Here is a 57,671-nt window from a genome sequence, read left to right as displayed (position 1 = left end):
ACGCAATTAGCCCCAAAGCAAAAGCCATTGGATAGGGGAAAAGTAGTTGTACGGAAGCTGCTGTAACAAAGAAACCAATATAAGTATAAATCAGGTTCATGATTCGCACTGAAAAGCGATCATCAATATCGCTTAAACCTGCTGCAACCACACCTAAAGTGAGTGGAATTGTTGCTAATTGATAGCCTAAAAAATAAGGCACGAAAGCAGTTCCTGAAAAGGCTATCAGCATTCGCACGTTATACATAAATGATGTGTTATAAGTCGCTCTTTTTAGGCGTTTAAACCAAGATTTCAAAGGAAGTCCTTGCTGCTCAACCTGAGTGATAAAGGATTTGCGTATTTCTACACCAATGTTGCACAAATCATACGATAGACAGTGTAAGCTTGTCTGTATGCAAATGATTGAAAAATGAAATATCGTTATGTCTGAACAAACAGCCCAGCGTCAATACTCTATTGGCTGGATTATGTTGCTCGCTTTACTCACGGCTTTAGGGCCATTATCCATCGATATGTACTTACCAGCGTTGCCTCAAATGGCTCACGATTTTGGGGTAAGTACGCAAATGGTGGCAAATACACTACCAGCTTACTTTTTTGGTTTAGCTGTTGGGCAATTGGTTTATGGTCCTTTAAGCGACCGGATTGGTAGAAAAAAACCACTTTATTTTGGACTCGCACTTTATGCAGTGGCAAGCTTATTTTGCGTATTGGCGACAAATGAATGGGGCTTGATTGCTGCTCGTATTTTGCAAGCTTTGGGTGGCTGTGTGGGTGTGGTTATGGCTCGTGCAGCAATACGCGATAGATTAGATGTTCAAGGCTCGGCACAAGCTTTTTCAAGCATGATGATTGTAATGGGGCTTGCACCAATTTTGGCACCTATGATTGGAGCATGGATTTTAATCTGGTTCCCATGGCAAGCGATTTTTATTGCCCTTTCAATTGTCGGCGTCATATGCTGGTTGTGCGTGCATTTCTTTTTTAAAGAGACCTTGGCAAACGATAAAAGGCTAAAGCTGTCACCCTATCAAGTAGTCACCCTTTATGGGGCTATTTTCAAAGATGCGAGTTTCCGTTTACCAATGTTTGCAGGGTGTTTAACAGGGGCTGCGCTATTTTGTTATATCAGCTCAGCATCTGCGGTATTCATGGATCAGTACGGACTGAATCAGCAAGAATTTGCTTACGTATTTGGACTGAATGCTTTTGGCATTATGTTGATGTCATCTTTAAACAAGCACTTAACAACACGTGTTGAAATCACTAAACGTTTAAGGGCTGGTTCAATGGTACAAGTAACAGGGGCAAGCATTGTACTGATTGCTGGTTTAATTCCTGCGGGACCTTTATGGCTTGTTATGTTAGGGCTATTTTTAGCCATTTCAGGAATTGGTTTAACTGGACCAAATGCAATGGCGCTCGCAATGTCCAAACAAGGTGCTCGTGCAGGAACAGCCAGTGCCATTATGGGAAGTATGCAATTCACTTGTGGTCTCTTGGGTGGCGTGCTTCTTAACTTCCTCATTTGGTCTGCATCGCTCAACATGGGCATGATGATGGTGTTATTTACATTGAGTGGCTTCTTTGTCGTTTTAAAAGCGACACAACAGGTAAAAACCACGTCATTCTCATAATTTTATAGAGAATGGCAACTTATAGCTTATTCGTCTAGAAAAACTGCGAAATTTTCAACAGGTTCTCTAGGTGTAATGAAGGTATTTACAATGTGGTTAGGGTCAGCATGACCTAACGCAATTGCACATACGAGCTCTTCATCATCTGATGCGCCCAAGATATCTAAAACAATAGGGTGAAAATGGTTCCAAGCTGCTTGTGGGCATGTATCTAAACTACGTGCCTTGGCAGCAACCATTATGTTTTGGATCATCATGGCGATATCCATTTTAGATCCAATTCCCATCGTTTTATTTACTGTAAAGAAAAGGCCGACGGGAGCATCAAACAGTTTAAAGTTACGCAACTGCTGTTCAGCCATTTTTTCTTTTTCGCCTTTTTTAATTTCGAGTAGACCGTAGAGTCCCCAACCATTTTCGCGGCGGCGATCAATAAATGGTGATATCCATTTTTCAGGGTAATAGGCAAAAGTTTCTTTATATTGTTCTGCAAGTTTTGGGTTTTTTGAAACTTCAATTTGTGCTGCACAGACACGTTCAACCATTTCATTACGCTTGTTGCCCGTTATTACATAGACTTTCCATGGTTGAGTATTTGTTCCAGAAGGTGCTCGACTTGCGACTTGTAATATATCTTTAATGACTTCTGGTTCAATTGGAGTATTTAAAAAAGCGCGGACAGAATGTCGAGAAGTGATCGCTTCATCAACGAGAAGAACTTGTTCCAGATTCATGAGTACTCCTATATCTTTTTCTGAAATATTTTATACTTTTTGAAGCTTAATTTATGCTTTGAAAGTACTTCATTTATAAGCAAAAAATATTAGAAAAGAGATATTCTTACATGTATGATAATTTAATTAGTTTAGACATATTGTCTGATTAATCATAATTCGAATATGCCACTTTAGATTTAAATAGACAAAATAGCGTGATTTTGTTGGTTATAGAAATAAAAGCATAACAGTAAGTGGGTGAAAAATATTCAATTGAAAAAAAGGTATAATATGTTTAAAAACAGTACAAAACGGATCGTTTTATATAAAATATGACCATATTTTATATAAAATTTTAATGAAAAATATACACAAAACTTTAAAATTCTGCATAATACCGACTTTTTACGCAGGTATGATTTCTCCATACTCACGTTAGGAAATACTGACTGCAAACAAAATCCTTTTACAAAAATGATTTAGGTGCAGAAATGGAGAAATACACGAGGTATAGGAGCTTTACATGAGTCTATCACTCATCAACAAGCAGTTCATGAAACAAGGATTGGCGATTACCATTGCAACCATGGAAATGAACGTAACTCAAGCAGCTACTGAGCCACAAAAAATACAACAGCTTAGTACAGGTCTAAACGCACTCTTCTTTGATCATGGAGAAAAGGGCGCAGATAGTCGCGTTATGGCGATGGCTCGTTACAGTCTTTGAAATTTATATCCAAGTTTAGACATTTGCTCAAAAGTATATGTAAATATGCTTATTGGCTTAAATCCAGATTTTGTATAACTCGCTTGATTGATGGGAATCATTAGACGAGTTTATTTAGCGGTGGTCATTTGTTAGTTTCCAAGTTTGTAGCTGAGTCGATGCATACTGTTTTTCCGAAAGCGGAAAAGTTCAGTAGCGCAATGATATTATTTTATCTGAAGGGCGCTTTCTCTCATGTAACCTTCAAAGGCTTAGTGTTGGGCATGATGTTGCTTAAACTTGTGACGATAATTGCTATTCAATTGACATTAAAAGTTTTTTCTTGAATTTACTGAAAAGTCCCGGTTTCTAGGGGCTTTTTTGTTTATTGCAGTATTTTGGCATGTGCTCTTAGCACATTAGCAAGGAACGTAAGCGGACCGAGTATGAATGAACAACTCAATGCCACACTAATGTCGTGGGTAAAATTTTTTAATGACCCTTTATGGGACTTTTTGGTTATTTTCTTGCTGGCTGTAGGTGTTTTTTATACGGTCTTAACAGGAGGTGTGCAAATTCGCATGTTCCTGCAAAGTATCCGAGTGATGAAAAGCAGTCGTACCGAAGGCGCAGATGAGCATGGTCTTACACCTTTTCAGGCGTTTGTAACTGGCCTCGCGAGCCGTGTTGGGGTAGGTAATATTGCTGGTGTAGCAATCGCTATCGCAATTGGTGGTCCCGGTGCAGTGTTCTGGATGTGGGTTACTGCTATTCTTGGTATGAGCTCAGCTTTCATTGAGTCTACGCTTGCTCAATTATTTAAAGTTAGAGATAGTAAGACTAAGCAGTTCCGCGGTGGACCAGCCTACTATATTACTCAAGGTTTACGTAGCAAAACCTTTGGTGTGGTCTTCGCACTTGCATTGATCTTTACCTACGGTTTTGTATTCAACTCAGTTCAAATCAATGCGATTGCTAATGCATCTTCACATGCTTGGGGTTGGGACAAAGCTAATTTTATTGCTCATTTAGGTGGCATTGATCTAGAAATTTCATGGGTTGGCCTTGCTCTTGTAGTTTTAGTGGCATTGGCAATTTTTGGTGGTATTAAGCGTATCGCTAAATTTGCAGAGATGTTTGTACCTTTAAAAGCAGGTCTTTATCTATCTGTTGCTCTTTATATTGCAATCAGTAACTATGCAATTTTGCCTGATATTTTAAAGCTGATTGTAACCGATGCTTTCAATTTTAAGTCTGCAGCAGGTGGTTTCTTTGGTGCGGCAGTGTCAATGGCAATGATGCAAGGGATTAAGCGTGGTTTATTCTCTAACGAAGCTGGTATGGGTTCTGCACCAAACGCAGCTGCTGCGTCTGATGTAAAACATCCTGTAAACCAAGGTTTGGTACAAATGCTCGGTGTATTTGTAGATACTTTTATTGTATGTACAAGTACCGCAATCATTATTTTGGTTTCTGGCGTTTATCAAGATGCAGGTTTTGTCGGTGTTGAATTAACACAACGTGCTTTAGAAACTCAAGTGGGACATTGGGGATCAGACTTCCTTGCTGTTTTATTATTCTTATTCTGTTATTCAGCTGTACTAGGTAACTATGCCTATGCAGAAGGTAATGTACAGTTTATTAATAACAATCCGAAAGTCATGTTCATCTTCCGAATTTTTGTATTGGTGATGGTGTACTTCGGTGCAATTGGTAGTGTTCCACTCGTTTGGTCTATGGCCGACTTGTTTATGGGTATCATGGCAACCATTAACTTGATTGCAATTTTACTGTTAACACCGATGGCACGCACATTGTTGAAAGATTACCGTGAACAATTGAAAAAAGGCATTAAAGAGCCTGAGTTTAAAATTGATAAATATCCGGAATTGAAGAAAAAAGTCGATTCAGATATCTGGTAAGTTAAAAAAGGCCTCTTATAAATAAGGGGCCTTTTTCATAGGGGGACAGATAAAATACTTGAGTCTAAATTTTAAACATGACAAATTAAATAAATTCGATACAGCTTTTCACGAAACTAGCAACTAAAATTGCAATCCGAACTTAAACCTCATAGTGCGAAGATAGGCCATGAAACAGCTTAAATTGTGGGTTCTCGGACTCTCTATGGTGTTGGCAGGATGCCAGACCACCACACACTTGTCTGCTGCTCTAAAACCGCAAACAACGGAGGCTTATGCTCGCTCTGTTGATCAACCATTTGCACGAATTAAAAAACAGCAAAAGCGTCCTGTTGTTGCGCTCGTATTGGGGAGCGGTGGAGCACGAGGTTATGCTCATATCGGTGTGATTGAGGTTTTGGAACAACATGGTATTCGTCCTGATTTTATTGTAGGTACCAGTGCTGGTAGTATTGTTGGGGCAATTTATGCCAGTGGTAAAAGTCCTGCTGAATTGCGTGATACCGCTTTAAAAATGAAAGCTGGCGATGTGCGTGATATTAGTATCGGACTAAAAGGTTTTTTTGATGGTAAAAAAGTAGAAAACTATGTTAACCAGCAAGTAAACAACATGCCACTCGAAAAAATGAAAATCCCAATGTATGTGGTTGCAACTGAATTAAAGCATGGTACTAAAACCGTATTTAACTACGGTAATACGGGGCAAGCTGTTAGGGCATCTGCTTCAATTCCGAGCATGTTTATACCCACCAAAATTGGCAAATCTGAATATGTAGATGGTGGTTTAGTCAGCCCCGTACCAGTTGAAGTGGCTCGTGACTTAGGTGCAGATGTGATTATTGCTGTTGATATTTTAGCTCAGCCGATTTACACAGAAACATCGAATGTCTGGGGACTGTTTAACCAGAATATTAATATTATGCAAGGTCGTTTAGCAGCAGAAGAATTACAATATGCGGATGTTGTTATTCAGCCAGATTTAAGAGAAAAAGCGCATATTTTTGATGTGAAAGGCCGTGAAGCTACTATGAAATCGGGCATCGATGCAGCCAATGCCAAACTTTCCGATATTCAGTTTGCTATTGATGAAAAAATAGCTGAACAGAATATGTCTACTGAAGGGCTAAGTGCACAAAACAAATAATTTAAGGTTAATCTTTTGAAAGTTAAATAAAAAGCCTGAGTAGGGCTTTTTTTTATGTGAGTTTAAATCCTTAATTTTTGGAATAAAAATTTTTGTATATTAGGTATATGTTGGATATGCTGAAAGCTCTGATGACCAATATAAATATTGATGTCATTTTTTAAAAATAATTGATTTGTAATGTATTGAGGCTGACTAGATAAATGATACAGCAACAGGTTAAAAATGGGTTTCCAACATTAGATGATGTTCATGCTGCCGCAGAGCGTTTGGAAGGTTTAGTCGTAAAAACTCCTTTTGTTTTCTCAGAAACCATTTCTAAAACCTTAGGGGCTGAGATGTGGCTGAAATTTGAAAACTTACAATTTACAGCTTCTTTTAAAGAACGGGGTGCACTGAATAAACTGTTGTGTTTATCTGACCAAGAAAAACAACATGGTGTTATTGCAGCTTCGGCAGGCAATCATGCGCAAGGCGTAGCGTATCATGCTCAACGCACAGGGGTAACAGCAACTATTGTGATGCCGAAGACGACGCCAAATGTTAAGGTACAGCGAGTACGTGAATACGGCGCACGCGTTATTTTGCATGGACAGGATTTTTCAGAAGCTGCTGCTGAAATGCATCGTTTAGCACAAGAAGAATCTTTAACGATTATCCATCCATTCGATGATGCAGAAATTATTGCAGGTCAGGGGACCATTGCACTCGAAATGCTTGCAGCTGTGCCTGAACTAGATATTTTAGTTGTGCCAATTGGTGGTGGTGGTCTAATTTCTGGTATTGCGATTGCTGCTAAAGCTATAAACCCTAAAATTAAAATAATTGGGGTGCAATCGGTTGTATATCCAAGTATGGCGAAACTCCTCTGTAATTATCAGCATGCCGTTTCAATGGGCTCTACAGTTGCAGAAGGTATTGCGGTAAAAACTCCGGGTGAGCTTACGACTCAAGTTGCTAAAGAATATGTTGATGACATTGTTGTTGTCACAGAAGACATGATTGAAGAGGCAATTGCGCTGTTACTTAATATTGAGAAAACAGTATGTGAAGGGGCTGGTGCGACAGGTATTGCAGCAATTATGTCTCGTCCTGATCTCTTTTTAGGTCATAAATTGGGTGTAGTGCTGTCTGGTGGCAATATTGATACACGCGTTATGGTCTCTGTATTGCAACGTCATTTAACGCGTACAGGTCGAATGGTCCGTATTCGTGTTGAATTGCCAGATAACCCAGGTGCTTTGGCCCGTTTAACAGCAATTATTGCTGAGCAGGGCGGTAATATTTATGAATTGCGTCATGAGCGCTTTGCTGCAACCAGCCGCGCCAAAGAAAGTGCAGTGAGTGTTGATGTTGAGCTTAAAAGCGCTTCGGATCTAGATTTGCTCATTCAGGCAATGCAGTTGGAAGGCTATATTGTGCGTAAAGAAGAGATTTAATCTCTGATATTGCTGTGTTATAAAAGCCGTATATGGCTCTATCGAGAGTCATATACAAGGTAATTTAAATGGATTAAATTGCCAAAAAGGGATGAATTTACAAAAAAACGATCAAATCCTTCAATGAAATGGGAAAAATTGACAATTCTCTAAACTTTGCCCTTCACAATTTTAAGGTTTAGGTTTTAGTATTCCTTCCATTGTAAATTTGAAGAAATATAAGGATATCCACGCTCAATGTTCAAATCATTCTTTCCATCACCACGGTATTTTTTTATATCTGTAGTTATTTGGCTCGCGCTAAATATGGTGCTCTGGTATACGGGGGGAGATCACTGGGGAGAGTATTTAGGCTTTCCTCGTGGTTATGCAGATGCTGAGTTGCCTATTGGGGTAAGCCGTTTTTGGTCACCTGCATTTTTATGGTTCTATCTCTGGTTTTTAGTCTCTACTGCTCTTTTTGCTGGTTTTTGGAAGATAATTTCTAATAATCCATGGCAACGTTGGTCTATATGGGGCTCTGCATTTATTTTATTTAATATCTGGTTCAGCGTTCAGGTCAGTGTTGCGATTAATGCATGGTATGTACCATTTTGGGATTTAATTCAAAAAATGCTTTCTAGCGGCGGGGGAAATGTTTCGGCACTTTATAGTGAGACCTTAGTGTTTCTTTATATTGCAATGGTGGCTGTAACTCTAGCCGTGATTAATGCTTTTTTTACCAGTCATTATGTATTTCGTTGGCGTACGGCAATGAATGAATACTACACAGAACATTGGGAAAAGCTGCGTCATGTAGAAGGTGCCTCACAACGTGTGCAAGAAGATACGATGCGCTTTGCAACTATTTTGGAAGATTTAGGTGTTGAGCTGGTGAAAGCAATCATTACATTGATTGCGTTTTTACCTATTTTATTTCATCTATCTAAATACGTTCCTACATTACCCCTTATTGGAGAGTTAGATCATTCTTTAGTTTGGGCGGCAATAGTCTGGTCAATTTTCGGAACTGTTCTGTTAATGGTCGTAGGTGTAAAGTTACCAGGCTTACAATTTAACAATCAAAAAGTAGAGGCTGCGTATCGTAAGGAGTTGGTCTATGGCGAAGATCATGCAGACCGTGCAAAACCTGCTACCTTGCGTGAATTATTTAGTAATGTACGGAAAAACTACTTCCGTCTCTATTTCCATTATGCCTATTTTAATATGACAGCGATTTGGTACGGTCAACTTGATATTTTATATAACTTAGTTGTTCTTTTCCCATCAATTGCTGCTGGTAAACTTACATTAGGTTTAATTCAACAAATTGCAAATGTGTTTGGACGTGTACGTGAATCTTTCCAATATTTAATTAGTTCATGGAAAACAATTATTGAACTACTTTCGATTTATAAGCGTTTAAAAGCTTTTGAATCGATACTACATAAATAAAAGAAAACCCGCGAAAGCGGGTTTTTTATAGGTGCAAATATTTAATGAGTTGAGTTGTAAAAATTGAGAATAGGACCTACTAAAGACTGCTGAGATTTATCTAAGGTGACTTGAATTTCTTTATAGTTGAAAGTGTCTTCATCATCATATTTAGCAATACCATGTGTTTTATTATTCACTTGCGGAATTTGGTAACTAAAAAAAGCCACTTTTTTAGAAGGATGAACAATATTAATGAGTTTTTTTGGATCTTTAAATCCACCATACTCATTTTCGAGACTTTCTTTTAATAGCTCAGGAAAGTAGAGCGTTGCATTTGGTAGTCCACAGCCAACGCAAAAAGAAGAGTCATAAAGCTTTATTACTTGTTTTTGATCTGGACTTATTGCTAAAGCAAAACCAGTCCCGTTAGCGCCTGCATTTGCTTGCACATCTTGCCAGTCTCTAGGAACGAGCACTAAACCTGTTTCGGGTAATGCAAGAAGCTTGAGTTGCTTGGCATGTTGTGCATCGAGTTTAAAATTAAAACGGCAAGTTTTAACTGTACATGCTTCAAAATCTTTAAGTAAGCCATTCTCTGTTGGGCTTTGCGCCGTGACACCATAAAACGGTACGGTAACGCCGTTTAAAAACTTTGCCTCTCCTAGAGCATAGAATTGATTATCCGCTTTGCGGGTGGCAGCAGAGCTATAAAACTTGGGGAAATGAGGTGTAAAGCTTTTTACTTCTGCATAAGCAGTTGAAGTTAGACTGACTAATGCGGTAGATAATAAAAAATTCAGTTTTTTCATTGTTGGAAAGTAATCAGTTTAAATTTTATATAAATCTAGCATATTCTTTTAAACTAGATGCTAACTCAAAATTTTAAACTGTTTTTAACTTAATAAGAAAAACAGACATGTAGAGATATGAAATAATGAAAAATATACTTTCAATTTGCTGTTTGGCAGTGATGAGTTCTTATAGTTTTGCTCAAGACATAAAGGGTATTTCATTTTCGCACCAAGAGTGGGAAATCTCTTGTAGCAATACTGGAGCATGTAAGGCCGCAGGGTATCAAAATGAAGAAAATGGTGATAATCCAGCGTCGCTGCTATTAGTGCGTAAAGCAGGGCCAAAACAAGCTGTGCAAGCTGAATTTGCTTTATCAGACTATGAGCAAAGTTTGCCAGCCAATCAGCTTAAAAATATTCACTTTTATGTAAATGGCAAAGATTTAGGCACTGTGACTATAGATGGTACCGATTTGCCATTGATGGGTAAATTGAATAATTCACAAGTCAACGCTGTATTACAGCAGTCTAAACAGAAAACTGAAATTGTATTTAAAAATGCTCAGCATGAATGGAAAATTTCCGATGCAGGAATGACGGCTGTGTTATTAAAAATGGATGATTTTCAGAAACGTATTGGGACTGTTGGTGCTTTGGTTAAAAAGGGTGGTGCCAATGAAACTAAAGTACTTATGCCTGAGCCAAAACTACTTGTTAAACGCATTAAAACTACAGCTAAACCTTATTTAACGCTACAACCGAAAAGCAAGCAGTATCAAGCAATACACCGTAGCTTGATGGCAGCTAATCCGAATCCTAAAGAAGACTTTTGTGAAGGAATCTATGGTAGTAGTGATGGAGCTGAACCACAAAAAATCGAGTTGTATAAACTAACCAATAAGAAAGTTTTGGCGACTACGTTGTGTTGGAGAGGTGCTTATAACGAAGGGTATGGGGCATGGGTACTCGATGAGTCTTTGACTGGTAAAGCAACGTTTGTGACAGAGACAGCTTCTGATTTCGATAGCGGTATTATTAGTAGTGCTCAAAAAGGGAGAGGCATAGGCGATTGTTGGGCAAGTGAAGAGTGGGTGTGGGATGGCAAGAGTTTTGTACACACTCAAGATACGTGGACGGGCATGTGCAAAGGCCTAGCAGCAGGTGGGGTGTGGGATCTTGTTCGAATTGAAGCTATTATGAAATAACCACATGTTTGACAAGAAAGATCATTAGGAAAAGAAAAAATGATTAAAAGTAAAATGGAGATAGCTTTCTTAGTTGCAGCAGGAATGTTTGCTTGTTTTGCTCAGCCTGCTTTTGCCGCACCTTTAGATATTTTAGAGTTTAAAAAAACACAATTAAGTCAGAATGAGCAGGAACAACTTTGCATACAAGTTAAAAATCTTTGTGAACATCCGGACCAATGGCGGTTTTTAAAAACAGTAGATCAGCAGTTATGGCTTTTGTCAGGTAGCGATATTATTCGATTTAGTAATTCTCCAATGGGACTTAAACTATCGAAACAGTGGCATGTAAATCTCTCTACTCAAAAAGAGGGTACATCTGATGGGCAGTTTATCTTTCCTAAGCTTTTTCCCATGGCCCTAAATGGTTATGCAATTGCAGTAATCGATTCATTTTCTGAAATGTACTCAGGAGGTGGTGCAAATATTGAGCGAGCTAGTTTTTATGAGTTAACAGATTCTGGAACGACACATCAATTTATTGCGAACTATCCATTTAGTTTTAGTAGGATGATTCGGGCATGTTTTTCTGAACAGGATTATAAAAGTTCTAAAGGCAAATGCCATGATGAAGATAGTCTCAGTCTAGATATTCGACCAATTAAACCTATGTTGTGGCAATTCCGCTATCGTTATAGTTTAAGCGTATCACCTGCCTCAGATTCAGGTGAGAAATCATATAATGGCAGTAGAAACTTAAATATTGATTTAAATAAAGCACCAGAACAGCCAAATATTTCAGAAGCATGGAATTATGCCGGAATGGGCTAAGGATTAAATCAGTTGATTAATTTGAAGAATTAGACGATTTACAGAGTCATAACAGGTAACACCACTAGCTCTGTGATACAAAGAACAGATTGTTTATTGGAGCTAGACCTATGTCACGTCAAGTTTATGCGATTGCCCGCCGTAAGTTTTCACATTTGAGCCGTTCAGTTTGTATGGCAGTTGCTGTACTGGGTACAACACAAATTGCGATAGCTGGTCCAACCGTTGATCAGTTAAGTGACTGTTTAGTTAAGGCTACAACTGCTTCAGATAAGACCACTGTACTTCAATGGACATTTACGGCTTTAGCTGCCCATCCTGATTTAAAAGCATTTAGTAATGTCACGCCTGAGCAAAAAAATCAGTTAGATCAAAAACTGGCGCAGGTTTTACAGCGTGTAATTGTGGAGCAATGTTCTACCCAAACTAAAGCTGTGATTCAGGCTGAAGGTGTGAAGGCAGTTGGGGAGGCTTTCCAGCAGTTAGGCCAAAGTGCGGGCGAAGATATTGTTAAAGATCCCGCAGTTAAACAGCAGTTGCAGGGTACATTGCGCTATATCGACTTAAATAAATTAGTAACAACGTTTTTAACACCAGAAATTTGGAATAAGTTGGGAATTACGAGATAAAAATCTAGTTTTCTATTTTCGTAATAAAGCCTGCTATTTAATCAGCAGGCTTTATTTTAATTGGGATGAAGAGATCTATTTAGAGAGTAATCTTAGCGCCTAAAACTTTCACAAATTGTGCTAACCAAGCTGGATGTGCAGGCCAAGCAGGTGCTGTCACCAAATGACCATCTGTAACTGCTTCAGTCACAGCAATATCTGCATATTGTCCACCTGCCAATTTTACTTCGGCAGCACATGCTGGATAAGCTGAGCAGAGGCGACCTTGTAATACATCTGCAGCTGCGAGTAACTGAGCGCCATGGCATACGGCTGCAATTGGTTTTTTCACTCGATCAAACTCACGCACAATTTCGATAACACGTTCATTCATACGTAAGTACTCTGGTGCTCGACCACCCGGAATAACGAGACCTACATAGTCTTCAGTATTAACGGCATCAAAATCAAAGTTAATCGCGAAGTTGTGGCCACGTTTTTCGCTATAAGTTTGCTCGCCTTCAAAATCATGAATAGCCGTTGCAATATGGTCGCCGTTCTTTTTATTTGGGCAAACGGCATGCACGGTATAACCTAAGCCAGTTAAGAACTGAAAGGGAACCATGGTTTCATAGTCTTCGGCATAGTCACCGACTAACATTAAAATATTTTTAGACATGATTTATCTCTCTTTTAAAAATATAAGTTATCTAAATTCTTAATTTAAATTAGCACAGTCATTGAGTAATTCTTTAGGAAAAAGTCCATTCTTTAGTCGAAGGATGTTTCATAGAGGATATAAAAAAGCCCCGATAAATCGAGGCTTTTTAGTTTTATCAGGTCTATTTTTTATAACTCACAAGCTTTACCTTGATATTCACGACGGTTAAAGACGTATTCCTTACCATTCCATCGATAAACAGCAAAACAGAAGCCTGGACCCCCATTTTCAATATCAGGCCAACCATCTTTACCTTCAGTTTTCAAAAAGGTGGGGATGCCAGAGTCGCTAAATATTTTTTTCCATTTTCCATCTTTTTGCTGTGAAACAATATAGTAGCCAACGCCAGTATTGCCAAAACACATAGTGCTACTATCTTGAATGACTGCATGCTTATTTATGACGTTATTTAACTTCTAAGAATTCTACACTCTCTATTTGGAAGAGAGGATACATAATATATAAAAACTTTTTTAGCTGGATGGATTGTAATATTTATAATTTATTAAAATTAGATGGTCTTATATACTGTAAGCTAAAATTAGCTAAAGCAAGTTATATGTGTTTGGAGTAAATATGTTTTTAGAATTGTTTTCTAAAAGGAATAAACAAAAAAAAGAAACAGAGGTATATTTATACAACAACCTACCGGATCAATTTCGTGTACAAGTTACTTATATTTTTAAGGATTTATTCGGGGAAAGAGGAGAGAGATTATATGAGATTTTACAAATAGAAAATATTTATCAAGATCTAGTTAAGTGTTTGGCAAGAAATTTTGGGGTTTATTATCTACATCAAATTTATAAACATGATAATTACGGCTATCATTCAGAGTTTATTAATGGCTTTCTGTCTGAAAAGAATATTGACAAAACAATGGACTATATTGAATTGGCTTTTAGAGTTGCTAATAATATTGCAAAAAGTGAAGAGTATGAGGATAGAGTTCAGTATTGTGGTTTTGATAGTATTAATAAACATGCCATAGATGAGCTGAATTATCGTTTTGATGAGCATGCGTTGGGATATCAATTTGTTGAAGGACAGATTATTCGAAGAGATAATACTTTTACACATTCTGAAATTATTAAACCTTCTTTAGAAATTTTATCTAGAAAGAGATTTAAAGGGGCTAGTTCTGAATTTCATAAGGCACATGAGCACTATCGAAATGGTAAAAATCATGAAGCTTTAAACGAGTGTTTAAAAGCATTTGAAAGCACGATGCGTATTATTTGTGATAAACAAGGATGGAATATTAAAAGTACAGCAACTGCCAGTACATTAATTAAAGTTTGTTTTGAAAAAAAATTAATTCCATTATTTTGGGAAAGTAAGTTCACTTCTTTAAAAACTTTATTAGAAAGTGGGGTGCCAACTGCTAGAAATAAGTTAAGTGGGCATGGCGCGGGGGCTGTTGAAAAAGAAATACCACGCTATATTGTCGAATATGCAATAAATATGACTGCATCAACAATATTATTTTTAGTTGAAGCTGAAGAAAATTTATAAAAAAACCCGCTCTAAAGCGGGTTTTTCTAAAAATTGAATTAGCTTAACCAATCAGTTTTTTCATTAATTCATTTACTTGAGCAGGGTTAGCTTTACCCTTAGAAGCTTTCATGACTTGACCTACAAGACCGTTAAAGGCTTTTTCTTTACCAGACTTGTACTCTTCAACCATTTTTTCATTGGCTGCAAGTACTTCTTTAATAATTGCTTCAATTGCACCAGTATCAGTTTCTTGCTTTAAGCCTTTTTCCGCAATAATGTCATCGGCAGATTTACCTTCCGATTCCCACATAAAGCCAAAGACTTGTTTTGCAATCTTACCGCTAATGGTGTTATCAACAATACGAGCAATCATGCCGCCAAGCTGTTCAGCAGAAACAGGTGAGTCAGCCAAATCTAGGTTAGCTTTATTTAACGCACCTGAGAATTCGCCCATTACCCAGTTTGCCGATACCTTACCTTGTGCAGCACCGCCCGCAGCAGCCACAACAGCTTCAAAGAAGTCTGCCATTTCGCGTGAAAGCGTAAGTACATGTGCATCGTACTCAGTTACACCAAAGTCTGCGATAAAGCGTGCACGGCGTGCAGCAGGAAGCTCTGGAAGTGCAGCGCGAGCGGCTTCAATTTGCTCATCTGCAATAATCACTGGTAACAAGTCTGGATCTGGGAAGTAGCGGTAATCATTCGCTTCTTCTTTCGAACGCATTGAACGTGTTTCCATTTTATTTGGATCGAACAAACGAGTTTCTTGGTCGATGCTTCCACCGTATTCCAAAATTTCCATTTGGCGTTCAATTTCAACATTGATTGCTTGTTCAATGAAACGGAATGAGTTGAGGTTTTTAAGCTCACAGCGCGTACCAAACGGTTGTCCCGGACGACGTAAAGATACGTTACAGTCCGCACGGAATGAACCTTCAGCCATGTTACCGTCGGAAATACCTAACCAACGCACAAGGGTGTGAATTGATTTGATATATGCCACTGCTTCTTCAACCGAACGCATGTCTGGCTCAGAAACAATTTCAAGTAAAGGTGTGCCAGCACGGTTTAAGTCAATGCCAGACATGCCTTCAAATTGGTCATGAATCGATTTACCGGCATCTTCTTCAAGGTGAGCACGAGTTACGCCAATGCGTTTAGTCGTACCATCTTCAAGCTGAATGTCGATGTGACCCAAGCCCACAATTGGGTTATCCATTTGGCTAATTTGATAGCCTTTTGGCGAGTCAGGGTAGAAGTAGTTTTTACGTGCAAACACAGATGCTTGGTCGATGTATGCATCGATACCCAAACCAAAGCGGATAGCAAGATCAACTACTTTTTCATTTAAAACAGGCAACACACCCGGCATTGCCAAGTCGACAAGGCTGGCTTGAGTATTTGGGTCTTGACCAAATTCAGTTGATGAACCAGAGAAAATTTTAGAATTGGTTGCAAGCTGAGTATGAATCTCGATACCAATAACGACTTCCCAACCGTCAATCAATTTCAACTTTTGAGCTTCAGCCATTATGCATTCTCCTCAGCAATTGCCGCACGTTGAGTATGGAAATCGGTGTTTTGTTGGTATTGATGAACAATCGACAACAATTGTGATTCTGACCAGTAGTTACCAATTAATTGTAAGCCTACAGGTAAGCTGTGTTTATCAAAACCAACAGGAGCATTAATTGCTGGTAAGCCTGCTAAGTTCACTGCAAGTGTATAGATATCGCCTAAATACATTTCAGTTGGACTTAAGTTTGCACCAATTTTATAAGCAGTCGTTGGTGCAGAAGGAGCAGCAATCACGTCTACATTTTCAAATGCTTTTAAGAAGTCTTGTTGAATTAAACGACGAACTTTTTGAGCTTTCACATAGTAAGCATCGTAATAGCCCGCAGAGAGTGCATAGGTACCAATTAAGATACGGCGTTGAACTTCTGGACCAAAACCTTCTGAACGTGAACGCTTGTAAAGATCCATTAAGTCGGCTGGGTTTTCACAGCGGTGACCGTAACGAACACCGTCATAACGAGACAAGTTAGAAGATGCTTCTGCTGGCGCGATGAGGTAATACGTTGGTACATAAGCCTCAGTCATGTTGAGATCGATCTCAACAAGCGTTGCACCCATTTCTTCAAGCTTTTTCAAAGACTCTTCAACACGAGCTTTTACGTCAGCATCTAAACCAACAACGTTAAAGTATTGTTTAGGAATACCAATGCGTAAACCTTTTACAGATGTGTTGTTTAAGTTCGCAACGTAGTCATCAACTTCTTTTTTAACAGATGTTGAGTCTTTTGCATCGTGACCTGCAATTACATTCATCAGGTAAGCACAGTCTTCAGCAGAGCGTGCCATTGGACCCGCTTGATCTAAAGATGATGCGTAAGCAATGATCCCGAAACGAGACACACGACCATAGGTTGGTTTTAGGCCCGTTAAACCGCAGAAAGAAGCAGGTTGGCGAATTGAACCACCTGTGTCAGTACCCGTTGCAAAAGGCGCTAAATCAGCAGCTACAGCAGCAGCAGAGCCACCAGATGAACCACCAGGAACACGGTCAAGTGCCCATGGGTTGCTGGTTGCACCAACATATGAGCTTTCTGAAGTTGAACCCATCGCAAACTCATCCATGTTCACTTTACCTAAAGTGACAAGACCAGCAGCTTTAGTTTTTTCAACAACAGTTGCATCGTAAGGAGAGATGAAGTTATCAAGAATTTTTGAACCAGCAGTTGTTTTAATGCCTTTGGTACAAAAAATATCTTTATGAGCAAGTGGGATACCCGTTAGAGCAGTTGCATTACCTGCTTTTAAAGCAGCATCCGCAGCGTCAGCTTCCGCGAGCGCCTGTTCAGGTGTAACCGTCACATAGCTTTTTACCAGTGGGTCAATTTTAGCAATACGTTGCAAATAATGTTCAGTCAGTTCGCGAGATGAAAACTTCGCTTGGCTTAAGCCCTCAGCAAGTTCACGAATTGATAAGCGATGTAAATCAGTCATGAGTAAAATTTCTTTACATTCAAAATAGGGAAGATGGGGTAATTGAGTAAAAGTTATTCAATCACGCGAGGAACAAGATACAAACCATCTTGAGTTGCAGGTGCAACTGCTTGGTATTCATCTCGATGATTGCTTTCCGTTACCACATCAGCACGTAAAGGTTGAGGATTATCAAAAGGACTTTTTAAAGGTTCTACGCCTTCAGTATCAATGCCTTTTAAGGTTTCCATCATGCCTAAAATTTTATTTAGACTTTGAGCATATTCAGCAGATTGCGTATCATTGAGCGACAATCGAGCAAGATTGGCGATTGCTGAAACTGTTTGTGCATTTAAATCTGCTGAATGCTGTGCATCCGATGTAGACATAACATCACCTAATCAGTATTAAAAATTTTCAAAATATCGTGCGTTATAATAAGCGATTGACTTGTTCAAATCATCACATTTAGTTTAAAGTTGCCACCTTGCATCCACATGAAAGTTTAACTGAGAACGAACCGTGATTCTAAAACGACTAATTGGCTTGTTTTCGCCGGATCTAGCCATTGATTTAGGTACTGCAAATACACTTATTTATGCACCAGGCCGCGGCATTATATTAAATGAACCAACAGTTGTGGCAATTCGTCACAGTGGTTCACAAAAAATTGTTGCTGCTGTAGGGCTAGATGCTAAGCAAATGTTAGGCCGTACACCTGCGAATATTTCTGCAATTCGTCCAATGAAAGACGGTGTAATTGCGGATTTTGAAGTGACTGAAACCATGTTAAATCAGTTTATTGGTAAAGTTCACGAAAAACGTTTGTTCCCACCTGCACCTCGTGTGGTTGTATGTGTACCATGTAAATCAACTTTGGTCGAGCGTCGTGCAATTCGCGAAGCAGTATTTAATGCTGGTGCCCGTGACGTACGTTTGATTGAAGAGCCTATGGCTGCTGCAATTGGCGCAGGTATGCCAGTTGAACAGGCGTGTGGTTCTATGGTTGTGGATGTTGGTGGTGGTACAACTGAAATTGCAATTATTTCATTGCAAGGTTGTGTCTATGCTGACTCTTTACGCATCGGCGGCGACGTTTTTGATGAGCAAATCATTAATTATGTTCGTAAAGCGCATGGTTGCGTAATTGGTGAAACCACAGCAGAAATCATTAAAAAAGAAGTAGGTATGGCCGTTTCTGATGGCACAACATTAGAAATTGAAGTACGTGGACGTAACCTTGCAGAAGGTGTGCCTCGTGCAATTACTGTAACTTCTGACGAAATTACTCAAGCAATCTCTGATCCATTACAAAACATTGTAAGCGCAGTGAAATCAGCACTTGAGCAAACTCCTCCAGAACTTTCTTCTGATATTGCCGAGCGCGGTATTGTATTGACAGGTGGTGGTGCATTACTTCGTAACCTCGATAAATTATTAGCTCAAGAAACTGGTTTACCTGTTATGGTTGCTGAAGATCCCCTTACTTGTGTTACCCGTGGTGGTGGTAAAGTATTGGAATTCTTTGACAATCCTAACCATGACATGCTTTTTGTTGGTTAAGTTTAAGGATTAGGCGGTGCAACCGAATATTTTTTCAAGACAGCCGCCATCTTTCCGCTCGTTCATTATTGCGGTCATTACATGCTTGGTGGTGCTGTTTTTTGATTGGCGCATGCCGTATGTAATTCAGCCAGCAAGGGATGTCTTGTACGCTGCATATAACCCAATTTATGCATTGGCTAGTTATCCAGTACTGTCGAGAGAATGGCTGAATCAACAAACAAAATCTGAAGCACAACTGCGTCGTGAAAACACTGCGATGCAGGCTGAGCTTTTACAAGCTCAAGTCCGCTTACAGAAGCTTTCTGAACTGTCAGCTGAAAATACCCGTTTGCGAGGTCTTCTTGATACCCCATTAATTATTGATGGACGTATGGAGATTGCCGAAGTGATTGGGACAGATGCAGATCCATTGCGTCATATCATCATTGTTAACCGTGGCTCTATGGATCATCTAAAAGTTGGTCAAACGGTTCTGGATGATAAGGGGATTATGGGGCAGATCATTAATGTATATCCTCATAGCTCACGTGTAATGTTGTTATCAGATAAAGAACATTCACTCTCAGTCCGTCTCGAACGTACGGGAATGCGAGCGATTGTTTCTGGTACGGGTGATTTAGGCCGTTTAAAAATGGAATATGTCCCGACGAGTGCGAATATTCAAGTGGGTGATAAAGTGTTTAGCTCAGGTTTGGGTGAACATTTCCCAGCAGGGTATGCAGTGGGTACAGTCGCTAAAATAAGACGCCATAATTCAGGTGAGTTTGCAGAAATTGATGTTACACCAGCAGCTCAATTAGCAACAGGACATCATGTAGTTATACTTTTCTCTGATTCATTAGCGAAGGAGCAGCCATATGCCAATCGCTAAACTGAAGCGAGAAAAGCGCCAAGATCCACTATGGGGAATAATTATCTCTGTTATTGTGGGTTCTGTACTTATGGTTTATCCGCTGTCCTATGATATTTCAGGTTGGCGCCCATTATTCATGTTGATGATTACGCTGTTTTGGGTGGTATGTCAGCCAACATGGTGTGGGGTCTGGTTTGCATTTGGAATGGGGATTTTTGCAGACTTATTGCTGGATGCTCCTTTAGGTCTTAATGCCTTAAGCTTTGTAATTATAACTTTTCTTACTCGCTTTTTAATTCGGGAGCGCCGTATTTTAACTTTCGTTAATATATGGACCATTGCAACTCTAGTCATTATTGCTCATTTAGCATTTATGTGGGTAACCCAGACTATGGGCGGAATTCATTTTTCGATTGCTAGACATTGGCAACCATTGATGACAAGTATTATCACTTGGCCAGTGGTCTATTATTGTTTGGCAAAATGGCGCATATAGTTTTAGCATCTAGCTCTCCTCGTCGGAAGGAGCTATTGCAACAACTGGGTTTAGATTTTGAAATCTACAGTCCAGATATTGATGAGTCAGTACATGAAAATGAGCTGGTTCATCGCTATGTTGAACGTTTAGCTAGAGAAAAAGCACAAACTGTATTGAGCCTTTTTCCAGAAGCAATTGTTATTGCTGCTGATACAAGTCTTGGGCTTGACGGTCAAATTATTGGTAAGCCTGAATCGAAAAATCATGCCTTTGAAATCTGGAAACAATTATCTGGACGTTGGCATGATGTGTTTTCTGGATTATGTATTGCTACGCAACAACAAATGTTAAGTCAGGTGGTGCAAACACAAGTCGAATTCCAGCATCTGACTATGCAAGATATGGAAGATTATTGGACTACAGGTGAGCCTGTGGGGAAGGCCGGTGGATACGCAATTCAAGGAATTGCTTCTCAATATATTCCCCAAATTCAAGGAAGTTATAGTAATGTGGTAGGACTTCCTTTATACGAATTTGCACAGTTATTAAAAAGAGTAAAGACATAAGAGGTTGTTATCATTCTTGATTGAATAGCATTGTCGATGAACACTAGGCAAAGTTAAAATTAACAGCTTCTCTGACTCTTTAATAAAAATTTTATAATGCTTTGAGTTTATGTATGTCAGAAGAATTACTTATTAATGTCACGCCTATGGAGTGTCGGGTGGCATTAATCGAAAATGGAACTGTTAATGAGCTGTATGTCGAGCGTACAGTCAAGCGCGGTCTAGTCGGCAATATTTACAAGGGTAAAGTCGTGCGAGTGCTTCCAGGCATGCAGGCTGCTTTTGTTGATATTGGTTTATCTCGAACAGCCTTTTTACATATCAATGATATGGTTTGGCCTCGTTCACAACCGACTCCAAACGTTTTTGAACTCTTACATCCCGGTCAAACCCTAACAGTTCAAGTAATGAAAGATATGTTAGGAACGAAAGGGGCTCGTCTGAGTACAGATCTTTCAATCCCTTCTCGTTATCTGGTTTTAATGCCATATGGTAACCATATTGGTGTATCGCAGCGTATTGAGTCTGAAGAAGAGCGAGAGCGACTACGTAATATTATTGAAGGTATTCAATCTGAACATAATTTGCCGGGGAGCGTGATTGTACGTACGGCTGCCGAAGGTGTAGATGAGGCAGAAATTGCACGTGATATGTGCTATCTGAGTAAATTATGGGAATACATCCAACGGAAGCAAATTGATGTTGCGGTTCCTTCTTTAATTTTTGAAGAGCTGCCATTACCTCAGCGTATTATTCGAGATTTAGCAAGCGAAGAGACTGCAAAGATCTATGTCGATTCGAGAGAAATTCATGCCAAACTTCTTGAGTTTGTTGAAGAATTTGTGCCGAATATGCAGAATCGACTCATTCATTATCCGGGTGAGCGACCGCTATTTGATCTTTATAATGTCGAAGAAGATATTCAAAAAGCCCTTCAAACGCGCGTTGCTTTGAAGTCAGGCGGTTATCTGATGATTGACCAGACTGAAGCCATGACAACGATTGATGTTAATACCGGTTCATATGTCGGTGGTCGTAGTCTTGAAGACACGGTTTTTAAAACCAATATGGAAGCGACTCAAGTTATCGCGCGTCAACTTAGACTGCGTAATTTGGGTGGTATTCTCATTATTGATTTTATTGACATGCAAGAGGCAATTCACCGTGAAGAGGTGATGCGTCAGTTTGAAAAAATGCTTGAGCGCGATCACGCCAAGACCAAAATTACTCAAGTGTCAGAACTTGGTCTGGTCGAAATGACGCGTAAACGAACACGTGAATCGTTAGAACATTTGCTTTGTGAGTCGTGTCCGACCTGTCAAGGACGTGGTTTTGTCAAAACAGCAGAGACAGTGTGTTACGAAATATTTCGTGAGATATTAAGATATACCCGTGCATTCGAGTCAACGAGTGGCTTTACTGTTGTTGCTCATCCTTCTGTGATTGACAGATTATTAACAGCAGAAGCACCAGCAGTGGCAGATTTAGAGCATTTCATCAACCGTGTGATTAAATTTCAGGTCGAAAATTTATATACGCAAGAGCAATACGATATCATTTTAAGTTAAAGTTGTAACAAGATATCGCTTAATCCTTGTTACAACTGAAATTTTACTTTCATTCATGAATTTTAAATACTACTTGCATACAGTAGCCGTAGACGTTCTCCCTATTTAACGTCTTAGCAAACAATAAGAGGTATAGCCCATGAATGTAAGTGAAAACTTAATTAGCAACGGTCTTAAACATGTTTTAGAAAGCACGCCAGTAAATAGCTGCTATATGTTGAATGACCAAGGTAAAGAAGTACCGATCACAACTGCAATGATTCGTTCAGTATGTCATCAGTTACTTAACCAGTGCCGCACAATTAAAAAGTAAGGGGCCAATTCAAAGCCCCTTAACTTTTTCTAACTTGCTGAATGATGTCTCAGCTGCTTCTCTGCAATAATTTCTTCAAAACGTTGAATCTCATCTTCTAAGTGAGTCAAAAGGTTTTGCATTTTTGGCAAAGCATTTCGACAAGCCGTTAATCCAACTTCAAGCTTATCTAAATAACTGGTCATGGTAATATTTAAAGCTTGTCCATCCATGACAATTGAAGCAGGGTAGAGTGCGTCTAATTTCGCGCCATTCCAATAAAGTGGCTCACGTGGTCCAGGTACATTAGAAATGACTAAATTAAACGCCTGACGCTTAGGAAGCATTCCTGACATGATGTTTAATCCTGCCGGACCATAAACAACTGCGCTATAGTTTAAAATTTCATTCGCAGTCATACGACTAAAGCGTTGCTTTGAATTTTGCATGCTGCGACGAATGATTTCTAGACGTTCTAACGGTTGGTCTTTATGAGTTCCTAAATTTGCCAGAATCATGGTAATCCGGTTACTCATATCAGAATCATCGGTACGTAATGAAGCGGGAACCATGGCAATAAGTGGCTTTTTAGGTAAGCTATTTTGACTAATCAAATATTCACGTAAAGCACCAGAACATACGGCCAGCACAACATCGTTAATTGTTACACCTAATACTTTTGAAATTTTTCTAAGGCGGCTCAGTTCAAATGATTGGGCCGCAAAACGACGTGAAGCACTTACTCTTTGATTCAAAATCGATACTGGCGCCTGAAAAGTAGAAACATAATCAGGATTTTTGCCCATTTCTTTAAATATAGTCTGAGATAACTCTTGCATGACTTTAGGCGCTATATCGAGTTGAGACTTAATGCCGCCTAAAATACTCTTAATTTTACTGGTACTTGGAGTCGGTACTTTTAGTCGCTTGGTTCTTTTACTTTCAACACACCATAAAGGAACAACATGTTTCTCTTCAGGTGTTTTTGAAAGTGATTTCTCGATCAAACGCATACCTGCAACGCCGTCGACCATTGCATGATGGATTTTAAAATACATTGCAAAGCGATTACCTTCGATTCCTTCAATAATATCGCAAGTCCAAAGGGGCTTTGCACGATCAATTAATGAACTATGTTGCTGTGAAATATAAACAAGAAGTTCACGAATACGGCCGGGATGAGGCAGAGCAATGTGGCGAAAGTGATGATCAATATCAAATTCTTCATCCTCATCCCAAAATAGACCATTTAAACGGTTATTGAAGGGCGGAATAGGAATACTTTTTGAACGTTTAATATCTTCTACTAAATCATGTACAAAAGTTTCAGGTGCATTTTCAGGAATTTCAAATAAAAATAATCCACCGACATGCATGGGTTGCTGTCTTTTTTCAAGTGACAGAAAAATGAAATCAATTGGGTGTAATGGACGCATAAATCATTGTGCCTCATGCATTTTTCTAAGAAGCCCTTATCTGAGCTCTTATTAGAATTATAGAACCGTAAAATTAAGTATATAGCGTTTAGAGTAGATAAAATATGACTTTGTGTACGGAACATGGCATAAAAAAAACCACTGATTTAGCAGTGGTTTTTTGATAACAAATTACTTTTTCATGTTGCCTGCATGTAATCCGCATTCTTTTTGAGTCGCTTCTTCCCACCACCAGCGTCCTTCACGCTCATGTTGGTTTGGTAACACAGCACGTGTACATGGTTCACAGCCAATAGAAACAAAACCACGTTCGTGAAGAGGATTGTACGGAATTTCCATCATACGGATGTAACTCCATACTTCGGCACTTGTCCAGTTCGCTAGAGGATTATATTTAATGAGTTGCTTATCTGGGCCAGAAAAGCCCGCATCCGCTTGTACTACTGGAATTTCTGTGCGTGTACCGGGACTTTGATCTTTACGTTGGCCAGTAATCCAGCCATCTAAAGTCGCAAGTTTTTTTCGTAAAGGTTGAACTTTTCGAATACCACAACATTCTTGGTGCCCATCTGTAAAAAAACTGAATAAACCTTTTTCGTTTACCATGTTTTGAACAGCTTCAGGTTCAGGAAAACAAATTTCGATATTGATATTGTAGTGTTTACGGACAGTTTCAATAAATTGGTAAGTTTCAGCATGAAGACGGCCAGTGTCGAGACTAAACACACGGAAAGGCTTACCCAAACGTGAAGCAATATCAATTAAGACAACATCTTCTGCTCCCGAAAAAGAAATTGCAATTTCACCTTGGTGGCTTAAGGCAAGCTCTAAAATTTCTCGAGGACTTTTGTTTGCATATTCAGCAGCAAGAGCATCTACGATATCAATAGTCGGAATAACGGTCATGTGTGTTCCTGGCAAAAGGCTTGGGCGCATTGATTTATGAAAAATATTCTAAAGGATAGTGAATAAATTGCTTAGCACTTTAATTTCAAACCTTATGAATAAAATTGATTTGATCAATAACAACGCAAAACTGAAAATCTTAATGGTATGATACAGCAATTTTTAACCAACGTTGGAAGCATTCATGGAAATCGTATGCCTAGATCTTGAAGGGGTTTTAGTTCCTGAAATCTGGATCAATTTCGCAAAAAAAACAGGGATTAAAGAACTAGAAGCAACAACTCGTGATATTCCGGATTATGATGTTTTAATGACTCAGCGTCTGAATATTTTAAAACAACACGGTTTAGGCTTAAATGACATTCAAGAAGTTATTGCCGAGATGGGGCCTTTACCTGGTGCAAAAGAGTTTGTTGAATGGGTGAGCACTCATTTCCAACTTGTGATCCTGTCAGATACTTTCTATGAGTTTGCACATCCTTTAATGAAGCAATTGGGGTGGCCAACAATTTTCTGTCATAAATTAGAGACGGATGAAGAAGGAATGATCACGGCTTATAAACTACGCCAACCAGATCAAAAACGTGAGTCTGTTAAAGCATTACATGGCTTAAATTTCCGTGTAATCGCTGCTGGTGATTCATATAACGATACAACCATGCTGGGTGAGGCTGATCATGGTTTCTTGTTTGATGCACCTGAAAACGTGATTGCTGAATTTCCACAGTTTCCAGCCATCCAAGGATATGATGCATTAAAAGAAGCGATCCGTTCAGTTTCAAAGCGTTGCATTCCAGCTTAAGAACTAAATAATAAAAAAGGCGCTTTAAGCGCCTTTTTTATTATTTAGTTTTGAAACTTAGAATTTATAACCAAGTTTTAAACCGTAAGCGATTGCATTGTTGTCAGAGAATTCTGCAACATATTGATCAGTACCTGCTTGTGCACCTGTTTGAGCTTTAGCATCCCCTAACCAGAAGTATTTTACACCACCAGCAATGAATGTTTGTGGAGTAGGGCTATATTGAACACCTAGACCTACGTTCCAGTAACCTTCTGTTGGACCTAATGTTGTTATAGGGTTACCTGCACCTGAGTCCCAACCTACAGAAACGTTACCTGCCCATTTGTCATTAAGCTTACGGCCTACACCAGCATTAACAGACCATTGATCATCAGCATATTCAACTAAGTTAAAACCGTTCGGACGACCAACTAGATTGCCTACAGCCTCTGAAACTTTACCAAATTTATATGGTTGAATTGAGAAGTCTTTCCAATTTACCCAACGTACGTTAGCAAACGCAACCGTATTCGCCATGATCCCTGTTTGGAAATCAAGGTTAACAGACTGTGGGGTAGTAATTGTAGTTTTACCAGATGTGTTAATTGCTTGAAGTTTAGAAGCTGGAACATCTAAACCAGCAAGTACTGCGGTAAGACCAGGGAAATTTAATAAAGATAGATTTTCATTAATATCCACTTTATGATCAATTTTAGAGCGATAAGTTACAGATGTTTTAAGTGCAATTTCAGGAATCTGATAAGCTGCACCTGCTAACCAACCAGCACCTGTAGTTTCTTTAATATTTGCATCATAACCATTATAAAGGCTGTAAGCTTGACCTCGTAAACTTACATTACCTTTAACTGTTTGTAATACAGGACCTGCATAGAAGTTAAAGTTTTGAGTCGGTTGATAACCAAAAACAAAAGATAAGTTTTGTGTATCAACTTTTACTTTAGTCCCACCATTACCTAAATAATTATTTGCCGCAGAAAGAGCGCCAGCAAGTTGTTGAAATTGAGGGCTTGCTAAAACTTGGCCTTTTGCCAAAGCTAAAGTTTGATCATTTACAGGTATACCCTTTGCTTCTAAAGCGTCTTTTGCTTTTTTAGTAACAAGACCATCAACAGCTGCTGCTGATAAAACCGTATCAGTACCTGGATGAGATACGAATACATTGTTACCTGAATATTCTGCATCTGCTCCAAATGGCTGGTCATAGAGTAGACCGAAAGAGAATTTATCGTTGAGTTGTAATTTTAATGCAGCACTTGGGAAATAGTAATCATTACCCATATCGTCAATATTACGACGTGTTGCGCTTGATCCTGCTTCTTTACCCTCTACAGTTGGATCTAAAGCAGTGATACCTGCCTCAAAATAATTACCCGGTTGTAAGAAAGCAGACATTGACTGTCCAGAGCGATCCAAAGCTGCTGCAAAAACCCCAGTTGCAGGCAGCGTTGCTAAAATCATTGCAGTGCTCAGATGTTTTAATTTCATTTTAATCTTTCCTTGAACTTCAAGACATTTTTTTAAAAGTAACAGAGTTAAACCGTTTAAACTGTGTTGCCTTCAAAGCTTCTAATTACAACTTATAAAAGCTTTGATAACTCCATGTAACAAAAATAGCATAATTACCATAAGAGTAAATCTGTTATATGAACTGAAGAGTACTCATTTTTTATACAAATAGTGTCAATAATGAATGAAATATGAAGGAATATTTTTATTTATAAGTTGTTTTAATTAATTGATATTTATATTTTTAATCTATTATTTATGATGTTTGTTGTACTGACATTTCTGTCACAAATTCAAGAAAAATGGTCAAAGATTTTTTTGTAAAAATATGGATTAAATGATTATGAAATGAGTATTGGTCGTCATTTTTACTTGATAAATCTAGTTTCTCTACATCTGTATATTATTGATTAACTTTTATATTCTTGGTTTTGTAATAAAAAATCCCTTAATTTTTTTACCATTTGATCTATTTTTTTGGTGGTTTTAGTCTGTCTGTTTAGGAATTGCTATGAGAGAATAACCGAAAATATCAAGATAGATTCAGCTATTCTACTTTTAGAGCTCAAACACAGCATTAGAGTGGATATAGTTTTTCATCAAATTGTTCAAGCTTAGGAAATGTTAACGGTTCGAGCTGGTCCAGATGAGTGAGATAAGTTACATAGTCTTCGAGAAGGGTTTCTCGTGCTTCTTGGCTAATATAAGGTACATGATAAGCAATGAAGGGCGGTAGAACTTCAAAACCAGCATATGCCAAGGTACCACGATGAATCGGTGATAAATAATTTGCGATAGGGCCATGAATGGAGTTCTCTCCAAACATGTGTGTTCTACCACCGAGTGTTAAACACAACATTGCTTTTTTACCTGCCATGCCGCCATGGTTGTAAAACCGCTTACCACCATAAAAAAGTCCCGAGACGAACACACGATCAATCCAGCCTTTTAAAATTGCTGGCACAGATGTCCAGTAGAGTGGGAAATTTAAAATAACTAAATCAGCTTTTTTTACTTTTTCAATTTCTGCTTGAATATCTGGAGCTAGAAGTTGATTTTTACTGGCATTTCTTTGTTCTAGTGCATAGTTTAAATAGTCAGGCTGATTAAGCTCTAAAAAATCCTCTTTGGATGCAATAGGGTTAAATTGCATCGCATATAAATCTGAAACTTCTACGCTGTGCCCCAATTTTTCTAAGGTTTGTTTGGCTGTACTTTTTAGAGCAGCGGTAAAAGACTGTGGTTCTGGATGAGCATGGACAATCAGAATATTCATAAGGCGACCTGTATTCTTTTCAGAAATTGTGCTGTTTAGTGCAATTCAGCGGATTTTGTTTTGAATAACTATGCATCAATTTAAAAGCATGGCATAGTTCATGAACTGACAGTTTTTACCATTTCGCGCCATTTTATTTTGCTCAATGGGTTGCTCATGAATCCAGAATTACCCGGAACTTATATTAATTTAATCGTCGAGACTATTAAGCCATGGGGTATCTCTGGTGAGCAACTTTTAGATGGAAGTGGAATAGCTTTAGACCAATTAAAAAAGCCTTATTGGTATGTTGAGTTCAACATCTTAAATGAGCTTATTGAACGGGCGATTGAGTTATGCAAAGAGCCAGCATTAGCTGGGTATTTAGCTTTAAGCATGACGGCCTCTTGTTATGGTTCAGTCGGAATGGCTGCTATAGTTTCTCCAAATTTAGGAGAAGCGCTGAAAATTCTTGAACAGTTCATTGGCTCACGTTGTAAAGTTTTTAAACCGGAATTAAAACAAGAAAATAATGATGCATATTGGTCAATTCATCAGCCCATCAATGCATTTCAGTTGAGTCCAAATGCCAACATTTTTTTGTTAGTTGGTTTTGTTCAAATTGCAAAAAAATTAACAGGACTTTCTCACTTAGGAAAAGTTGAATTACAAATGCAAGAACCGATAGGTTTTTCACAAATAGGTCCTCAACTGGCGGTCACTTGTTTATTTAATCAAAAGTGTAATCATTGGATATTTCCAAAAGAGTATTTAGCACAGCCTGTATTAATGGCGGACCCAATGCTAGCGCCGTTGTTAAATGCACAATGTAAGCGGGATATAGAGAAATTAAAATTAAAAAGTGGTTGGAAAGGGCGAGTCAAACAAGTTGCTGAAAAATTGCTTTTGAATGGGGAGATTGAGGCATTGAAAGTTGGGCAAGTTGCTCAAATCATGAATATGTCAGAGCGAACCCTGCAACGTTATTTAGCTCTTGATCACACTAGTTTTACACTGTTGGTGGACTCACTGAAAAAAGAGCATGCTCAGAAACTTTTAGCACAAAATAATATGTCGATTGAAAAAGTGGCTTTAATGCTGGGTTATGCCGAGACTTCTCACTTCACTCGTGCGTTTAAGCGGTGGATGGGTGTTACACCTAAATATTTCCAAACCCAGCATAAAATGGCGGATTCAAATTAAAGGGCCACAAATTTAAATTCATGGCTTTTCATTTATCACTTGCGTTAATTAAGTAGATTGTTCTGACTTAGATGAGAGTGATTCAATTACTTCAAAATAGCTAGGTGGTGCTGGAACATGGCCGCGATTTCTTAATAGACGATGCATGCGCGGCAGTTTGAAGTATGGCACCGAAGCCATTAAGTGGTGCTCCATGTGGTAATTGACATGAATAGGGGCCACGAAGCTTCTAGCAATCCAACCTGCACGTGTTGTACGAGTATTGGTTAAAGCTGTATTGCTGGTTTGCATCCCTGCATGTTCGGCCATGGAGCGAATTCTTAAAAATAATGGGAATGGTGTTAAATAAGCTAAAGGCCATAACCAATAAAACCGTTGTTGACCAAAAGCTTTTAAAACACCATAAATAGCTACATTGGTTGCAATGGCTCCGCTACTGTTTTTTACAATACTTTTAGCATAGTCAACGAGATCTTTATTACTTCGGTCTAGCCAGACTTGATCATTTGCAACCGTCCATTTCATTAAATCGAGATCCATTAACACCCGACCAAAGCTAAACTTTAATCCGGTCATACCTGTTAAGTCGCGTAAGAATTTACGAGTAAGAGATTTCTTACTAACAGGAAAACCAGAAACTAAAGAAAGGTCGGGATCATCTGGGGTAGAGGTTTTTGCATGATGACGAACATGATGTACGCGATATTTTTGTAGATCATTCCAGATGGGACGAGCACATAGCCATTCACCGACAAAGTCATTTATTTTTTTATTTTTGAACAAGCTTTTATGTGATGCATCATGCATCAAAATCGCTAGGCATAACTGGCGACCAGCCAATATAGCCAAGGCAAGCATGCAAGCAAGTAGTTTGCCCCAACTAGGTAAGTAATCCCACATCATGATTAAGCTGGCAAATGTTCCGCCAATAACAGCCCATGTACTTGCAACAGCCCAAGCACCATATGCATCTGAGGGTTGGGTGAGTTCCTGTATTTCTTCTCTGCTAAAGAGATCGGTCACACTTACTTGTGCATTCATTTTTATTCTCCCAAATCAGATTTTGGTATCCATATTTTATATTACTAATATAATCATAAAATTTTAAAAAGTGTAATATTTGTTTGTAAAAAAATAAATCGCCCTTTAATGGGCTAATTCATTTTCATAAATTTTCTGCCACAGCTTTTGTCCAATCGAATCGAGCTGCTGTACATTCTGAGCGAACTGATTGCGGGCATGTTCGTCAACAAATGGATGGGGTAGCAGAGGATCATTCATGAGTAAAGTAATCGTTTCACGTCCTAATAACAAAGCTTGAGTGGCGGCCTCGTTTAAGGATAAATTTTTATAATTCAAAAGCCATTCTTGGATATCTTGACTATACATCTCATAGTTTTTTTCAAGCTGTTTGGTATCCCATAAAGAAGGAATTAACGAAACTGTTTTTGAGTCAAATTTTTGAATAATAGAAATTTTGGCTTCATTTTCAAGACCCGCTAAAACGAGCTCTTCACATGTTTTTTCAAAACTATAGGCTAAATTATCTGGGCGTATATAAATTCCAGTTTCGAGTTCTCTAAAACCAAATTGACGTAAAGCATGTTCTCTCTTTTTTAAAGCCGTCCGGTCTATACGGCCTAATGTCCCCGTAAAAACTGCCAGATAATTCTGTTGCCATTCTTTGGTCTGTTTAATGCCATTTTTACGATTCAAAATGACTTTTGCCCAGTCTTTGGTTGATGGTGAAAGTTGATAGATACCACGCTCGACGCTTTCTATCATGCCTTCATTTAATAGTCGAGTTGTAGCAACACGAATACCGTTGTCACTCATATTAAAAAGTTTAGCGGCAATCAATATTTGTTTAATGGTGAGCTGAGGATAAGCTGAGGAAAGAAATAAATCGATAATAAGATGACGTGCATTAATTTTGGTATTTTTCATTCAGATAGAATTTTTGATATGAGTTGCATGTAAGAAAAATAATATCATGTTTTTGTAATGTCTTTTTAAGATCATTTTAGGGTAAATAAGCTTAAAAAGCCTTAGCTACAGAATGAGAAATTTTGTAGTTCTTAACCAAGTTCATCTTTTTACGATAGTTAACCTAAGATTGTCATGATGATGTGATACATTATTCCCCTTTAAATAAACCGCCTTTTGCTAAGGGCAATAACCACAAATGCTAGAAATGATCTGATATTGGGCATGAACTAGGCCAAAATTATGGTTTGTACATGATATAAAACAAATTTTTAGACTTTTCTGGTGATTAACTTTTTGAGCAAGTGATGGAAAATTTTGAAGTTATAAAAGCACTGTTTTTAGGCTTTGTCGAAGGCTTAACTGAATTTTTACCAATATCGAGTACAGGCCATTTAATTTTATTTGGTCATATTATCGATTTCCATTCAGACGGCGGTCGTGTATTTGAGGTCGTAATCCAGTTAGGTGCTATTTTGGCAGTGTGCTGGTTATACCGACAAAAAATTGTTAACTTGATTAAAGGCTTCTTTAGTGGTGATGTGGAATCACGTCATTTTGCTATCAGTGTACTTATTGCATTCTTCCCCGCAGTTATTATTGGGGTTTTGGCAGTAGACTTTATTAAAAGTGTTTTATTCAGCCCAATTGTGGTGGCGATTGCCTTAATTGTCGGGGCACTTATTATTTTCTGGGTTGAATCTAGACAATTTGAACATAAGACACTCGATGCAACCAAAATTACTTTTAAACAAGCACTTTTAGTTGGACTTGCTCAATGTGTTGCCATGATTCCAGGAACTTCACGTTCAGGTGCAACAATTGTGGGTGGAATGTTTGCGGGCTTATCACGTAAGGCTGCTACAGAATTCTCTTTCTTCCTTGCTATGCCAACCATGTTGGGTGCTGCAACTTTTGACTTAGTTAAAAATGCTGACGTACTGACCGCCGATAATATGATTAATATTGGGGTAGGTTTTGTTGCTGCTTTTATTGCCGCATTGTTTGTTGTAAAAGCATTGGTTCTGTTTGTAGAGCGTCATACCTTACGCGTATTTGCTTGGTATCGAATTGTACTCGGTGTAATCATTTTGATTGCCGCAATGTTCTTTAATTTATCGGCTTAAATAATCTGATAAAGTATAAAAAAACCTAGAATGCTCTAGGTTTTTTTATGCCTAAAAATTGATTTGAATTACCTCTTTATACAAAGTAAACGTAAGACAGATGTTTTCACTTTAGGTTCATTGTTATATTGATTATTAGATTACTTCTCACAATAAAACTATGCCGCAAAATCATCTTACAGAACATTTGGTCAATGTATTTTTGCACTTGGCTTCCAGCACAAGCAGCCTATAAAGTGGGGTATGTCAGTGCTTCACCATTCAGCCGAGAATTTAAGCGACTGTTTGGCGTTCCACCCAAGTCCTCAATTATTTAACGTAGATTAGTATTTTGAAATATAAATCAAACATGGAGTATTTTATGACCCTTCCAACAACCATGAAAATTATTGAAATTACGGCTCCTGGTGGACCTGAGGTTCTAAAAGTTCAAGATGCGAATATTCCAGCACTTCAAGCAGATGAAGTCTTAATTGAGGTAAAGGCTGCTGGAATTAACCGTCCTGACGTTTTACAGCGTATGGGTTTATATCCAATGCCTAAAGGGGTTACTCAAATACCGGGACTGGAAGTCGCTGGTGTTGTGGTTGCTGTAGGTGAACAAGTAGATCAATTCAAGGTTGGTGATAAAGTTTGTGCTCTAACAAATGGCGGTGGTTATGCAGAATATTGTGCCGTAACTGCAACTCAAGTATTGCCAATACCTGAAAATTTATCTTTTATAAAAGCTGCTGCAATTCCAGAAACATTTTTTACGGTTTGGGCAAACCTATTTGATATTGGCCGTTTAAAGAAAGATGAAACTGCACTGATTCATGGTGGGGCAAGTGGTATTGGAACCACAGCTTTAGCGATTTGCCAAGCTTTAGGAATTAAAACTTTTGCTACGGTTGGTAGTGAAGATAAAGTTGAAGCACTCTCTAGTTTCACCACAGCAATTAACTATAAAACCCAAGATTTTGAGCAAGAAGTTTTGAAACATACTCAAGACCAAGGTGTTGATGTCATTTTGGACATTGTGGGTGGTTCTTATTTCACGAAAAATTTAAACCTATTAAAACGTGATGGCCGACTTGTGATTATTGGTTTTATGGGTGGTCGAATCGCAAAAGAATTTGACTTACAAAAACTGATTTTAAAACGTGCCACAATTACGGGTTCAACGATGCGAGCACGTAATAGCCAAGAAAAAGCAGAGATTGCACAATCTTTGCATGAGCATGTATGGCCATTATTCGCTCAAGGTAAATGTTTACCGCAAATCTATAAAACGTATGCTTTTTCAGATGTACAAAGTGCTCATGCATGTATGGAGCAAGGTGATCATATTGGAAAGATCGTTTTAGAAATGAATGCGTAACGCTGTAATCATTGAAGTTTGGGCGAACGACAGGTTCGCCTAAACTGAATTTTATAATTCTAGATTCTGCCTATTTCTCTATAAAAATTGCCAAATTCTATTGGCAGATTGCACCAGCTTCATAACTTCACCTATAAATTGAGTAAGAAATAAAAATTGGTTCTTACCTTATTATTTCTTTCCATACTGATGAAAAAGGATAGTAACAATGAATACCGCAAATATTGATGATAAAAATCCTACTCCAGATTTGGCTGAAGATAATGCCTTTTTCCCATCACCTTATTCACTAAGTCAATATACTGCTCCTAAAACCGATTACGACGGCACGACTTATTCAACGCCGTATGCGGGCAATAAAAAAGTTTTAATGATTGCAACTGATGAGCGTTATATCCAGATGCAAAACGGTAAGTTCTTTTCAACAGGTAACCATCCTGTAGAAATGCTTTTACCGATGTTTCATTTAGATAATGCAGGCTTTGAAATTGATGTTGCGACACTTTCTGGGAACCCTGCTAAACTTGAAATGTGGGCAATGCCAAAGCAAGAACAAGTTGTATTAGATACCTTTCAGAAATATGCAGACAAATTAAAAAATCCATTAAAGCTAACTGATATTTTAGAAAACGCAGTGGGGGAAAACTCACCATATGCGGCTGTATTCATTCCAGGTGGACATGGCGTATTAGCTAAAATTCCACATAGCCTTGAGGTGAAAAAAGTTCTTAAATGGGCAGTTGAACAAGATAAATTTATTATTACATTATGTCATGGTCCAGCTTCATTACTGGCTGCGGCAGTAGATGAACAGCCAGAAAACTATATTTTTAAAGGCTATCAAATTTGTGTATTCCCTGATTCATTAGATAAGGGAGCAAATATTGATATTGGTTATATGCCTGGAGCTTTACCTTGGCTAGTGGGTGAAAACCTTGAAAAGCTCGGTGTCGAAATTTTAAATAAGGGCATTACTGGGCAATGTCATAGAGACCGTAAATTGCTAACTGGTGATAGTCCGCTTGCTTCTAATAATTTAGGAAAACTTGCAGCTGAAACATTGTTGGCTGAAGTGAAGGATTAAGTGATGAAATATGTGCGCCCTGCGGGACTCGAACCCACGTCGGTCGCTTAGGAGGCAACTGCTCTATCCAGTTAAGCTAAGGGCGCATAATTTTATGATTATAAACAAAAAAGCTATTGCGAAGGCAATGGCTTTTTTACGTTTTAGTTATTAAAACTTTTGCCATAGTGGGCAATAAAGATAAAGTTGAACCATTCAATGGTTTCGAACACTTATGTCTTGTAGAAAAACAGTTTAGAAAGCTAAAAAAATCACAAAAAATTCATGTTGATCTTTCTATGATCTGAAGCAAAACACGAAAAGGTTTAAGACAAGCAATCGAGTAGGTGAAGTTATTCCTAGAAGGTTGTTTGTTAAAAATCAGATTTGGCTATCGTATAATTCAAAAGGGCATAACATGAAAAAAATTGATGAACAGGACTTATCTAGAATTATTGAAATGGCATGGGAAGATCGCACTCCATTTGAAGCAATTGAGCGAGAATATGGCTTAAGTGAAAGCGAAGTTATTCGTTTGATGAGATACAACCTGAAAACCAATAGTTTTAAACTCTGGCGCAAACGTATGGCAGGGCGTAAAACTAAACATCAACAATTACGTTCGCCAGAAATTGAACGAGGCTACTGTTCGCGTCAGTATAAATATGCATAACGTCTAGTTTAATTGTCGATGAAATTTTAATTTTTACAGCGCGTAATTTTCTGATTAAACACTAAAAAGCCCCTATCGAAATAGAGGCTTTTTAGTGTTTAGGTACGAAATATAATATTATTGTTTTTTAGAATTCAATAATTTAAATAGTACAAACATAAGAACGATCCAGATAGGAATCATCATCACAGATTCTTTAAACCCTTGGCTCCACATAATGTAGAGAACAACTGCAATAAAGCCTAAAACCAAATAGTTACTAAATGGTGCCCAAAGTGCAGGGAAGTGAGTTTTTTCACCTTTTGCCTTCATTGCTGATCTAAATTTGAGGTGAGTCAAACTAATCATTGCCCAGTTCAATACTAATGCACCAACGACGATATACATTAAGTGACTTAATGCATCTTCGGGTACAAAGTAGTTCAACAGTACACAACCAAAAATTAATAATGCAGAAAGTAATACGGCTGGAACAGGTACACCTTGTTTATTTACTTTTTTGAAAACTTGTGGAGCATTACCTTGTTGAGCTAGACCATATAACATACGGCTGTTTGCAAACATACCACTGTTATAAACAGATAAAGCAGCAGTTAAAATAATAAAGTTAAGAAGATGTGCAGCCCAACCAATTCCCATTTGGCTAAAAATCATGACGAATGGGCTTTTGTCGAGGCCACCAAGATCTAACTGGTTCCATGGCACTAATGAAAGCAAAATTGTTAGTGAACCGATATAGAAAATCAAGATACGGAAAACAACTTGGTTGATTGCTTTTGGAATAGTTTTTTTCGGATCTTTTGCTTCTGCTGCTGCCATACCAATGAGCTCAATGCCGCCAAAAGCGAACATTAAAAAAGCTAACATATAGAACAGACCACTAAAGCCATTTGGAAAAAATCCACCATGTGTCCACAGGTTACTAAATGAAATGCTTGAACCCACATCTGCTGTAAACAACAAATAAAGGCCAAAAATAATCATCGAGATGACCGCAGTTACTTTAATAATGGCGAGCCAAAATTCAGATTCACCATAAAATTTAACGTTGGTTAAGTTTACGGCTGTAATCACGACAAAGAAAAATAAGACAGAAGTCCATGCTGGAATATGAGGCCACCAATAATTAATATATTTGGCAACAGCGGTGAGTTCACTCATCGCAACCAGAACATAGAGTATCCAATAATTCCATCCAGCTAAAAATCCGGGAAATTTCCCCCAATATTTATAAGCAAAATGGCTGAACGATCCTGCAACAGGTTCTTCAACAATCATTTCTCCCAAGTGGCGCATAATCAAAAACGCGATTAAGCCACCAATGGCATATCCTAAAATAATGGATGGTCCCGCAGATTGAATCACTTGCGCCGAGCCTAAAAATAATCCGGTACCAATTGCTCCACCCATAGCAATTAATTGGATATGTCGATTTTTTAGTCCTCGTTGCAGTGTAGAAGATTCGTTGGTCAAAGGTCTTCACTCACAATGAATAAGTAAATTATTCTAATAGATGGAGTTATTTTAGCCTAGACTACAAATTAATAAGCAGTGACTGAAAAGTAATATTAAAATACATTTAAAATCATTGGTTTACTTTTAATATTTCAATATCGAGTGAAAAGTGCTCTAAAAAATATAATTTCATATAGACTTTTTTTGTTAGTTTTTGCTTAGATTAAGTCATTGCAAGCATATTGCTAAATTCTCAAAATATGCTTGCGTCAATACGATTGATGTATAAAGCAGATCGCTATCTCTTGGCCTTAAAACAATTTAAGATGCAGAGAAGGGTAAACAAGAATGCTTGTTTTGATATAGAAGAACATAATAGTAAGGATAACAGTTGATATGAGCTCAGTACCGCAAATTAAAATTCCAGCCACTTATATGCGTGGTGGAACCAGTAAAGGTGTCTTTTTCAAGCTTGATGATTTGCCGGAAAAAGCCCAAGTTGCAGGACAAGCAAGAGATCAGCTCTTACTCCGTGTCATTGGTAGCCCAGACCCCTATGGAAAACAAATTGATGGGATGGGAGGAGCCACTTCGAGTACGAGTAAAACAGTTATTCTCGCTAAAAGTTCTCAGCCAGAGCATGATGTAGATTATTTATTTGGTCAGGTTTCAATAGATCAGCCTTTTGTAGACTGGAGTGGTAACTGCGGTAATTTAACTGCTGCGGTTGGCTCTTTTGCGATTTCAAATGGCTTGGTTAATGCAGATCGTATTCCAGAAAATGGCCTATGCACAGTTCGAATCTGGCAAAAAAATATTCAAAAAACCATTATTGCGCATGTGCCTATCACCAATGGTCAAGTTCAAGAAACTGGTGATTTTGAACTTGATGGGGTGACATTTCCGGCTGCTGAAGTTCAAATTGAGTTTTTAGACCCAGCCGATGATGGTGAAGAAGGCGGCGATATGTTCCCGACAGGAAATGTCGTTGACGAATTAGACGTTCCTGATATTGGTCGTTTCCAAGCGACATTTATTAATGCAGGTATTCCAACCATTTTCTTAAATGCAGAAGATTTGGGTTACCAAGGTACAGAATTACAAGATCATATTAATAGTGATGCAACTGCACTAGCACGGTTTGAAAAAATTCGTGCGTATGGTGCGGTACAGATGGGCCTAATTAAAGATATTTCAGAAGCAGCTGCGCGTCAGCACACACCAAAAATTGCTTTTGTTTCTAAACCGAAAAACTATACCGCTTCAAGTGGTAAGCCAGTTTCAGAGGGTGATGTCGATTTACTGGTTCGTGCTTTGTCGATGGGTAAATTACACCATGCGATGATGGGAACCGCAGCGGTTGCAATTGGCACAGCGGCTGCCATTCCAGGAACGTTAGTAAATTTAGCGGCTGGTGGTGGTGAACGTGAAGCAGTACGTTTCGGACATCCATCTGGAACATTACGTGTTGGTGCTCAAGCGGAACGTATTAATGATCAATGGGTTGTGAAAAAAGCCATTATGAGCCGTAGTGCACGTGTGTTAATGGAAGGTTGGGTGCGTGTTCCGGGTGACAGTTTATAAAAGTCATTAAGTACAAAAGCCTCTCAAACATGTAGAGGCTTTTTTACGTTTGCCCTCAAAAACTCATCACCCACTTTTCACAGTGAATCGTGTATGATGTAGCGCATGAATGCTTCATTACATTCAATAAAATTTCTCTACTGATTTTATCGAGGCGACTGTGTCATCACTCTCTCAAGTTAATGCGGATGTTTTAAAACAAGCTCAACAACGTATTCAACAAGATTTATTGACGACACTGGCCGCGTTCTCAATTCCAGAACCATTAAAAAGTGCAGTACACCATGCAGTCATGCTTGGTGGAAAACGTGTGCGTCCGGCTTTGTGTTATGCCACAGCTTCTTTACAGCCAAATCCAAATTTTGCTGCGGCTCGCCGTGCTGCGGTTGCTGTAGAGTTAATTCATTGTTATTCGCTAGCGCACGATGATTTGCCTTGTATGGATAATGATTTACTACGCCGTGGTCAGCCGACGTGTCATGTTGCATTTGGTGAAGATACTGCTTTACTCGCAGGTGATATTTTACAATCAATGGCTTTTGAGGTTTTAGGTAGCCGTTTGTTCGATGAACAAGGACAGGGTACCGATGCCGCGATTGTATTAAAACAAATTCAGATTTTAGCAACAGCCACCTCTAAAATGGTCTGTGGACAGGTATTAGACCTACAAGCTGAAGCTAAGCAAATTGCTCAAGACGAACTTGAAAATATTCATCGTAATAAAACTGGCGCGCTCATTCAGGCTGCAATTATGATGGGTGCAGTCACTATTTTTTCTGGAACAGATCAAGCAATTCCAAAGTTACGCCAATATGGGCAGACCATTGGACTGGCTTTTCAGGTGTTAGACGATATTCTCGATATTACTTCGAGTACCGAAGCTTTGGGTAAAACTGCTGGTAAGGATGAGCAAGTGCAAAAATCGACATACCCAGCTTTAATGGGTCTTGAACAAGCACAGATTTATGCCAAAGAATTGCACGATCAAGCTTTTGAGGCTTTAGCTCATTTTGGTGATAATGCAAAAGAGTTAGTAGATATCTCACAATTTCTTTTAGCACGTACGAATTAATAATATTAAATCAATATTAATGCTTCTATTCATGTGAAATGGATAAGGGAGAAAAAGATGAATGGTGAACAACTCCATCAAAAAGCAATTGAAATTGCAAGTAATCTTCCTTTTAGCCAGCACGTTCATCCATTTGGACCTGACTATGAAGTTTTTAAAATTTTAGAGAAAATGTTCATGCTGACGGCGGAAGTTGCAGGCGTCAAAATGATTAATGTGAAGTGTGATCCGTATAAAAGTCAGGAATATCAGGAGCTTTATTCATTTATTATTCCGGGTTATCACATGAATAAAAAGCATTGGATTTCGATTACACCGCATAAGAGTTTAACTAGCGATTTACTTCAAGATTTAATTCATGATTCTTATGATTTAGTCGTAAAGAAATTACCTTTGAAAGATCAGAAAAGATTAAAAAACCAATAATATAAAAAAACGGCGACATGATAGTCACCGCCTTGATTTTAATTACTTATTTGAAGTAATTGAATTAATTATGCTTTCCCATAATACCGCGAATTGTATTTAAAACATCAGCAGGTAAAACCACAGTTTTAGCATTATTTGATTTCGCCATATCCTGCATTGCTTTTACATATTGTTCACCCAAAAGGTAAGCAACTGGAATCTCTTTATCACCCACTGCACTGGTCACCATTGAAATCGCTTTTTGAGATGCTTCAGCTAACACAACTTGTGCTTCTGCGTCACGACGTGAGGCTTCTAAACGACCTTCTGCACTTAAAATAGCAGCCTGTTTTTCACCATCGGCTTTAGTAACAGCAGCACGACGTTGACGTTCTGCAGCAGCTTGTTCTTCCATGGCAGCTTGCATGGTATGAGACGGCTGAATGTCTTGAATCTCGACTGTTTTCAGTGTAATGCCCCAATCTGAAATATCGTCAGAAATTGCAGCTTTTAACTTAGCTTTAATATGATCACGTGAAGACAATGCATCATCTAGATCCATTTCACCTACAATAGAACGCAGTGAGGTTTGTACAAGGTTTTGAATTGCCCATGTATAGTTTTCAATACCGTAAACTGCTTTTTCTGGCGTGGTTAAATTAATGTATGCGACAGCATTCATAAGTAATACAGCGTTGTCACGTGTAATCACTTCTTGTGACGGAATATCTAGTACAATGTCTTTCGTGGTAATTTTATAAGCCACGTCATCGATATAGGGAATCACAAAATTAAGCCCCGGATTAAGGGTGGTGTGATATTTACCTAGACGTTGGACAATCCATTTGTAGCCCTGAGGAACAATACGAACCCCTTTAAAAATGGTAATAGCCACAAACGCCAAAAAGGCTAAAACAATAATAGTACCGACTGGCATGAAAATACCCTCTCTTTATCTTTAATGTTTATGAAGTACCATGGGTTTGAACAATTAAGTCATTACCCGAAATATCAATAACTCTGACACGATCGCCTACTTTAACAGGAGTAGTGCTCCGACAATTCCACTCATCGGCCCCTAAAATAGGCATTGGAAAGCGAACAATAATTTGATCATGGTCTAGACCTGTTTGAATCACCATTCCAATTTGACCAATCGTTGCTTCACGGGGCAATCCCGCTTTTGTTTTATCAATTGATAAAGGTTTAATAAATTTGAACCAAAGAATGGTGCATAGCACTGATAGTATTATCCACAATACAATTTGTGTTGTGAGGCTAATATCTGGAAATAACCAATAGAGAATGCACACCATAATGGCGGCAATACCAAACCAGAGTGCGGCAAAGGCAGGTAGAATCAGTTCAGAAAGAATAAGTAAGATACCCAATACAAACCAGTGCCAAGGTTGTACAACAAACTCCATAGATCTGCTCTTTTATATATCTTTATGATGGGTAAAAGTGACTAATATCACTTTTACCACTGTAGCAGATGATAGGAAATGTGGATAGAAAAAAACCACCTCAATTAAAATTTAGGACGTGGTGCGGGCTTAAATGCGGCTGGAGATTTTTTGAAGTTCGCAATTGCAGTTTCAACTTGGCGTATTTGTGCCTGAGCAGCTTTTTCACCTTCTAAAATAGCTTCATTGCTTGATTTCAAATCGAGTGCACCTAAGTGCCCAACTTTAGGTTGAATGACAACATTGGCCTGCTTGAGTTCTTCATTAATACTTTGTTGGCCCATAATATTAATGGTTTGATCAAGTAAACCCCACATATTGGCTGGGCGATTACCTGCAGGACGTGCAGAAATATCAACCGCAATTACAATATCTGCACCCATATCACGTGCTGTTTTAACAGGAATTGGACTAACTAATCCGCCATCTATGTATTTTTGATTGCCAATTGTGGCAGGTACAAACACGTTTGGAATACTACAAGACGCACGTACAGCTTGACCTGCATTACCTTTAATAAAGTCAGCCTTTTGTCCGTTATCAAGACGAGTTGCTACTGCTGCGAAACGAATTGGGAACTTCTCAATTGGCTTGTTGCCCACGTTACGGTTCACGTAGTCCTGTAGCTTTTGCCCAAGAATAATACCTTGGCGATTAAGTGTTAAATCACGAATATCAGATTCTTGCAATTTAAGCGCAAGATTTTGAAGCTGATAAGGTGTTTGCCCACTGGCATAGATACTTCCTACAAAACTGCCGGCACTTGTACCCGTAACAATTTTCGGTTTAATACCATGTGACTCTAAAACCTTGATAACACCAATATGTGAAAATCCTTTTGCTCCACCGCCTCCTAAGGCAAGTGCGATAACTGGTTCACGGGCTTTAATTGAGGTAGTCGGCGTTGGTGTTTTGCTAAATTTATCACAGCCAAAGAGTGCTAGAGAGATAAATCCAATACTGGCAAATTGAGCAATTTTCATCTTTAAAAATAATCTATGTCGAGATAAATTAAGAAGGGCCATAAGACCAGATTCGCTCAATTTTTGCTAGGTTTTTTTCACTAGATTTTGTAAAGGTTCGGCAAGCCAATTGCGATTTTTGGGTGAGATTTTTCCTTCATAACGCTCAAAAATCTTGGTGAGATCTTCATCATAGTTGCCACTTGGGTCTAAGTGACCCAAGCAGTGAATCATCTTACGGTCATAATCAAAAGAAAACATCACAATGGGAATATTGGCTTTTGCGGCAATATGGTAAAAACCACTTTTCATTTTTTTTGCTTTTTTACGTGTGCCTTCGGGCGCCATCCCAATCCAGATCTTTTCATATTTTTGAATCGTGCTGACCACTTGTTCAGTAAGTCCATTGGCTGTGTCACGTTTAACAGGAATAACGCCAGCCCAGTCTAACGCTCGCTTAAACGGTGGTTTAAAAAGAGCATCTTTACCCAAAACCGTAATCTGGATACCTAATCCGAAAATTGCAAGAAAGCCATACCATCCATCTATATTGGAAGTATGAGGTGAAATAATCGCCACTGCTTTTGGAAAATTAGGAACTTCGCCTTCAATTGTCCAACCTTGCGCTAAAAAAAGTTTTTTAAATAGTGTTCGGCTTAAAGCAGTGCCACGTTGGGGTACCAAATCAGGTAAATTAGGGAAATGTTGATCCATATTTTTTTAAATTTTAACTTGTCCTAGTTTTATCTTAATCTTTTGAAATATATGCTTCATTGGCAAAATGTAAGAACAACATGACATTTGATGTTATTCCTCATTAAAGAAATAAAAAGTAGGTATATATGTTTCGGCAGCAAAATCTTTATCTTCTGCTATTTTCCTTATATTGGGCACAAGGTTTGCCTGTGGGTTTTATGACACATGCTTTACCCGTAATATTAAGAGCTGAAGGTGTATCACTTGCTCATATTGGTGGTTTTGGGCTGCTCATGTTGCCTTGGTCAATTAAGATATTTTGGGCACCGTGGGTAGATCGACATGCGATTTCACGCTTAGGGCACTATCGTAGCTGGATTTTACCGACTCAGTTTTTAACCGTGGGTGTACTGTGCATTTTGTCTTTTTTCCCCATTCAGGCTTTAGATCAGCCTCTTTATCTATTTACGTTTTTTATTTCGCTTCTTTTAATGAACTTAACAGGAGCAACACAAGATATTGCGACCGATGCTTTGGCTGTTAATCTATTGCAACAGGACCAGCAACATTGGGGAAATACATTTCAAGTTGTAGGTTCTCGTCTTGGTTTTATCGTGGGTGGGGGGGCCGTACTGTGGTGTCTAGACTGGGTGTCATGGCAGCCGACTTTTTTATTATTAGCCGCCTTAGTCTTTATCAACACGTTACCTGTTTTACTATTTAAAGAACCTCTTCATAGTTCTCATCCTACTAATCAACCTAGCCAACCAAATCTAGTTACCAGAATTAAGGCTTATTTGAGTTATTTTTCTCAAAATAAGGAACTTCGTTCTTGGCTAATGGTACTTATCACTTTTAAAGTGGCAGATGGCTTAGCTGGGCCAATACTAAAACCTTTAATGGTTGATATGGGATTAAGCTTTACCCAAATTGGCGTTTACATCACCATGCTGGGAGCTGTTGCTGCTTTAGTGGGAGCATTTATTGCAGGGTGGGTGTTAAAGCATTTTTCTAGACCAACGACATTAATTAGTTTTTCAATATTAAAAATCATGAGTTTAGCTGCTTATGTTTATTTGGCTTATGCTTACGAGCAAAAGATAAAAATAAATACATGGCTTATCTATACTATCAATGCGTTAGAAGATGCCTTTGTAGCCATGTTACTCGTTGTAATGTTAACCCTAGTCATGCATTACAGTCGAAAGAACTACGCTGGTACCGATTTTACTTTTCAAGTTTCGATCATGGCGACAGTAAGCGGTGGTCTTTATACCTTGAGTGGAGTGTTTGGAGATGCCTTCGGGTATTTCCATTATTTGATAGCTATTGTCATTATTGGCACTGTTACTTTGCTTCCTATTTACCTATGGAAACATGTAAAACTACACGAAAACTAATGTTAACTAAATGAAATAAAGAAATTTAATATCGATTAAGGAGTGATCTAGTCATTAGCTACTACCTTTGTCTATATTTTTAAAAATGTATGTTTTTAGCTATTTAAATGCGCTATTAATTGTGCCATCTTGTTTGGGTGGCAAATGGAAGCTAACTGGAGTAAAAATGGATTTCGTTAACAAGAAAAATCATGTGAATCAATCAAAGATAGGTAAAAGAGTATTCAATTAGACGGTATATTAGCCTAAAGTCTAAAAAAGAATAATGAAATAACGATTTAATCATTCTATAAGATAAGAGAGTTGTGTAGGATTCGTTACAACATGAAGTTAAGGTAAAAATCTGTAAGTCAAAGTATGTTTTTTATGTCTTTGGTTATTGGTTTTGGTCTTGCATAACTTTGAAATTGGTTTTGGTTGCGGTAATAAAATTAATGTAACCAAAGTGGAGGAGAGTTGATTTTTTAGCCCCCTAATTTAATGGCGTAAATCAACTTGGCATGGATAGGCAACATAAAATATATTTTTGGAGTTTTTGATGGATCTATTCCTTAATCGTAAATCTTTCGTTGTTAAAAGTTTAGCTCTTACAGTTACAGCTTTAATGATGAGTGGGGCACATGCTGCGACTTCCGACAAAGCGGAAATTCAACAGCTTCGTAAAGAAGTTGAAGCTTTAAAAGCTTTAATTCAACAACAAAGCCAAGTGCAGCAACAACAGCAGCAAGTACAGCAACAACAACAAGTACAGTTAGCTGAAGTTAAGTCACAGCCTCAACCTGTTGCTGCATCAGCTTCTCCATTGGCAGGATTTAAATCTAAAGCTGGTGCTGATGTAAACCTTTATGGTTTTGTTCGTGGTGATGCTAACTACATTATCGAAGGTGCGGATAATGACTTTGGTGATGTTAGTAAAACTGACGGTAAAACACACGATAAATTACGTGCAACTGCTAAAACAACTCGCCTTGGTTTAGATTTTACTGCTCCAGTAAATGATGCCAAAGTGGGCGGTAAACTCGAAGTTGATTTTGCTGGTTCTACAACAGATTCAAATGGTTCATTGCGTATTCGTCATGCTTATTTAACGTATAACGACTGGTTATTCGGTCAAACAACTTCAAACTTCTTGGCTAACCATGCACCAGAAATGATCGACTTCTCGACAAACGTTGGTGGTGGTACTAAACGTGTGCCTCAAGTACGTTATGGCTACAAGTTAGGACCAACTACACAATTGTTTGTTTCTGCTGAAAAGGGTGATAGTACTGCTCTTAATGGTAAACAAGATGCAAGTGGCAGCTGGACAAGTGATAGTATTAAATATAGCTTACCTGCATTAACTGCTAAAATTACTCAAGGTTATGCAGACGGTAAAGGTTCTGCATCAGCGCGTGCTTTAGTAGAAAACTATAAATCACCAACAGGTAATAAGGATAACAAAACTGGTTGGGGTATTGCAGCAGGTACAGACTTTAAAGTATCTGATCCTTTAAAACTTTTTGCTGATGTTTCGTATGTAGTTGGTGATAATAGCTATTTATATGGTAGTAACGCTGCCTATACTTTGGTAAACAACAGTATTGAGCAAAATAAATTTGTTGCTGTACAAGTAGGCGGTACTTATAAAATTTTACCTAACTTACGTTCAACTTTAGCGTATGGTGCAGAGTTTGCTGATGATGGCACTGATTATGCAAAAGCATATACAGCTGGTAATGAAAAAGTTCAACAAGCATGGATCAACTTTATCTATACGCCTGTTAAACCAATTGATTTAGGTCTTGAATATGTAAATGGTAAGCGTGAAACGTTTGCTGGCCAGTCTTATAAAGATAACCGCATTGGTTTAATGGCTAAATATAGTTTCTAAGAACAATATTTAGTTAAAAATAAAAAAGACGAGGTTAAATTTAACCTCGTCTTTTTGTTAGAAAAAAATTTAAAATAAGTATTTTTTAAGATTTCTGTCATAGATCATTTTTTATTTAAGTCATTTTTAAGTTTCAATTTTTACATTAGAACATCATAAAAAAAGGTCGTAGTAACCAGAGATGCTGAGTTTTTTTTCTAAATTAAGAAATAAGCAGATTTCCCTGTTTATGTTCAACTTCATTATAGCCGTTTGGTTAGGCGCAATTCTAAATATTGGTTTTTATAAGAAAGTTCACCTGTTGACACCATATTTAGGTATTAAAGCAGGTCTATTCTTAGCAGCTACAGTGGTTATTCTCATTGCTGCTTATTATGCGATTTTACAAATTTTAAACTGGAAATGGACGGCTAAAATTTTTGCCATTTTGCTGGTATTTATTGGTGGTTTTAGCTCGTACTTTGTAAACACTTTAGGTGTCATTGTTTCACCTGACCAAATTCAAAATATTGTACAAACAGATGTCTCAGAAGCTACAGATTTACTCTCTTTGCGTTTTCTATTCTGGACTATTTTCTTTGTCGTTTTACCTATTATTTTAATTACACAGGTAAAATTCAAACAAGAAAAAATACTTCCGCTTTTAGTTAAAAAAGTACTCGCCATTGCCATTGCGTTTGCAGTTATAGGTGGTTTGTTATTTACATATTATATTGATTTTGCAGCAATCTTTAGGGAACATCGTGATTTAAAAGGCATGATTTCTCCGCAAAATACTATTTCTTCGATTATGTCTTATTATCGTAAAAAAGCGCCAAAGAAAAACCTTCCCCTTGTGAAATATGGTGAAGATGCTCAACAAGTTCAACAAACTCAAAAAGGTTTACCTAAACTCATGGTACTTGTGGTTGGTGAAACTGCACGTGCTGAAAGTTTCTCCCTCAATGGGTATGCAAAAAATACGAATCCAGAACTTTCTAAACAAGATATTTTAAACTTCTCGCAAGTGAGTTCATGTGGTACTGCAACGGCGGTTTCGGTGCCATGTATGTTCTCAGGTATGCCACGTTCTGATTATGACGAGCATTTAGCGAGTCATCGTGAAGGATTACTTGATATTGCAAAACGTGCAGGCTATCAGGTCACTTGGATTGATAATAACTCAGGTTGTAAAGGTGCATGTGATCGCGTTGAACAATATCAAATTCCAGAAGAGTTAAAGCAAAAGTGGTGTAAAGATGGTGAATGTCTTGATGACATTCTTATTGAGAGCTTAAAGCAATATTTGGCTTCTATTCCGAAAGATGATCAGCGTCCACGTTTAGTTGTATTGCATCAGATGGGTAGCCATGGACCAGCATATTACAAGCGCGCACCTCAAGGATATCAACCATTTAAACCAACTTGTGATACTAATGCGATACAGGGTTGTTCACCAGCCGAATTAGTAAATAGCTATGATAATACAATCGTATATACAGACCATGTATTAAGCCAAATGATTAATACTTTAAAAGAAGTATCGAATTATCAAACAGGTTTCTGGTATTTATCTGATCATGGTGAGTCAACAGGTGAGCATGGTATGTATTTACACGGCGCGCCTTACTCAATCGCACCGACTCAACAAACACATATACCAATGATTATGTGGTTCTCTGATGGTTGGAAACAACAGAATCTTGCTCAAGTAAATTGTTTAAACCAACAAACCAAACAAAAGTTAAGTCAGGATAATTTATTCCCAAGTTTGTTAAGTCTGCTGGATGTAAAAACTCAGGTCATCAACCCTCAACTGGACATATTGCACTCTTGTGCCCATGTGAATTAAAGCGAGCCTAGAACATGACAAAAATCTTGATGATTGAAGATGATTTTATGATTGCTGAGTCAACAATAACGTTGCTGCAATATCATCAATTTGAGGTGGAGTGGGTCAACAATGGCTTAGATGGTCTTGCTCAATTGGCTAAAAATAAGTTTGATATTATTTTATTAGACTTAGGCTTGCCGATGATGGATGGTATGCAGGTCTTAAAACAGATCCGTCAAAGAGCTGTGACTCCAGTTTTAATCATTTCGGCACGAGACCAGTTACAAAATCGTGTGGATGGATTAAACCACGGGGCAGATGATTACTTAATTAAACCCTACGAGTTCGATGAATTACTTGCTCGCATTCATGCCTTATTGCGCCGTAGTGGGGTAGAGGCTCAGCTTGCGAACCATGAGCAACTCTTACAAAGTGGTGATCTGGTTTTAAATGTTGAACAACATATTGCAACCTTTAAAGGCCAACGGATCGACTTGTCGAATCGTGAATGGGCAATTCTTATTCCTTTGATGAGCCACCCAAATAAAATCTTTTCTAAAGCAAATCTTGAAGACAAGTTATATGATTTCGATAGTGAAGTGACTAGTAATACGATCGAAGTATATGTGCATCACTTAAGGGCTAAACTCGGGAAAGACTTTATTCGAACTATTCGAGGGTTGGGTTACCGTTTAGGGTAATCCTCGCTTAAATTTTGGAACTTCATAAAGTGCATTATTCATTAAAGAAACGACTGATTTGGGGCACCTCAATTTTCAGTGTCATCTTAGGTTGTATATTAATTTTTAGTGCCTATAAGGTTGCACTTCAAGAAGTTGATGAAATTTTAGATACTCAAATGCAGTATTTGGCAGAGCGAACAGCTGCCTATCCTGTAAAAACAGTAAGCAGTAAGTTTGATTTACACAGAACTTATCATGAAGAAGATTTATTTTTAGATATTTGGGCTTATAAAGATCAGTCCCACTTATCTCATCAATTAAATTTATTAGTTCCACCTGTGACTCAAGCTGGTTTTTACTCGCATACAACGAGCCAAGGTGTGGTGAGAACTTATGTTTTGCCTTTAAAAGATTATCAGGTTCAAGTCAGTCAACAAGAAAATGTTCGTGAAGCTTTTGCTTTGGAACTCGCAGGAAGTATGTTTATTCCGTATTTAATTATTTTACCATTTGCGATTTTTGCTTTAGCTGCAATTATTGGTCGAGGCCTAAAGCCGATAGATGACTTTAAAAATGAGTTGAAGGAACGTGATTCGGAAGAGCTAACACCCATTGAAGTTGTAGACTATCCTCAAGAGTTATTGCCAACTATTGATGAAATGAACCGTCTGTTTGAGCGCATTTCTAAAGCTCAAAATGAGCAAAAACAGTTTATTGCAGATGCTGCCCATGAGTTACGAACTCCTGTCACAGCTTTAAATTTACAAACTAAAATTTTAATCAGTCAATTTCCTGAGCATCAAGCACTGCAAAACTTGAGTAAAGGATTAGCACGTATTCAGCATTTGGTCACACAGCTTTTGGCGTTGGCTAAGCAAGATGTCTCTCTAAGTGTGATTGAACCGACCAGAACTTTTCAACTCAATGATGTCGCTTTAAATTGTGTTGAACAGCTTGTTAATTTAGCTATGCAAAAAGACATTGACCTAGGATTTGTTCGCAATGAACCTATTGAAATGCATAGTGTTGAGCCAACAGTACATTCAATTATTTTTAATTTAATTGATAATGCAATCAAATACACGCCTCATGAAGGAATGATTAATATTTCAGTCTTTACTGCTAAAGATGGCGATGCATGTATACAAATTGAAGATAGCGGTGCGGGTATTGACCCTGAACACTATGACAAAGTTTTAAAACGTTTTTATCGGGTACACCACCACCTTGAAGTGGGCAGTGGCTTAGGTCTATCAATTGTTGACCGAGCGACTCAGCGTTTAGGTGGAAGTTTGACACTAGATCGAAGCTTAGAGCTTGGCGGACTTTCTGTTTTAGTTAAACTGCCTAAAACTCTACATATTCATGAAACAAGAACTTGATTTAAGCAAGTTCTTGTTTCATTCGTTTTTCAAACTCAAAGCGGTGAATACAAATTTTATAAAATACGATGTTCACTGCCCAAACCACCCAGCCTGTCCATAAATTGTGGCTAAGGAAATGGGCACCACGCATCATTTGTCCCCAGCCCATCAGAAAGCCTAAGATGATGCCAGCGATGAGATAAAAATAGGCGCGTTTAGGTTGTTCAAGACGATAAACAAAAAAGCCTGTCATTAAAATAAAGCCTGCGCTTGCATGACCACCTGGAAAGCAATGACCATGTGTAGCGGTAAAGTCCCACACATAACTTAAAGTAGTCGGATGAACCATATTCCACGGGCAAGCGTGGGCAGATTGTGATTTTAATAGACCAACTACACCACTACCAATCATACTCACTAAAAACATATAGCCATATTGCCAACGATAAAGCTTCAATTTTTCGACTTTGAATGATGCAATCCATAGACCTAAAAAGATGACGTAAACGGTGGTGATGATTTGTTTTATGATTTCATGGTTAACCCTGACAAGGTACCAATTGTCCCGATTAAAAAAATGACCTGTTGAATCCATCCAAGGGTGGATGAGATACATATCAATTTTGCCACCCACTGGAAATATGAATAAAAGTATAAAAAAACTAAGGGCAAGAAAAATAAGCTGAAGTTGAAAAAATTGTTTTTGTTGGTTCATTACGATGCAACATCAATTTGAGTGTGAGTTGAAGGCATTACATAAAATAAAACTTAAATTGTTCTTAAACTAAACAGGGTTTTATTTGTAAATCTTAAAATAATATTAAAATTAATATATTTTTCAGCACTCTAAATTGATTAGATAAAGACTTGAAAGCATGCTTTTTAATCAATAGTAAGTGTTTTATTTAAAATTTTATTTATAGAACGCAATGTTAAGCAGGATATTGAAACCCTGCTTCATAAGCACTGAATTAAAACATACCTTCTTCGGAGTTTGCAGAAATTTTATGAATGGATAAATCTGCACCTCTAAACTCATCTTCTTGAGATAAACGAATGCCAATAGTTGCTTTAAGTATACCGTAGACAATAAAACCACCAGCAAGAGCTATGGCAATCGCAAGCACTGTACCAATGAGTTGTGAGGCGAAAGATACACCACCTAAACCACCAAGCCACTTTTGACCAAATAAACCCACCGCAATACCACCAAATGCACCACATACGCCGTGTAATGGCCATACACCCAACACATCATCTACTTTGAGCTTGTTCTGTGTGTAGGTAAATAGGTACACAAACATAGCACCTGCTGCACCGCCAATCACAAGTGCACTGATTGGATGAACAATATCAGAACCCGCACAGATTGCTACTAAACCTGCAAGTGGACCGTTGTGTAAGAAACCGGGGTCATTTTTTCCAATCGCATTTGCTGTAATCGTTCCGCCAACCATTGCCATGAGTGAGTTAATGGCAACTAGACCAGAAATAGCATCAACACGTTGCGCGCTCATCACGTTAAAGCCAAACCAGCCGACAATTAAAATCCATGAACCGAGCGCTAAAAATGGAATAGAAGATGGCGGGTGAGCACTTACACGACCATCTTTCTTATAACGACCAGAACGTGCACCCAATAAAATCACGGCAGCAAGTGCAATCCAACCACCCATAGCATGCACCACAACTGAACCAGCGAAGTCGTGAAAAGCTGCGCCAAAGGTCGTTTCTAACCATTTTTGTAGACCGTAGTTACCGTTCCAAACCATGCCTTCAAAAAAAGGATAAACCAGACCAACTAAAGCGAGTGTTGCAATCGCTTGTGAACGCATTTTTGCGCGTTCAGCAATACCACCCGAAATAATCGCAGGAATTGCCGCAGCAAAAGTGAGTAAAAAGAAGCAGCGCATCAGGTTGTAGCCATGATCATTTGCTAGAGCTGTACCATCATGGAAGAAATGCTGACCATAAGAAATGTAGTAGCCAACAAAGAAATAAGCGATTGCAGAGAGGGCAAAGTCAGTCAGAATTTTACTAAGTGCGTTCACCTGATTTTTATGGCGAACCGTACCAAGTTCCAAGAATGCAAAACCTGCGTGCATGGCAAGAACCAAAACAGCACCAAGTAATAAGAAAAATAGATCTACATTTTGCATAGCATGCTCGAAAAAAGTGCTAAATTCCATTTTGGAACAAATCTGGGTCTGTAAATTGCACCAAAATAGATTTAAGGAGTCTAAAAACCTAAGTTTGTCGAAACAAACTCAATTGCATAAAAGTGAATATGCAATAAGTGCACCAATTTGAATTGGAAAAGTGGTTTTTGGTGATAAATGGTGCGTTGATTTGGTTAAGATAGGGCAGTTATGGCGCTTTTTACGTTACAAGTCATCTAATGCGCTTATAAAATGACCTGAAAGAGTTCGTTATCAAATTCCTAAAATTATCCTTAATCATTTAATGATTTGACCAAACCTCTTGAGCAACTTCAATAAATGCTTTCACAGCGGGACTCATGTGCTTTTTATTTTTGACTGCAAGGCCAATTGAGCGTTTAAGGTTCGGTTTAAAAGGGCGTTTAACTACGTTTGGATAAAGTGAGAGTAACTCTTTGGTGATGACCATATCAGACACAATGGATACCCCTAATTGATTGTGAACCATGCTGACGATACTCAAAATTTGTGACACATAAAATTTGATGTCTGGTTTCACATTAAAGTTTTTTAAAATTAATTCGACCTGATATCTACTACCAGCCATTGTCATAATAAAAGGGCAATTTTCTAGCTGTGCTGGATCAATATAGAGTTGTTGCGCAAGTGGAAATTGATTGGGAATTAAGGCAACAAAACGATCTTCAATCAAGGGGAAAGTATCAAAACGCTCATCTGGCATAATCAAAAAACCAACCTCTATGCGCCGTTCTAATAACCACTGAGCAACTTCTTTATCTTCACCTTCATCAATATAAATTTCAATTTTAGGATAGCGTTGCCGAAAGGTTTCTAAAATTTCAGGCAATAGATAAATAGAAGATGAAGCACCAAAAGAGCCAATACGTAATGTGCCTTCGTTTAAACCATGGATGGCAGCCACTTCTTTTTCTAAGGTATCGGAAATACTCAATAGCTCTTTTACATGGGTAAGAAGCTGTTGACCTGTCGTGGTGAGCTCAATATCGCTTTGAGTTCTTGAAATCAGGTTAATGCCCCATTGTTGTTCTAATGATTTAAGTGCATGGGAAACTGCCGACTGCGAAATTCCCAGTTTTTCTGCTGTAGCAGTGAAGCTTTTTAGTTCAGCAATGAGTGCGAAAATTTCAAGCTGGGTAAATGTCATGTTGTATTTGTTATGAGTAAAAACTCATTTTATCATGAGTTTTCATTATCTTTAATATATGAGTAAGCCAAGGTAGTTGCCAAACAGCAAGCCCCAACAAAACTCGAGTAAAGAAATGAATAGTATTGTTTTATCTCTTTTTCCCTTAGTTGCATTAATTGCATCGGGATACTTATTTAAAAAATATCGTTTTTTTAGCGATGAGTTTTGGACTGGGGCAGAGAAGCTTAATTACTATATTTTATTTCCCGCTTTGCTTTTTAGTACGCTATCGACTGCAAAAATTGACTTACAAAGCTTGAGTACAGCCATTATTGCAATGTTGACTGTGGTCTTAGCTGTGACCATCTTTTTATATATCCTCCGAATGTTTTGGCACATACCGCCTGCACGTTTTGGTGTGCATGTCCAAAGTATGGTTCGCTTTAATACCTATATTGGTTTGGCTTTAGTCACTTCGCTTTTTAAAAGTGAAGGAATGGCAATTCTGGCGATTTTATTGGCGCTTTGCATTCCACTGGTAAACGTAATTTCGGTGCTTGCTCTCACCTCTAAAGAACACATGGCAATTAAACCTGTTTTGATTGCACTCCTTAAAAACCCGTTAATTGCATCGTGTGTGGTTGGGGCAGTAGTCAATGCACTTCATATCCCAATTTGGGAAGGCTTTACTCAGTTTATTAAGCTTTTTTCAGTGTCAAGTTTGCCACTAGGTTTGTTATGTGTGGGCGCAGCTTTACAGTTTATGCAAATTAAAAAGGACATTGTGGTATTGGCAGCAGACACGTTTGCACGACTTTTAGCAGTGCCTGCATTGGCTTACGCGGTCTGTACGTGGTTTGGTTTACCAAGTTTGCAAACACAAATTTTAATCATTTTCTTTGCGCTGCCGACTGCTTCTGCTTCCTACATTTTAACCAAAGTTTTGGGTGGCGATAGTCAGCTCATGGCAGCCGTGATTAGCTTTCAAACTCTATGTGCTGCCGTGACTTTACCATTAGTGATTTGGTGGATCTCTTAGGTTATAACTTAGATAAGTCGTATTGTATTTTCTAAAAATAAATAGGCTGATTCTGACTTAAAGAATGCTTGGCTACCTTCCTCGTCTGATTATTGCTACACTTTTTTCTTTTGCAGGTAGATGAGTATGTCCTTTGATCTCAAAGTGAGCTTGCAGCAAAGGTCGGAACCGTCTGCACAACAGAAAAAACTGAATCGCCTGATTGATAAAATAGAGCAGCAAAAAGTTAGCCTGAGCACATGGCAAAATGCACAAGCCGAGATTCAACAGCACATACGGCAAAAACTAATGCCTGTGTATAGCGATTTGCATGAAGTGCTATTTCAGCAGTTAGATCAACTTTGGAATATGTTGCACAGCCATGAGTTTTCCAAAGCGGATATGCAACAGCTAGATGAAAAAATTGCCCAGCTTGCACAAATGTTGAAGCGTTCCAAAATGCTGTCTGCTGAACAGTTAGAGTTAGTGAAGCAGATCGATACCTTTTATCAGCAACATGCACAAGAGTCGATAAAAAAGAATAAAAAAGCTCATTCAATAAAATTTGAATACGAAGAAAGTGCTGAGCACAGTGCAGAACTTGAAGAAGACTTTGAACAGTATGCTGCCGAGCAACAACAAGCGAGAGAGCAAGCCAAACAGCAAAGACAGCAACAGAAACGTGAACAAGCTGAGCAAATGGCAATGCAATCGTTAAAAACAGTTTATTTAAAAATTGCCGCGATGATTCACCCAGACCGTGAGCAAGATGAAACCAAAAAAGAAGAAAAAACTGAGTTATTCCAACAAGCAAGTCAGGCATATGAAAAACAGGATTTGTTTTATTTACTCAAACTCCAATTACAGCTTGAACAGAATAAGGGGCTAGGTGCTAAAGAACTATCTGCCGAGCAGTTGCGGTTTTATAAACTTGCTTTAGATGCACAAAGTCAGCAACTTGAAAGCCAAATAGCTGAGATTTTAGATTCTTTTCAGTTAGCCAAGAATGTGAAAGCAGAGCATGTACACATTAGTGATGTTTATAAAGCTATAGATGCTGACTGTGCTGAGTTAAAGCAGCAGGTGAAGTGGGAAAAGGAACGTTTAAAGCATATGAAAAAGGTGAGTGGAGTGGAGATGTTGTTGGGGCATGGGGTGCTTTGATTTATGCTCCTTGGCGGATAATACTCCTTATCCCATATGTAGAGACAGAATTAAATGGCCTATATATTTATAAAAAACTAATTATGAATATCTCTCTTTATGTAAGAGAGATATTCATTAGATATTAATTTGACTTTAATTTTTCTTGTACTAATTTTAGGGTTTCTAAAAACTTATTAACTTGCTCTTTTGTTAATTTAATATTTTCATCTCCATGGATAATTCTATTTCTTAGTAAACGTGCTTCATCTAGAAGAGATGCTTGTTCATTATTAATCAATTCATCTTTTAAGAGCATTGAGTGAATTTTAGGTTGAATAAATCTAGTATTTTTATAATATTCTCTTAATGATTTTTCAAAAGATATATAGCCTGTGATTAAAGCTAAATTATAATTTCTACTTTTTAGTAATCTTTCCGTTTCTTTATCAAAATTCTGATAAATTTGGCTCGAAATACTGATTAATAAGGATTCTAGCTTTTGTGTGTCAATTAACTTTTTCTCTAGATCAAAATCAACCAAATGAACTTTTGTTTTTATTTTCTCATGGTTTGTTATGTCTAAATTTTTAATTTTATTATAAAAATCGTCATTTGTTATAAATAGTTTTGAATTTTTAACTATTATCAAATCAAATTCATCTTTACTTTTTATGAGTTTTTTCAGGATTATTTCGAGTTCTTTATCGACAAATTTAGAGGATGTAGTTAAATCTGCCATACAAATATTTGAAATATTAATTAATGACTGAATGCGTGCAAAGTAGTTTTCACTTGAATCAATAAAATCATCAGGAGTTACGGGAGTAAAACCATGATTATAGAATAAAGGGAAGATATTGGATTTGTAGTAAGGTAAAAAGCTTTCATCTATTGAGAAATATGAAAGCCGACTGATAGAATTTTTGGATAACTTAGCTAATTTAATATCAATTTCAGATTCTTCTTCGGTAGCATTCGTTGGTATGTTTTTTGTCCAATAATCTTTTAATTCCTCGAATATATCAGAAAATATTTGATTATAATCTTTTTTATCATCATTAATTGGAATGTTGATTACATTTATCCCTCTTCTTGCAAATCTATTTATCTCTTGTATAGATGCATTAATTCTAATGGTATAGGCTCTTCTTTTTAGTT

The 57,671-nt window shown here is 38.0% G+C and carries 55 protein-coding genes, 1 tRNA gene and 3 pseudogenes (2 of these 59 cut by a window edge); 35 read left to right on the top strand and 24 right to left on the bottom strand.

Annotation, left to right across the window (positions count from 1 at the left end):
- A protein-coding gene (gene yccS / locus WA249_RS03685; protein WP_336166527.1) for a YccS family putative transporter crosses the window boundary here: on the bottom strand, positions 1-298 show its 5' portion. 1,877 nt of this gene lie to the left of the window's left edge; the window shows 298 of its 2,175 coding nt (coding positions 1-298); its start codon is at positions 296-298; the stop codon falls past the left edge of the window.
- 127 nt (positions 299-425) lie between these two features.
- On the opposite strand from yccS, the gene WA249_RS03680 reads away from it, so the two are divergent.
- Positions 426-1,640 carry a multidrug effflux MFS transporter gene (locus WA249_RS03680; protein WP_336166526.1) on the top strand — a complete coding sequence of 405 codons (1,215 nt, stop codon included), beginning with the start codon at positions 426-428 and terminating at the stop codon, positions 1,638-1,640.
- 26 nt (positions 1,641-1,666) lie between these two features.
- Here the strand turns inward: WA249_RS03680 and WA249_RS03675 are convergent, their stop codons facing one another.
- On the bottom strand, positions 1,667-2,374 hold the full coding sequence (locus WA249_RS03675; protein WP_336166525.1) for a nitroreductase: 708 nt from the start codon (positions 2,372-2,374) through the stop codon (positions 1,667-1,669).
- A gap of 505 nt (positions 2,375-2,879) precedes the next feature.
- On the opposite strand from WA249_RS03675, the gene WA249_RS03670 reads away from it, so the two are divergent.
- The 6 genes from WA249_RS03670 to sbmA all read left to right on the top strand — a co-directional run bounded on the left by WA249_RS03670 (position 2,880) and on the right by sbmA (position 9,001).
- Positions 2,880-3,083 (top strand): hypothetical protein, encoded by a 204-nt coding sequence (locus tag WA249_RS03670; RefSeq protein WP_336166524.1) that lies wholly within the window; start codon positions 2,880-2,882, stop codon positions 3,081-3,083.
- 158 nt (positions 3,084-3,241) lie between these two features.
- Positions 3,242-3,409, top strand: a complete 168-nt coding sequence (locus tag WA249_RS03665) for a hypothetical protein (protein ID WP_336166523.1) — start codon at positions 3,242-3,244, stop codon at positions 3,407-3,409.
- A 99-nt stretch (positions 3,410-3,508) separates the two neighbouring features.
- On the top strand, positions 3,509-4,984 hold the full coding sequence (locus WA249_RS03660; RefSeq protein ID WP_336166522.1) for an alanine/glycine:cation symporter family protein: 1,476 nt from the start codon (positions 3,509-3,511) through the stop codon (positions 4,982-4,984).
- Between the two features lie 169 nt (positions 4,985-5,153).
- Positions 5,154-6,128 (top strand): patatin-like phospholipase family protein, encoded by a 975-nt coding sequence (locus tag WA249_RS03655; RefSeq protein ID WP_336166521.1) that lies wholly within the window; start codon positions 5,154-5,156, stop codon positions 6,126-6,128.
- Positions 6,129-6,331: 203 nt separating this feature from the next.
- A complete protein-coding gene (locus tag WA249_RS03650; protein WP_336166520.1) occupies positions 6,332-7,567 on the top strand; it encodes a threonine ammonia-lyase in 1,236 nt (411 codons plus the stop codon).
- Between the two features lie 237 nt (positions 7,568-7,804).
- On the top strand, positions 7,805-9,001 hold the full coding sequence (gene sbmA / locus WA249_RS03645; protein ID WP_336166519.1) for a peptide antibiotic transporter SbmA: 1,197 nt from the start codon (positions 7,805-7,807) through the stop codon (positions 8,999-9,001).
- A 41-nt stretch (positions 9,002-9,042) separates the two neighbouring features.
- Here sbmA and WA249_RS03640 read toward each other — a convergent pair whose 3' ends face one another.
- On the bottom strand, positions 9,043-9,792 hold the full coding sequence (locus WA249_RS03640) for a DUF4850 domain-containing protein (RefSeq protein ID WP_336166518.1): 750 nt from the start codon (positions 9,790-9,792) through the stop codon (positions 9,043-9,045).
- Between the two features lie 125 nt (positions 9,793-9,917).
- On the opposite strand from WA249_RS03640, the gene WA249_RS03635 reads away from it, so the two are divergent.
- The 3 genes from WA249_RS03635 (at position 9,918) to WA249_RS03625 (ending at position 12,418) form a co-directional block, all read left to right on the top strand.
- Complete coding sequence (locus WA249_RS03635) at positions 9,918-10,979, top strand: DUF1176 domain-containing protein (protein ID WP_336166517.1); 1,062 nt, start codon at positions 9,918-9,920, stop codon at positions 10,977-10,979.
- Between the two features lie 39 nt (positions 10,980-11,018).
- Positions 11,019-11,789, top strand: coding sequence for a hypothetical protein (locus WA249_RS03630; protein ID WP_336166516.1), 771 nt, complete (start codon positions 11,019-11,021; stop codon positions 11,787-11,789).
- Positions 11,790-11,899: 110 nt separating this feature from the next.
- Positions 11,900-12,418, top strand: coding sequence for a hypothetical protein (locus WA249_RS03625; RefSeq protein ID WP_336166515.1), 519 nt, complete (start codon positions 11,900-11,902; stop codon positions 12,416-12,418).
- 79 nt (positions 12,419-12,497) lie between these two features.
- Here WA249_RS03625 and WA249_RS03620 read toward each other — a convergent pair whose 3' ends face one another.
- Entirely contained in the window at positions 12,498-13,076 is a 579-nt protein-coding gene (locus tag WA249_RS03620) for a DJ-1/PfpI family protein (protein ID WP_336166514.1), read from the bottom strand.
- A 170-nt stretch (positions 13,077-13,246) separates the two neighbouring features.
- Positions 13,247-13,513, bottom strand: a pseudogene (locus WA249_RS03615) (hypothetical protein); the annotation flags it as partial.
- Positions 13,514-13,694: 181 nt separating this feature from the next.
- Here WA249_RS03615 and WA249_RS03610 point away from each other — a divergent pair.
- The gene (locus WA249_RS03610; RefSeq protein ID WP_336166513.1) at positions 13,695-14,633 is read left to right on the top strand and encodes an STM4504/CBY_0614 family protein; all 939 of its coding nucleotides are present in this window, start codon (positions 13,695-13,697) and stop codon (positions 14,631-14,633) included.
- Between the two features lie 43 nt (positions 14,634-14,676).
- On the opposite strand, the gene gatB is transcribed toward WA249_RS03610, so the two are convergent.
- The 3 genes from gatB to gatC are packed head-to-tail and all read right to left on the bottom strand — an operon-like array spanning position 14,677 to position 17,992.
- Positions 14,677-16,146: an Asp-tRNA(Asn)/Glu-tRNA(Gln) amidotransferase subunit GatB gene (gene gatB, locus WA249_RS03605; protein WP_336166512.1), complete on the bottom strand. Its 1,470-nt coding sequence runs from the start codon at positions 16,144-16,146 to the stop codon at positions 14,677-14,679.
- Positions 16,146-17,624: an Asp-tRNA(Asn)/Glu-tRNA(Gln) amidotransferase subunit GatA gene (gene gatA / locus WA249_RS03600; RefSeq protein ID WP_336166511.1), complete on the bottom strand. Its 1,479-nt coding sequence runs from the start codon at positions 17,622-17,624 to the stop codon at positions 16,146-16,148. Before gatA ends, gatB begins: the two co-directional genes overlap by 1 nt.
- A gap of 53 nt (positions 17,625-17,677) precedes the next feature.
- The gene (gene gatC / locus WA249_RS03595; RefSeq protein WP_000107699.1) at positions 17,678-17,992 is read right to left on the bottom strand and encodes an Asp-tRNA(Asn)/Glu-tRNA(Gln) amidotransferase subunit GatC; all 315 of its coding nucleotides are present in this window, start codon (positions 17,990-17,992) and stop codon (positions 17,678-17,680) included.
- Positions 17,993-18,125: 133 nt separating this feature from the next.
- Here gatC and WA249_RS03590 point away from each other — a divergent pair, with 133 nt between their 5' ends.
- The 6 genes from WA249_RS03590 (at position 18,126) to WA249_RS03565 (ending at position 22,947) form a co-directional block, all read left to right on the top strand.
- Positions 18,126-19,166 carry a rod shape-determining protein gene (locus WA249_RS03590; protein ID WP_003655325.1) on the top strand — a complete coding sequence of 347 codons (1,041 nt, stop codon included), beginning with the start codon at positions 18,126-18,128 and terminating at the stop codon, positions 19,164-19,166.
- A 16-nt stretch (positions 19,167-19,182) separates the two neighbouring features.
- Positions 19,183-20,040, top strand: coding sequence for a rod shape-determining protein MreC (gene mreC / locus WA249_RS03585; protein ID WP_336166510.1), 858 nt, complete (start codon positions 19,183-19,185; stop codon positions 20,038-20,040).
- A complete protein-coding gene (gene mreD / locus WA249_RS03580) occupies positions 20,027-20,518 on the top strand; it encodes a rod shape-determining protein MreD (RefSeq protein WP_336166509.1) in 492 nt (163 codons plus the stop codon). The genes mreC and mreD overlap by 14 nt, the downstream gene beginning before the upstream one ends.
- Positions 20,506-21,066, top strand: coding sequence for a Maf-like protein (locus WA249_RS03575; protein ID WP_336166508.1), 561 nt, complete (start codon positions 20,506-20,508; stop codon positions 21,064-21,066). Before mreD ends, WA249_RS03575 begins: the two co-directional genes overlap by 13 nt.
- A 113-nt stretch (positions 21,067-21,179) precedes the next feature.
- Positions 21,180-22,634: a ribonuclease G gene (gene rng, locus WA249_RS03570; protein ID WP_252612065.1), complete on the top strand. Its 1,455-nt coding sequence runs from the start codon at positions 21,180-21,182 to the stop codon at positions 22,632-22,634.
- A gap of 139 nt (positions 22,635-22,773) precedes the next feature.
- On the top strand, positions 22,774-22,947 hold the full coding sequence (locus tag WA249_RS03565) for a PA1571 family protein (RefSeq protein WP_002116397.1): 174 nt from the start codon (positions 22,774-22,776) through the stop codon (positions 22,945-22,947).
- Between the two features lie 29 nt (positions 22,948-22,976).
- Here WA249_RS03565 and WA249_RS03560 read toward each other — a convergent pair whose 3' ends face one another.
- Positions 22,977-24,362, bottom strand: coding sequence for a WS/DGAT/MGAT family O-acyltransferase (locus WA249_RS03560; RefSeq protein WP_336166507.1), 1,386 nt, complete (start codon positions 24,360-24,362; stop codon positions 22,977-22,979).
- 171 nt (positions 24,363-24,533) lie between these two features.
- Positions 24,534-25,268, bottom strand: a complete 735-nt coding sequence (locus WA249_RS03555) for a phosphoadenylyl-sulfate reductase (RefSeq protein WP_336166506.1) — start codon at positions 25,266-25,268, stop codon at positions 24,534-24,536.
- A gap of 184 nt (positions 25,269-25,452) precedes the next feature.
- Here WA249_RS03555 and thrH point away from each other — a divergent pair, with 184 nt between their 5' ends.
- Positions 25,453-26,070 carry a bifunctional phosphoserine phosphatase/homoserine phosphotransferase ThrH gene (gene thrH / locus WA249_RS03550; protein WP_336166505.1) on the top strand — a complete coding sequence of 206 codons (618 nt, stop codon included), beginning with the start codon at positions 25,453-25,455 and terminating at the stop codon, positions 26,068-26,070.
- Positions 26,071-26,127: 57 nt separating this feature from the next.
- Here the strand turns inward: thrH and WA249_RS03545 are convergent, their stop codons facing one another.
- Both WA249_RS03545 and WA249_RS03540 read right to left on the bottom strand, forming a co-directional pair.
- Entirely contained in the window at positions 26,128-27,558 is a 1,431-nt protein-coding gene (locus tag WA249_RS03545) for an OmpP1/FadL family transporter (protein WP_336166504.1), read from the bottom strand.
- 598 nt (positions 27,559-28,156) lie between these two features.
- A complete protein-coding gene (locus WA249_RS03540) occupies positions 28,157-28,855 on the bottom strand; it encodes an NAD(P)H-dependent oxidoreductase (protein WP_336166503.1) in 699 nt (232 codons plus the stop codon).
- 156 nt (positions 28,856-29,011) lie between these two features.
- Between WA249_RS03540 and WA249_RS03535 the strand changes: the two genes are divergently transcribed.
- On the top strand, positions 29,012-30,037 hold the full coding sequence (locus WA249_RS03535) for an AraC family transcriptional regulator (RefSeq protein ID WP_336166502.1): 1,026 nt from the start codon (positions 29,012-29,014) through the stop codon (positions 30,035-30,037).
- Between the two features lie 48 nt (positions 30,038-30,085).
- On the opposite strand, the gene WA249_RS03530 is transcribed toward WA249_RS03535, so the two are convergent.
- A complete protein-coding gene (locus WA249_RS03530; protein WP_336166501.1) occupies positions 30,086-31,078 on the bottom strand; it encodes a fatty acid desaturase family protein in 993 nt (330 codons plus the stop codon).
- A gap of 105 nt (positions 31,079-31,183) precedes the next feature.
- A complete protein-coding gene (locus WA249_RS03525; protein WP_016137098.1) occupies positions 31,184-31,984 on the bottom strand; it encodes a PaaX family transcriptional regulator C-terminal domain-containing protein in 801 nt (266 codons plus the stop codon).
- A 347-nt stretch (positions 31,985-32,331) separates the two neighbouring features.
- On the opposite strand from WA249_RS03525, the gene WA249_RS03520 reads away from it, so the two are divergent.
- The 4 genes and pseudogenes from WA249_RS03520 (at position 32,332) to hchA (ending at position 35,594) form a co-directional block, all read left to right on the top strand.
- Positions 32,332-33,150 carry an undecaprenyl-diphosphate phosphatase gene (locus WA249_RS03520; protein ID WP_005309907.1) on the top strand — a complete coding sequence of 273 codons (819 nt, stop codon included), beginning with the start codon at positions 32,332-32,334 and terminating at the stop codon, positions 33,148-33,150.
- Positions 33,151-33,368: 218 nt separating this feature from the next.
- Positions 33,369-33,467, top strand: a pseudogene (locus WA249_RS03515) (AraC family transcriptional regulator); the annotation flags it as partial.
- Between the two features lie 32 nt (positions 33,468-33,499).
- Positions 33,500-34,510: an NAD(P)H-quinone oxidoreductase gene (locus tag WA249_RS03510; RefSeq protein WP_336166629.1), complete on the top strand. Its 1,011-nt coding sequence runs from the start codon at positions 33,500-33,502 to the stop codon at positions 34,508-34,510.
- A 208-nt stretch (positions 34,511-34,718) separates the two neighbouring features.
- Positions 34,719-35,594, top strand: a complete 876-nt coding sequence (gene hchA / locus WA249_RS03505; RefSeq protein WP_013196940.1) for a glyoxalase III HchA — start codon at positions 34,719-34,721, stop codon at positions 35,592-35,594.
- Between the two features lie 13 nt (positions 35,595-35,607).
- Here hchA and WA249_RS03500 read toward each other — a convergent pair.
- Positions 35,608-35,680: transfer RNA gene (locus WA249_RS03500), tRNA-Arg, on the bottom strand.
- Positions 35,681-35,991: 311 nt separating this feature from the next.
- Here WA249_RS03500 and WA249_RS03495 point away from each other — a divergent pair.
- Positions 35,992-36,246 (top strand): TIGR03643 family protein, encoded by a 255-nt coding sequence (locus WA249_RS03495; RefSeq protein ID WP_336166500.1) that lies wholly within the window; start codon positions 35,992-35,994, stop codon positions 36,244-36,246.
- A gap of 117 nt (positions 36,247-36,363) precedes the next feature.
- Here WA249_RS03495 and WA249_RS03490 read toward each other — a convergent pair whose 3' ends face one another.
- A complete protein-coding gene (locus WA249_RS03490; protein ID WP_016137088.1) occupies positions 36,364-37,719 on the bottom strand; it encodes an amino acid permease in 1,356 nt (451 codons plus the stop codon).
- 378 nt (positions 37,720-38,097) lie between these two features.
- On the opposite strand from WA249_RS03490, the gene prpF reads away from it, so the two are divergent.
- The 3 genes from prpF to WA249_RS03475 all read left to right on the top strand — a co-directional run bounded on the left by prpF (position 38,098) and on the right by WA249_RS03475 (position 40,783).
- On the top strand, positions 38,098-39,285 hold the full coding sequence (gene prpF, locus WA249_RS03485; RefSeq protein WP_336166499.1) for a 2-methylaconitate cis-trans isomerase PrpF: 1,188 nt from the start codon (positions 38,098-38,100) through the stop codon (positions 39,283-39,285).
- A 160-nt stretch (positions 39,286-39,445) separates the two neighbouring features.
- The gene (locus WA249_RS03480; protein ID WP_016137086.1) at positions 39,446-40,357 is read left to right on the top strand and encodes a polyprenyl synthetase family protein; all 912 of its coding nucleotides are present in this window, start codon (positions 39,446-39,448) and stop codon (positions 40,355-40,357) included.
- Between the two features lie 57 nt (positions 40,358-40,414).
- Positions 40,415-40,783 carry an MmcQ/YjbR family DNA-binding protein gene (locus tag WA249_RS03475; RefSeq protein WP_336166498.1) on the top strand — a complete coding sequence of 123 codons (369 nt, stop codon included), beginning with the start codon at positions 40,415-40,417 and terminating at the stop codon, positions 40,781-40,783.
- A 64-nt stretch (positions 40,784-40,847) separates the two neighbouring features.
- On the opposite strand, the gene WA249_RS03470 is transcribed toward WA249_RS03475, so the two are convergent.
- The 4 genes from WA249_RS03470 to WA249_RS03455 form a co-directional block, all read right to left on the bottom strand.
- Positions 40,848-41,702, bottom strand: a complete 855-nt coding sequence (locus WA249_RS03470; protein ID WP_336166497.1) for an SPFH domain-containing protein — start codon at positions 41,700-41,702, stop codon at positions 40,848-40,850.
- Positions 41,703-41,730: 28 nt separating this feature from the next.
- On the bottom strand, positions 41,731-42,192 hold the full coding sequence (locus tag WA249_RS03465) for an NfeD family protein (RefSeq protein ID WP_004789340.1): 462 nt from the start codon (positions 42,190-42,192) through the stop codon (positions 41,731-41,733).
- A 104-nt stretch (positions 42,193-42,296) separates the two neighbouring features.
- Positions 42,297-43,214 carry a patatin-like phospholipase family protein gene (locus tag WA249_RS03460; protein ID WP_336166496.1) on the bottom strand — a complete coding sequence of 306 codons (918 nt, stop codon included), beginning with the start codon at positions 43,212-43,214 and terminating at the stop codon, positions 42,297-42,299.
- 66 nt (positions 43,215-43,280) lie between these two features.
- A complete protein-coding gene (locus tag WA249_RS03455; RefSeq protein WP_336166495.1) occupies positions 43,281-43,907 on the bottom strand; it encodes a lysophospholipid acyltransferase family protein in 627 nt (208 codons plus the stop codon).
- Between the two features lie 128 nt (positions 43,908-44,035).
- Here WA249_RS03455 and WA249_RS03450 point away from each other — a divergent pair, with 128 nt between their 5' ends.
- From WA249_RS03450 to WA249_RS03425, 6 genes and pseudogenes are all read left to right on the top strand, one after another.
- A complete protein-coding gene (locus tag WA249_RS03450; RefSeq protein ID WP_336166494.1) occupies positions 44,036-45,289 on the top strand; it encodes an MFS transporter in 1,254 nt (417 codons plus the stop codon).
- A 73-nt stretch (positions 45,290-45,362) separates the two neighbouring features.
- Positions 45,363-45,555: pseudogene (locus WA249_RS03445) on the top strand (hypothetical protein).
- Between the two features lie 272 nt (positions 45,556-45,827).
- Positions 45,828-47,162 (top strand): DcaP family trimeric outer membrane transporter, encoded by a 1,335-nt coding sequence (locus WA249_RS03440; protein ID WP_336166493.1) that lies wholly within the window; start codon positions 45,828-45,830, stop codon positions 47,160-47,162.
- A gap of 181 nt (positions 47,163-47,343) precedes the next feature.
- Positions 47,344-48,993: a phosphoethanolamine transferase gene (locus WA249_RS03435; RefSeq protein WP_336166492.1), complete on the top strand. Its 1,650-nt coding sequence runs from the start codon at positions 47,344-47,346 to the stop codon at positions 48,991-48,993.
- 14 nt (positions 48,994-49,007) lie between these two features.
- Positions 49,008-49,676, top strand: a complete 669-nt coding sequence (locus WA249_RS03430) for a response regulator transcription factor (RefSeq protein WP_199967611.1) — start codon at positions 49,008-49,010, stop codon at positions 49,674-49,676.
- Between the two features lie 29 nt (positions 49,677-49,705).
- A complete protein-coding gene (locus WA249_RS03425) occupies positions 49,706-51,040 on the top strand; it encodes an ATP-binding protein (protein ID WP_336166491.1) in 1,335 nt (444 codons plus the stop codon).
- A gap of 1 nt (position 51,041) precedes the next feature.
- On the opposite strand, the gene WA249_RS03420 is transcribed toward WA249_RS03425, so the two are convergent.
- From WA249_RS03420 to WA249_RS03410, 3 genes are all read right to left on the bottom strand, one after another.
- Positions 51,042-51,737, bottom strand: a complete 696-nt coding sequence (locus tag WA249_RS03420; protein ID WP_336166490.1) for a phosphatase PAP2 family protein — start codon at positions 51,735-51,737, stop codon at positions 51,042-51,044.
- A 256-nt stretch (positions 51,738-51,993) separates the two neighbouring features.
- Complete coding sequence (locus tag WA249_RS03415) at positions 51,994-53,181, bottom strand: ammonium transporter (protein ID WP_336166489.1); 1,188 nt, start codon at positions 53,179-53,181, stop codon at positions 51,994-51,996.
- A 301-nt stretch (positions 53,182-53,482) separates the two neighbouring features.
- On the bottom strand, positions 53,483-54,367 hold the full coding sequence (locus WA249_RS03410) for a LysR family transcriptional regulator (RefSeq protein WP_336166488.1): 885 nt from the start codon (positions 54,365-54,367) through the stop codon (positions 53,483-53,485).
- Between the two features lie 115 nt (positions 54,368-54,482).
- On the opposite strand from WA249_RS03410, the gene WA249_RS03405 reads away from it, so the two are divergent.
- Both WA249_RS03405 and WA249_RS03400 read left to right on the top strand, forming a co-directional pair.
- On the top strand, positions 54,483-55,388 hold the full coding sequence (locus WA249_RS03405; protein WP_336166487.1) for an AEC family transporter: 906 nt from the start codon (positions 54,483-54,485) through the stop codon (positions 55,386-55,388).
- A gap of 126 nt (positions 55,389-55,514) precedes the next feature.
- Positions 55,515-56,531: a molecular chaperone DnaJ gene (locus WA249_RS03400; protein ID WP_336166486.1), complete on the top strand. Its 1,017-nt coding sequence runs from the start codon at positions 55,515-55,517 to the stop codon at positions 56,529-56,531.
- A gap of 124 nt (positions 56,532-56,655) precedes the next feature.
- Here the strand turns inward: WA249_RS03400 and WA249_RS03395 are convergent, their stop codons facing one another.
- On the bottom strand, positions 56,656-57,671 hold the 3' portion of the coding sequence (locus WA249_RS03395) for an SIR2 family protein (RefSeq protein WP_336166485.1). Its footprint extends 658 nt past the window's final position; the window shows 1,016 of its 1,674 coding nt (coding positions 659-1,674); the start codon falls outside the window, past its right edge; its stop codon occupies positions 56,656-56,658.

Source organism: Acinetobacter sp. 161(2023) (assembly GCF_037027805.1).
GTDB lineage: Bacteria > Pseudomonadota > Gammaproteobacteria > Pseudomonadales > Moraxellaceae > Acinetobacter.
The sequence above is the reverse complement of the archived record's forward strand: the minus strand, read 5'-3'. Positions and strand labels throughout refer to the sequence as shown.

Excerpts from the sequence above, each read along its gene's own strand:
- WA249_RS03430 (WP_199967611.1), top strand. The coding sequence starts at position 49,008 with ATGACAAAAATCTTGATGATTGAAGATGATTTTATGATTGCTGAGTCA.
- WA249_RS03660 (WP_336166522.1), top strand. The coding sequence starts at position 3,509 with ATGAATGAACAACTCAATGCCACACTAATGTCGTGGGTAAAATTTTTT.
- gatC (WP_000107699.1), bottom strand. The coding sequence starts at position 17,992 with ATGTCTACATCGGATGCACAGCATTCAGCAGATTTAAATGCACAAACA.
- WA249_RS03520 (WP_005309907.1), top strand. The coding sequence starts at position 32,332 with ATGGAAAATTTTGAAGTTATAAAAGCACTGTTTTTAGGCTTTGTCGAA.
- thrH (WP_336166505.1), top strand. The coding sequence starts at position 25,453 with ATGGAAATCGTATGCCTAGATCTTGAAGGGGTTTTAGTTCCTGAAATC.
- rng (WP_252612065.1), top strand. The coding sequence starts at position 21,180 with ATGTCAGAAGAATTACTTATTAATGTCACGCCTATGGAGTGTCGGGTG.
- WA249_RS03610 (WP_336166513.1), top strand. The coding sequence starts at position 13,695 with ATGTTTTTAGAATTGTTTTCTAAAAGGAATAAACAAAAAAAAGAAACA.
- WA249_RS03525 (WP_016137098.1), bottom strand. The coding sequence starts at position 31,984 with ATGAAAAATACCAAAATTAATGCACGTCATCTTATTATCGATTTATTT.
- WA249_RS03475 (WP_336166498.1), top strand. The coding sequence starts at position 40,415 with ATGAATGGTGAACAACTCCATCAAAAAGCAATTGAAATTGCAAGTAAT.
- WA249_RS03530 (WP_336166501.1), bottom strand. The coding sequence starts at position 31,078 with ATGAATGCACAAGTAAGTGTGACCGATCTCTTTAGCAGAGAAGAAATA.
- hchA (WP_013196940.1), top strand. The coding sequence starts at position 34,719 with ATGAATACCGCAAATATTGATGATAAAAATCCTACTCCAGATTTGGCT.
- WA249_RS03620 (WP_336166514.1), bottom strand. The coding sequence starts at position 13,076 with ATGTCTAAAAATATTTTAATGTTAGTCGGTGACTATGCCGAAGACTAT.
- WA249_RS03400 (WP_336166486.1), top strand. The coding sequence starts at position 55,515 with ATGTCCTTTGATCTCAAAGTGAGCTTGCAGCAAAGGTCGGAACCGTCT.
- WA249_RS03575 (WP_336166508.1), top strand. The coding sequence starts at position 20,506 with ATGGCGCATATAGTTTTAGCATCTAGCTCTCCTCGTCGGAAGGAGCTA.
- gatA (WP_336166511.1), bottom strand. The coding sequence starts at position 17,624 with ATGACTGATTTACATCGCTTATCAATTCGTGAACTTGCTGAGGGCTTA.
- WA249_RS03440 (WP_336166493.1), top strand. The coding sequence starts at position 45,828 with ATGGATCTATTCCTTAATCGTAAATCTTTCGTTGTTAAAAGTTTAGCT.
- WA249_RS03465 (WP_004789340.1), bottom strand. The coding sequence starts at position 42,192 with ATGGAGTTTGTTGTACAACCTTGGCACTGGTTTGTATTGGGTATCTTA.
- WA249_RS03635 (WP_336166517.1), top strand. The coding sequence starts at position 9,918 with ATGAAAAATATACTTTCAATTTGCTGTTTGGCAGTGATGAGTTCTTAT.
- WA249_RS03560 (WP_336166507.1), bottom strand. The coding sequence starts at position 24,362 with ATGCGTCCATTACACCCAATTGATTTCATTTTTCTGTCACTTGAAAAA.
- WA249_RS03680 (WP_336166526.1), top strand. The coding sequence starts at position 426 with ATGTCTGAACAAACAGCCCAGCGTCAATACTCTATTGGCTGGATTATG.
- WA249_RS03535 (WP_336166502.1), top strand. The coding sequence starts at position 29,012 with ATGAATCCAGAATTACCCGGAACTTATATTAATTTAATCGTCGAGACT.
- prpF (WP_336166499.1), top strand. The coding sequence starts at position 38,098 with ATGAGCTCAGTACCGCAAATTAAAATTCCAGCCACTTATATGCGTGGT.
- WA249_RS03675 (WP_336166525.1), bottom strand. The coding sequence starts at position 2,374 with ATGAATCTGGAACAAGTTCTTCTCGTTGATGAAGCGATCACTTCTCGA.
- mreD (WP_336166509.1), top strand. The coding sequence starts at position 20,027 with ATGCCAATCGCTAAACTGAAGCGAGAAAAGCGCCAAGATCCACTATGG.
- WA249_RS03670 (WP_336166524.1), top strand. The coding sequence starts at position 2,880 with ATGAGTCTATCACTCATCAACAAGCAGTTCATGAAACAAGGATTGGCG.
- WA249_RS03495 (WP_336166500.1), top strand. The coding sequence starts at position 35,992 with ATGAAAAAAATTGATGAACAGGACTTATCTAGAATTATTGAAATGGCA.
- WA249_RS03625 (WP_336166515.1), top strand. The coding sequence starts at position 11,900 with ATGTCACGTCAAGTTTATGCGATTGCCCGCCGTAAGTTTTCACATTTG.
- WA249_RS03415 (WP_336166489.1), bottom strand. The coding sequence starts at position 53,181 with ATGCAAAATGTAGATCTATTTTTCTTATTACTTGGTGCTGTTTTGGTT.
- sbmA (WP_336166519.1), top strand. The coding sequence starts at position 7,805 with ATGTTCAAATCATTCTTTCCATCACCACGGTATTTTTTTATATCTGTA.
- gatB (WP_336166512.1), bottom strand. The coding sequence starts at position 16,146 with ATGGCTGAAGCTCAAAAGTTGAAATTGATTGACGGTTGGGAAGTCGTT.
- WA249_RS03435 (WP_336166492.1), top strand. The coding sequence starts at position 47,344 with ATGCTGAGTTTTTTTTCTAAATTAAGAAATAAGCAGATTTCCCTGTTT.
- WA249_RS03410 (WP_336166488.1), bottom strand. The coding sequence starts at position 54,367 with ATGACATTTACCCAGCTTGAAATTTTCGCACTCATTGCTGAACTAAAA.
- WA249_RS03420 (WP_336166490.1), bottom strand. The coding sequence starts at position 51,737 with ATGAACCAACAAAAACAATTTTTTCAACTTCAGCTTATTTTTCTTGCC.
- WA249_RS03405 (WP_336166487.1), top strand. The coding sequence starts at position 54,483 with ATGAATAGTATTGTTTTATCTCTTTTTCCCTTAGTTGCATTAATTGCA.
- WA249_RS03665 (WP_336166523.1), top strand. The coding sequence starts at position 3,242 with ATGCATACTGTTTTTCCGAAAGCGGAAAAGTTCAGTAGCGCAATGATA.
- WA249_RS03510 (WP_336166629.1), top strand. The coding sequence starts at position 33,500 with ATGGAGTATTTTATGACCCTTCCAACAACCATGAAAATTATTGAAATT.
- WA249_RS03470 (WP_336166497.1), bottom strand. The coding sequence starts at position 41,702 with ATGCCAGTCGGTACTATTATTGTTTTAGCCTTTTTGGCGTTTGTGGCT.
- WA249_RS03450 (WP_336166494.1), top strand. The coding sequence starts at position 44,036 with ATGTTTCGGCAGCAAAATCTTTATCTTCTGCTATTTTCCTTATATTGG.
- WA249_RS03540 (WP_336166503.1), bottom strand. The coding sequence starts at position 28,855 with ATGAATATTCTGATTGTCCATGCTCATCCAGAACCACAGTCTTTTACC.
- WA249_RS03545 (WP_336166504.1), bottom strand. The coding sequence starts at position 27,558 with ATGAAATTAAAACATCTGAGCACTGCAATGATTTTAGCAACGCTGCCT.
- WA249_RS03565 (WP_002116397.1), top strand. The coding sequence starts at position 22,774 with ATGAATGTAAGTGAAAACTTAATTAGCAACGGTCTTAAACATGTTTTA.
- WA249_RS03650 (WP_336166520.1), top strand. The coding sequence starts at position 6,332 with ATGATACAGCAACAGGTTAAAAATGGGTTTCCAACATTAGATGATGTT.
- WA249_RS03630 (WP_336166516.1), top strand. The coding sequence starts at position 11,019 with ATGATTAAAAGTAAAATGGAGATAGCTTTCTTAGTTGCAGCAGGAATG.
- WA249_RS03460 (WP_336166496.1), bottom strand. The coding sequence starts at position 43,214 with ATGAAAATTGCTCAATTTGCCAGTATTGGATTTATCTCTCTAGCACTC.
- WA249_RS03555 (WP_336166506.1), bottom strand. The coding sequence starts at position 25,268 with ATGACCGTTATTCCGACTATTGATATCGTAGATGCTCTTGCTGCTGAA.
- WA249_RS03640 (WP_336166518.1), bottom strand. The coding sequence starts at position 9,792 with ATGAAAAAACTGAATTTTTTATTATCTACCGCATTAGTCAGTCTAACT.
- WA249_RS03655 (WP_336166521.1), top strand. The coding sequence starts at position 5,154 with ATGAAACAGCTTAAATTGTGGGTTCTCGGACTCTCTATGGTGTTGGCA.
- WA249_RS03455 (WP_336166495.1), bottom strand. The coding sequence starts at position 43,907 with ATGGATCAACATTTCCCTAATTTACCTGATTTGGTACCCCAACGTGGC.